50 protein-coding genes and 1 tRNA gene (1 of these 51 running past the window's edge) are annotated in these 57,671 nt (G+C 37.0%); 18 read left to right on the forward strand and 33 right to left on the reverse strand.

The annotated features are described in order from the left end of the window. The first annotated feature begins 738 nt into the window (after nucleotides 1-738). Nucleotides 739-2,682, forward strand: a complete 1,944-nt coding sequence (locus tag FVQ77_03055; protein ID MBW8049320.1) for a 1-deoxy-D-xylulose-5-phosphate synthase — start codon at nucleotides 739-741, stop codon at nucleotides 2,680-2,682. Between the two features lie 148 nt (nucleotides 2,683-2,830). Further along, complete coding sequence (locus FVQ77_03060) at nucleotides 2,831-3,541, forward strand: redoxin domain-containing protein (protein ID MBW8049321.1); 711 nt, start codon at nucleotides 2,831-2,833, stop codon at nucleotides 3,539-3,541. A gap of 92 nt (nucleotides 3,542-3,633) precedes the next feature. Here the strand turns inward: FVQ77_03060 and FVQ77_03065 are convergent, their stop codons facing one another. The 7 genes from FVQ77_03065 to FVQ77_03095 all read right to left on the reverse strand — a co-directional run bounded on the left by FVQ77_03065 (nucleotide 3,634) and on the right by FVQ77_03095 (nucleotide 11,851). After that, nucleotides 3,634-3,960: a hypothetical protein gene (locus FVQ77_03065; GenBank protein ID MBW8049322.1), complete on the reverse strand. Its 327-nt coding sequence runs from the start codon at nucleotides 3,958-3,960 to the stop codon at nucleotides 3,634-3,636. Then, entirely contained in the window at nucleotides 3,936-4,466 is a 531-nt protein-coding gene (locus FVQ77_03070; protein ID MBW8049323.1) for a DUF3782 domain-containing protein, read from the reverse strand. Before FVQ77_03070 ends, FVQ77_03065 begins: the two co-directional genes overlap by 25 nt. A gap of 682 nt (nucleotides 4,467-5,148) precedes the next feature. Continuing rightward, nucleotides 5,149-6,084 (reverse strand): restriction endonuclease, encoded by a 936-nt coding sequence (locus FVQ77_03075; GenBank protein MBW8049324.1) that lies wholly within the window; start codon nucleotides 6,082-6,084, stop codon nucleotides 5,149-5,151. Further along, nucleotides 6,071-7,669, reverse strand: a complete 1,599-nt coding sequence (locus FVQ77_03080; protein ID MBW8049325.1) for an N-6 DNA methylase — start codon at nucleotides 7,667-7,669, stop codon at nucleotides 6,071-6,073. Before FVQ77_03080 ends, FVQ77_03075 begins: the two co-directional genes overlap by 14 nt. Beyond that, nucleotides 7,659-7,967: a helix-turn-helix domain-containing protein gene (locus tag FVQ77_03085; protein ID MBW8049326.1), complete on the reverse strand. Its 309-nt coding sequence runs from the start codon at nucleotides 7,965-7,967 to the stop codon at nucleotides 7,659-7,661. The genes FVQ77_03080 and FVQ77_03085 overlap by 11 nt, the downstream gene beginning before the upstream one ends. 366 nt (nucleotides 7,968-8,333) lie before the next feature. After that, nucleotides 8,334-8,594, reverse strand: a complete 261-nt coding sequence (locus FVQ77_03090; protein ID MBW8049327.1) for a tyrosine-type recombinase/integrase — start codon at nucleotides 8,592-8,594, stop codon at nucleotides 8,334-8,336. 98 nt (nucleotides 8,595-8,692) lie between these two features. Beyond that, nucleotides 8,693-11,851, reverse strand: coding sequence for a hypothetical protein (locus tag FVQ77_03095; GenBank protein MBW8049328.1), 3,159 nt, complete (start codon nucleotides 11,849-11,851; stop codon nucleotides 8,693-8,695). A gap of 82 nt (nucleotides 11,852-11,933) precedes the next feature. On the opposite strand from FVQ77_03095, the gene FVQ77_03100 reads away from it, so the two are divergent. Next, nucleotides 11,934-12,590: a hypothetical protein gene (locus FVQ77_03100; GenBank protein ID MBW8049329.1), complete on the forward strand. Its 657-nt coding sequence runs from the start codon at nucleotides 11,934-11,936 to the stop codon at nucleotides 12,588-12,590. Nucleotides 12,591-12,661: 71 nt separating this feature from the next. Then, on the forward strand, nucleotides 12,662-13,171 hold the full coding sequence (locus FVQ77_03105; protein ID MBW8049330.1) for a hypothetical protein: 510 nt from the start codon (nucleotides 12,662-12,664) through the stop codon (nucleotides 13,169-13,171). 52 nt (nucleotides 13,172-13,223) lie between these two features. On the opposite strand, the gene FVQ77_03110 is transcribed toward FVQ77_03105, so the two are convergent. The 3 genes from FVQ77_03110 to FVQ77_03120 are packed head-to-tail and all read right to left on the reverse strand — an operon-like array spanning nucleotide 13,224 to nucleotide 14,591. After that, nucleotides 13,224-14,138: a TIGR01777 family protein gene (locus FVQ77_03110; GenBank protein ID MBW8049331.1), complete on the reverse strand. Its 915-nt coding sequence runs from the start codon at nucleotides 14,136-14,138 to the stop codon at nucleotides 13,224-13,226. A 46-nt stretch (nucleotides 14,139-14,184) separates the two neighbouring features. After that, complete coding sequence (locus tag FVQ77_03115; protein ID MBW8049332.1) at nucleotides 14,185-14,391, reverse strand: type II toxin-antitoxin system HicA family toxin; 207 nt, start codon at nucleotides 14,389-14,391, stop codon at nucleotides 14,185-14,187. Next, the gene (locus tag FVQ77_03120; protein ID MBW8049333.1) at nucleotides 14,388-14,591 is read right to left on the reverse strand and encodes a type II toxin-antitoxin system HicB family antitoxin; all 204 of its coding nucleotides are present in this window, start codon (nucleotides 14,589-14,591) and stop codon (nucleotides 14,388-14,390) included. Before FVQ77_03120 ends, FVQ77_03115 begins: the two co-directional genes overlap by 4 nt. A 253-nt stretch (nucleotides 14,592-14,844) precedes the next feature. On the opposite strand from FVQ77_03120, the gene FVQ77_03125 reads away from it, so the two are divergent. Beyond that, nucleotides 14,845-15,549 carry a DNA repair ATPase gene (locus tag FVQ77_03125; GenBank protein MBW8049334.1) on the forward strand — a complete coding sequence of 235 codons (705 nt, stop codon included), beginning with the start codon at nucleotides 14,845-14,847 and terminating at the stop codon, nucleotides 15,547-15,549. Between the two features lie 176 nt (nucleotides 15,550-15,725). Here FVQ77_03125 and FVQ77_03130 read toward each other — a convergent pair whose 3' ends face one another. The 8 genes from FVQ77_03130 to FVQ77_03165 form a co-directional block, all read right to left on the reverse strand. After that, nucleotides 15,726-17,009: a formimidoylglutamase gene (locus FVQ77_03130; protein ID MBW8049335.1), complete on the reverse strand. Its 1,284-nt coding sequence runs from the start codon at nucleotides 17,007-17,009 to the stop codon at nucleotides 15,726-15,728. A 90-nt stretch (nucleotides 17,010-17,099) separates the two neighbouring features. Further along, nucleotides 17,100-17,594 carry an SRPBCC domain-containing protein gene (locus FVQ77_03135; GenBank protein ID MBW8049336.1) on the reverse strand — a complete coding sequence of 165 codons (495 nt, stop codon included), beginning with the start codon at nucleotides 17,592-17,594 and terminating at the stop codon, nucleotides 17,100-17,102. 111 nt (nucleotides 17,595-17,705) lie between these two features. Further along, nucleotides 17,706-18,716 carry a site-specific DNA-methyltransferase gene (locus FVQ77_03140; protein MBW8049337.1) on the reverse strand — a complete coding sequence of 337 codons (1,011 nt, stop codon included), beginning with the start codon at nucleotides 18,714-18,716 and terminating at the stop codon, nucleotides 17,706-17,708. 3 nt (nucleotides 18,717-18,719) lie between these two features. Next, nucleotides 18,720-20,174, reverse strand: coding sequence for a HEAT repeat domain-containing protein (locus FVQ77_03145; protein MBW8049338.1), 1,455 nt, complete (start codon nucleotides 20,172-20,174; stop codon nucleotides 18,720-18,722). 204 nt (nucleotides 20,175-20,378) lie between these two features. Beyond that, on the reverse strand, nucleotides 20,379-20,519 hold the full coding sequence (locus FVQ77_03150) for an SAM-dependent DNA methyltransferase (protein MBW8049339.1): 141 nt from the start codon (nucleotides 20,517-20,519) through the stop codon (nucleotides 20,379-20,381). A gap of 34 nt (nucleotides 20,520-20,553) precedes the next feature. Then, a complete protein-coding gene (locus tag FVQ77_03155; GenBank protein MBW8049340.1) occupies nucleotides 20,554-21,063 on the reverse strand; it encodes a helix-turn-helix transcriptional regulator in 510 nt (169 codons plus the stop codon). A 603-nt stretch (nucleotides 21,064-21,666) separates the two neighbouring features. Further along, nucleotides 21,667-21,906 (reverse strand): hypothetical protein, encoded by a 240-nt coding sequence (locus FVQ77_03160; protein ID MBW8049341.1) that lies wholly within the window; start codon nucleotides 21,904-21,906, stop codon nucleotides 21,667-21,669. A gap of 85 nt (nucleotides 21,907-21,991) precedes the next feature. Beyond that, nucleotides 21,992-23,236, reverse strand: coding sequence for an NADH:ubiquinone reductase (Na(+)-transporting) subunit F (locus FVQ77_03165; GenBank protein ID MBW8049342.1), 1,245 nt, complete (start codon nucleotides 23,234-23,236; stop codon nucleotides 21,992-21,994). A 554-nt stretch (nucleotides 23,237-23,790) separates the two neighbouring features. Between FVQ77_03165 and FVQ77_03170 the strand changes: the two genes are divergently transcribed. The 5 genes from FVQ77_03170 (at nucleotide 23,791) to FVQ77_03190 (ending at nucleotide 28,302) form a co-directional block, all read left to right on the forward strand. Then, nucleotides 23,791-23,864 (forward strand) — tRNA-His (locus FVQ77_03170). A 392-nt stretch (nucleotides 23,865-24,256) separates the two neighbouring features. Continuing rightward, entirely contained in the window at nucleotides 24,257-24,646 is a 390-nt protein-coding gene (locus tag FVQ77_03175) for a TraR/DksA family transcriptional regulator (GenBank protein ID MBW8049343.1), read from the forward strand. Nucleotides 24,647-24,709: 63 nt separating this feature from the next. Continuing rightward, nucleotides 24,710-25,273 (forward strand): SMC-Scp complex subunit ScpB, encoded by a 564-nt coding sequence (scpB, locus tag FVQ77_03180; GenBank protein ID MBW8049344.1) that lies wholly within the window; start codon nucleotides 24,710-24,712, stop codon nucleotides 25,271-25,273. A gap of 330 nt (nucleotides 25,274-25,603) precedes the next feature. Beyond that, nucleotides 25,604-26,443 carry an rRNA pseudouridine synthase gene (locus FVQ77_03185; protein ID MBW8049345.1) on the forward strand — a complete coding sequence of 280 codons (840 nt, stop codon included), beginning with the start codon at nucleotides 25,604-25,606 and terminating at the stop codon, nucleotides 26,441-26,443. Between the two features lie 287 nt (nucleotides 26,444-26,730). After that, complete coding sequence (locus tag FVQ77_03190) at nucleotides 26,731-28,302, forward strand: WG repeat-containing protein (GenBank protein MBW8049346.1); 1,572 nt, start codon at nucleotides 26,731-26,733, stop codon at nucleotides 28,300-28,302. A 58-nt stretch (nucleotides 28,303-28,360) separates the two neighbouring features. Here FVQ77_03190 and FVQ77_03195 read toward each other — a convergent pair whose 3' ends face one another. The 4 genes from FVQ77_03195 to FVQ77_03210 all read right to left on the reverse strand — a co-directional run bounded on the left by FVQ77_03195 (nucleotide 28,361) and on the right by FVQ77_03210 (nucleotide 33,217). After that, nucleotides 28,361-29,521 carry a hypothetical protein gene (locus tag FVQ77_03195; protein ID MBW8049347.1) on the reverse strand — a complete coding sequence of 387 codons (1,161 nt, stop codon included), beginning with the start codon at nucleotides 29,519-29,521 and terminating at the stop codon, nucleotides 28,361-28,363. A gap of 114 nt (nucleotides 29,522-29,635) precedes the next feature. Continuing rightward, nucleotides 29,636-31,582: an OmpA family protein gene (locus FVQ77_03200; GenBank protein ID MBW8049348.1), complete on the reverse strand. Its 1,947-nt coding sequence runs from the start codon at nucleotides 31,580-31,582 to the stop codon at nucleotides 29,636-29,638. Between the two features lie 203 nt (nucleotides 31,583-31,785). Continuing rightward, nucleotides 31,786-32,868: an EamA family transporter gene (locus FVQ77_03205; GenBank protein ID MBW8049349.1), complete on the reverse strand. Its 1,083-nt coding sequence runs from the start codon at nucleotides 32,866-32,868 to the stop codon at nucleotides 31,786-31,788. A 79-nt stretch (nucleotides 32,869-32,947) separates the two neighbouring features. Next, nucleotides 32,948-33,217, reverse strand: a complete 270-nt coding sequence (locus FVQ77_03210) for an acylphosphatase (protein MBW8049350.1) — start codon at nucleotides 33,215-33,217, stop codon at nucleotides 32,948-32,950. Between the two features lie 297 nt (nucleotides 33,218-33,514). Between FVQ77_03210 and FVQ77_03215 the strand changes: the two genes are divergently transcribed. Next, complete coding sequence (locus tag FVQ77_03215) at nucleotides 33,515-35,461, forward strand: polysaccharide biosynthesis protein (GenBank protein MBW8049351.1); 1,947 nt, start codon at nucleotides 33,515-33,517, stop codon at nucleotides 35,459-35,461. A gap of 48 nt (nucleotides 35,462-35,509) precedes the next feature. On the opposite strand, the gene folK is transcribed toward FVQ77_03215, so the two are convergent. From folK to FVQ77_03235, 4 genes are all read right to left on the reverse strand, one after another. Then, a complete protein-coding gene (folK, locus tag FVQ77_03220) occupies nucleotides 35,510-35,995 on the reverse strand; it encodes a 2-amino-4-hydroxy-6-hydroxymethyldihydropteridine diphosphokinase (protein MBW8049352.1) in 486 nt (161 codons plus the stop codon). Nucleotides 35,996-36,184: 189 nt separating this feature from the next. After that, nucleotides 36,185-36,460, reverse strand: coding sequence for a type II toxin-antitoxin system HicB family antitoxin (locus FVQ77_03225; protein MBW8049353.1), 276 nt, complete (start codon nucleotides 36,458-36,460; stop codon nucleotides 36,185-36,187). Between the two features lie 137 nt (nucleotides 36,461-36,597). Continuing rightward, a complete protein-coding gene (locus tag FVQ77_03230) occupies nucleotides 36,598-36,969 on the reverse strand; it encodes a type II toxin-antitoxin system PemK/MazF family toxin (protein ID MBW8049354.1) in 372 nt (123 codons plus the stop codon). Between the two features lie 666 nt (nucleotides 36,970-37,635). After that, entirely contained in the window at nucleotides 37,636-38,457 is an 822-nt protein-coding gene (locus FVQ77_03235; GenBank protein ID MBW8049355.1) for a hypothetical protein, read from the reverse strand. Between the two features lie 353 nt (nucleotides 38,458-38,810). Between FVQ77_03235 and FVQ77_03240 the strand changes: the two genes are divergently transcribed. Continuing rightward, complete coding sequence (locus FVQ77_03240) at nucleotides 38,811-39,185, forward strand: DUF1987 domain-containing protein (protein MBW8049356.1); 375 nt, start codon at nucleotides 38,811-38,813, stop codon at nucleotides 39,183-39,185. Between the two features lie 51 nt (nucleotides 39,186-39,236). Here FVQ77_03240 and FVQ77_03245 read toward each other — a convergent pair whose 3' ends face one another. Both FVQ77_03245 and FVQ77_03250 read right to left on the reverse strand, forming a co-directional pair. Beyond that, nucleotides 39,237-40,901 carry a SpoIIE family protein phosphatase gene (locus FVQ77_03245; GenBank protein MBW8049357.1) on the reverse strand — a complete coding sequence of 555 codons (1,665 nt, stop codon included), beginning with the start codon at nucleotides 40,899-40,901 and terminating at the stop codon, nucleotides 39,237-39,239. A 49-nt stretch (nucleotides 40,902-40,950) separates the two neighbouring features. Continuing rightward, on the reverse strand, nucleotides 40,951-41,505 hold the full coding sequence (locus tag FVQ77_03250) for a Uma2 family endonuclease (protein ID MBW8049358.1): 555 nt from the start codon (nucleotides 41,503-41,505) through the stop codon (nucleotides 40,951-40,953). 89 nt (nucleotides 41,506-41,594) lie between these two features. Between FVQ77_03250 and FVQ77_03255 the strand changes: the two genes are divergently transcribed. Next, nucleotides 41,595-42,272, forward strand: coding sequence for a phosphatidylserine decarboxylase family protein (locus FVQ77_03255; GenBank protein ID MBW8049359.1), 678 nt, complete (start codon nucleotides 41,595-41,597; stop codon nucleotides 42,270-42,272). 42 nt (nucleotides 42,273-42,314) lie between these two features. Here FVQ77_03255 and FVQ77_03260 read toward each other — a convergent pair whose 3' ends face one another. Next, nucleotides 42,315-42,797: a GAF domain-containing protein gene (locus tag FVQ77_03260; GenBank protein ID MBW8049360.1), complete on the reverse strand. Its 483-nt coding sequence runs from the start codon at nucleotides 42,795-42,797 to the stop codon at nucleotides 42,315-42,317. Between the two features lie 66 nt (nucleotides 42,798-42,863). Between FVQ77_03260 and FVQ77_03265 the strand changes: the two genes are divergently transcribed. Then, nucleotides 42,864-44,465 (forward strand): tetratricopeptide repeat protein, encoded by a 1,602-nt coding sequence (locus FVQ77_03265; GenBank protein MBW8049361.1) that lies wholly within the window; start codon nucleotides 42,864-42,866, stop codon nucleotides 44,463-44,465. A gap of 237 nt (nucleotides 44,466-44,702) precedes the next feature. Here FVQ77_03265 and FVQ77_03270 read toward each other — a convergent pair whose 3' ends face one another. Continuing rightward, entirely contained in the window at nucleotides 44,703-45,779 is a 1,077-nt protein-coding gene (locus FVQ77_03270; GenBank protein ID MBW8049362.1) for a diacylglycerol kinase family lipid kinase, read from the reverse strand. A gap of 535 nt (nucleotides 45,780-46,314) precedes the next feature. Here FVQ77_03270 and FVQ77_03275 point away from each other — a divergent pair. Together FVQ77_03275 and FVQ77_03280 are read left to right on the forward strand one after the other, a co-directional pair. Next, nucleotides 46,315-48,396: a hypothetical protein gene (locus FVQ77_03275; GenBank protein ID MBW8049363.1), complete on the forward strand. Its 2,082-nt coding sequence runs from the start codon at nucleotides 46,315-46,317 to the stop codon at nucleotides 48,394-48,396. Between the two features lie 74 nt (nucleotides 48,397-48,470). Continuing rightward, nucleotides 48,471-51,911, forward strand: coding sequence for a SpoIIE family protein phosphatase (locus tag FVQ77_03280; GenBank protein MBW8049364.1), 3,441 nt, complete (start codon nucleotides 48,471-48,473; stop codon nucleotides 51,909-51,911). 85 nt (nucleotides 51,912-51,996) lie between these two features. Here the strand turns inward: FVQ77_03280 and sppA are convergent, their stop codons facing one another. The 3 genes from sppA to FVQ77_03295 all read right to left on the reverse strand — a co-directional run bounded on the left by sppA (nucleotide 51,997) and on the right by FVQ77_03295 (nucleotide 56,098). Beyond that, nucleotides 51,997-53,760, reverse strand: a complete 1,764-nt coding sequence (gene sppA / locus FVQ77_03285) for a signal peptide peptidase SppA (protein ID MBW8049365.1) — start codon at nucleotides 53,758-53,760, stop codon at nucleotides 51,997-51,999. Nucleotides 53,761-53,880: 120 nt separating this feature from the next. Beyond that, complete coding sequence (locus FVQ77_03290) at nucleotides 53,881-54,519, reverse strand: DnaJ domain-containing protein (GenBank protein ID MBW8049366.1); 639 nt, start codon at nucleotides 54,517-54,519, stop codon at nucleotides 53,881-53,883. 97 nt (nucleotides 54,520-54,616) lie between these two features. Next, nucleotides 54,617-56,098 (reverse strand): hypothetical protein, encoded by a 1,482-nt coding sequence (locus tag FVQ77_03295; protein MBW8049367.1) that lies wholly within the window; start codon nucleotides 56,096-56,098, stop codon nucleotides 54,617-54,619. Between the two features lie 116 nt (nucleotides 56,099-56,214). On the opposite strand from FVQ77_03295, the gene FVQ77_03300 reads away from it, so the two are divergent. After that, nucleotides 56,215-56,727 (forward strand): hypothetical protein, encoded by a 513-nt coding sequence (locus FVQ77_03300; GenBank protein ID MBW8049368.1) that lies wholly within the window; start codon nucleotides 56,215-56,217, stop codon nucleotides 56,725-56,727. A gap of 37 nt (nucleotides 56,728-56,764) precedes the next feature. Further along, on the forward strand, nucleotides 56,765-57,671 hold the 5' portion of the coding sequence (locus FVQ77_03305) for a tetratricopeptide repeat protein (protein MBW8049369.1). The gene runs 425 nt beyond the window's last position; 907 of the gene's 1,332 nt are visible here — the first part of the coding sequence; its start codon is at nucleotides 56,765-56,767; the stop codon falls past the right edge of the window.

Below are 57,671 nucleotides of genomic sequence, written 5' to 3' on the forward strand. Positions count from 1 at the left end.
TCAATTTTAAAATTTGTGAAAAAATTGGCTGTCCGATTAAATTTTTTGTTGTACTTTTGTCCATGATAGTTTTTTTTTAGGCAAGAGTTGATAACTTGATGGGTTTAGGCTCTTGCCTTATTTTTTTTGCAAAGATAGTTATGTTTAATCCTAAATATTAATTGTTTTTATCGGACAACAGTGAAAAAAAATATATATTTGCAGCAATTATTACTATTAAAAGTTAGGATTTTTAATACGGAATTTTATACGTTTACATTTTTAATCAAACAATAGTAATTTTTTTATTAGTTTTATTTCATTTTTAACCTGTCCCGATTTTCTTTGTAGAGACGTTGCATGCAACGTCTCTACAAAGAAAATCGGGACGCAAACCTAATTAATCATGAGCGTAGAAGCATATTGTGTAAAGTGCAAAGCCAAAAAAACCATGAACAATCCTCAGCAGGTTACCATGAAAAATGGAAAACCGGCTACTAAAGGGGTATGTCCATCATGCGGTACCGGTATGTACCGTATAGGCAAAGCACAATAATCAGATTATATCCCGTCCCGGATACCCGGGACGGGATAATCTTTATTTTTAACCTATTTCCTGTGGAATAACGAACAAATTTCCTCAGGGTAAACTCATGCGGAGTCCTCCCGCGTACTCGTGCCTGTACGCCATAGTTAAGGCTGGAAAAAGTTTTGGTACGCAGGCGTGGAAACTTCGTAGTGGGAAAGTATAATCAGATTATAATGATCAGGGTAGGAAAGTTATTGAAAAAAATCAACGATCCGGAAGATCTTAAAAAGCTTGATAAGTCGCAACTTTATCAGGTTTGCAAAGAATTAAGGCAGTTTATCATTGACAATGTGTCAATGTATGGCGGACATTTTGGTGCAAGCCTCGGTGTGGTAGAACTTACGACTGCACTCCATTATGTATTTAATACACCAGATGATCTCATAGTTTGGGATGTAGGCCATCAGGCTTATGGACATAAGATATTGACCGGAAGAAGAGACGTATTTCACACCAACCGCATATATAAGGGCATTTCAGGATTTGCTAAAAGAAAAGAAAGTAAGTATGATGCATTTGGCGCAGGCCATGCGTCCACTTCAATTTCTGCCACTTTGGGGATGGCAGTAGCATCAAAATACAAAAAGGATGAAAAACGCCAGCATATAGCTGTTATTGGTGACGGAGCCATGACAGCCGGGCTTGCGTTCGAAGCGATGAATAATGCCGGAGTTACCAACACCAATTTGCTTATCATACTCAATGATAATTGTATGTCGATCGACCCAAATGTGGGTGCATTAAAAGATTATTTAGTAGATATTACTACTTCAAAGACCTATAATAAAGTACGGGATGAAGTCTGGAACATTCTGGGTAAGATAAGCAAATTCGGGCCAAATGCGCAAGAAATCGCTTCAAAAATTGAAAATGCGATCAAAGCCTCAATATTAGCTCAAAGCAATCTTTTTGAGTCATTGAATTTAAGATATTTTGGACCAATTGACGGACATGATGTCAACCATCTGGTAGATGTTTTGAATGACTTGAAAAATATTGCAGGTCCAAAAATACTTCATTGCATAACGGTAAAAGGAAAAGGCTTCGCTCCCGCAGAAAAAGACCAGACCAAATGGCATGCAACCGGTAAGTTCGACAAAATTACAGGTGAGATCTTTAAAAAAGTTCATGACACACCCCAGGCGCCTAAGTACCAGGATGTATTTGGTCATACGATTGTAGAACTGGCTAAGAAGAATGATAAAATTGTAGGGGTCACCCCTGCCATGCCATCCGGTTCATCGCTCAATATTATGATGAAAGAGATGCCTGACCGCGCTTTTGATGTGGGCATAGCTGAACAGCATGCCGTTACATTTTCTGCAGGCATGGCTACCCAGAGCCTCATTCCTTTCTGCAATATTTATTCAACTTTTATGCAGCGTGCTTATGATCAGGTGATCCATGATGTTTGTCTGCAAAATTTGCACGTGATATTTTGCCTTGACAGGGCCGGCTTTGCAGGTGCTGACGGGCCTACACATCATGGCGCCTATGACCTGGCCTATATGCGCTGCCTGCCGAATATGACCGTTTCTGCACCTATGAATGAATCAGAATTGCGGAACCTGATGTATACTGCGCAATTAGAAGAAACTACAGGTCCATTCACCATTAGGTATCCAAGGGGTCAGGGCGTGATGCCTGACTGGAGAAGGGAAATGAAAAAAATTGAAACCGGTACGGGAAGAATTATTACAGAAGGTGAGGATATAGCTATTTTATCCATTGGCCATGTAGGTAATTATGTAGCCCAGGCTTGTAAGATGCTTGAAAAAGATAGCATTTATCCCGCTCATTTTGACATGCGATTTGTTAAGCCGCTTGATGAAGATCTGCTCCACAAAATATTTAATAAATTTGACAAAATAATTACCATTGAAGACGGTTGTTTAATGGGTGGATTTGGCAGTGCTGTAATTGAATTTATGGCTGATAAGCGTTATAAAGCAGAAGTTAAACGGCTTGGAATTCCCGATAAAGTAGTAGAACATGGAGAGCAGATCGAGCTTTACAGAGAATGCGGGTTTGATTCTGAAGCGATTGCAGATACAATAAGGGCAATAATAGGTGTTGAGGTTGGTAGCGGAAGTAGAAATAGACAACTAGTGTAGCAACAATTTAGTTTTGCAACATTAATTTGTAATAAATAGATTCTTTCGTTATTAATCAACAAATGAAATAATATATTTTATGATTACAATATTGCGTAATTAAATTGTTGCTACACTAGTAACTAACATCCAGTAAACATAAACTACTATGTATTTAAAAATTTTATTATTACCTCTGCTCTTTCTCATTTTTTCTGATCAGGTTGATCTGGAAAACAGAGCGGCAAAATTATCAGTTGGCTCCTTAGCTCCTGAAATTGCAATGCAAAACCCTGATGGAGATACCTTGAAGCTATCTTCATTAAAAGGAAAGATCGTATTGATAGATTTCTGGGCTTCATGGTGTAAGCCTTGCAGGGCAGCAAATCCTGAACTGGTATATGTGTATCATCAATTCCACTCAAAAGGTTTTGAGATTTTCAGTGTTTCGCTTGATACAAAAAAGGAACCGTGGCTGAAAGCTATAGAAGTTGACAAGCTTGTATGGAAAAATCATGTGAGTGAATTGAAAGGGTGGAAATCAAAAGTTTCCGACCTTTATGAGCTGGACGGCATCCCGACATCCTATATATTAGATAGAGAGGGGAAAATTACCGCTTCAGACCTGGATCCGATAAAGATTGAAGATGAGGTAAGAAGACTTTTGATGAATGAAATATCCTTTTATCCTACAACCGTTTCTGATACAATATTTATCTCGTTGTCTGTAAAGTATAAAATAAAGAATGTTGAAGGTAAAACAGTAAAGAAAGGCGAGGGGGAAGCTATTGATGTGAGTGACCTGAAAGCGGGGGAATATACTTTGAATTTTGGGGATAAATCTGAGAAGTTCACTAAAGAAGCAGGCAGTAAGCAGTAGGCAGTTGCTGATTTTCACCTTTTTGATTATTTACTCTGCCAACAGTCGTAATTTAAGCAATTTCTAAAATCTCACGTATTGCATTGTTGATTTCAGATTTTCAAAACACTCTTATCCGGATAAGTGTATGTTTCAATGCTGTAAACTTTGGCTTGGTCAATAGCTTTGGAACCTATCATTGGTGAAATTATAATTGCGCGGGATACTTTCTTCTTTTCATGTTTTTCATAAAATTTTATTTTCCTTGCAAATCCTTCCACATCATCGCGGCTGAACGATGCGCTAATTTCACACAGGATAACCTGTCCATCGTGAATTATCACGTCAATCTCAACAGATGTGGGTGAGCGATAAACTTCGCCTTTTTTATCAATCTTTTCGTAGTTGATAACTTTTACCCCGAATGACTTCTCAAGTATTCCCTGAGTCCTTCACGGAACGAAAATTCAGAGTGACGTCCCCACCGATCTCCTATGGCTCCAATATTAACCGTATATTTCCGGTTCAGTTCACGGATGTCTTGCAATATTTCATTGATAATCTTTTGATTCTCCGCGTATTTTTTGTTATTTTCTTCTCTTTCTACTTCCCATTTTTTATTCCATTCTGCCCATTTCTTTTCCTGCGCCTCCCATTTCTTTGTTTGTTCTTCCCGGTCTTTTGCCCGGTTTTTTGCCTGTTCTTCCCGGTTTTTTGCCTGTTCTTTCCGGTCTTTTGCCTGTTCTTCCCGGTCTTTTGCCAGTTCTTCCCGACCTTTTGCCAGTTCCTGTAATATCTCTTTTATGCTTTTTTCTGTTTCTGTTCTGGCAGGATATTTATGGTTGACGAGCTCAAATATGGCATTCTTCACAGTTTCATCTTTTTTTATCCAAAAAAGCAACTGTTTATTAACTATATCTAATATTTGATGTTTAGTGTATTGCATAGTATTGTAACGCAAAAATACGTTTTTGTTTTCAATTTCTGCAAATTTATAGTAAAAAGTTTATACCTGTATTTAGCAATAAAAAAAGCCGCTCTCAATTTCTTAGCAAGGCTTAGAAGAGAATCAAAATGTTATACAAAAGCACTTTATATGTTAATCATTTCAGTAAAACTATTAATGAATAAATGGAACAATCAATTAGCTATTATAAATTAACAATGCCTTACCACTATTGTTTTTTAATATTGCCCAACGGACAGGGCTAAATACAGTGCGGGATTAATAGCATCGTACTGTCCTACGAGAACAAAGATAGTAGAAAGCACAGACCTTTCAAACTGCCACTTCACCCGCATTGAATTTAGCTGGTGTTACCTACTGTAGCCCGCCTATTCCTGCCGTTTCTCGGAACGTATAATTTCTTTCTGTTTTGTTCTTAAAATTTAAAAAAAGGAGGAGCGATTTTTATTTGATTTTCTACTACTGTTTCTGTTTACCGGAAAACCGTGCGGAGGGATTTTGCTCTTTGCCACCGCAGGTACGAGGATGAAAGCAAAAAGGAATATGTATACGAGATTGCACCGCACACCAAATGGGCGGCTGAATTAAAATGGACAAGGAGTTGAGGAACGTGTCACACAGTCCATCGTCTTAATATAAGAAAAAAACCTAACTACTCACTTTATCTTGGCCCCATAAATTTATCGCCATTAAAATGAATCATATGGTCAGGAGCATCAACAATCCATACTTCTGTTTCCCAAGCAATATTGGGAGAACGTTTTTTAAATTCAGTAAAGTCGGGGAAAGCCGTTACGTAAATTTTGTCAGCCATGCAATTTTTCAAAAATTCTTCCAACTCAAGTAATCGCTTGGGAGATACTGGCCCATGTGAAGTCACTGCTTCGATAAGAAACAGCCACTTTTTTTTAGGTTCATAAATTACAACGTCTGGTAATTTGCTATGTTTGTCGATGGGAATGCCTAATCCTTTGAAAGCTTCTTCGTTAACATATAAATCTTTCTTTGCTGTATCACCTAAATATATAAGGATTCCACCTTTTGCAAATCGAGGAGCAAATTGTTCTACAATAGCAGCTTGAACTTCATTGTGTTTTCCAGGGGAAAGTTTTAAAACCCTTCCGTTGCTAAGTTTTACAGGGATTAGAAAGGCTTCTCTTTTTCTGACGTATGCCTCTGTAAGTGCTCCTACTTGTGATATGAAAAGTTTAACAGCTTTTTCCCATTTTCGTGTTTTGAAGTAATGAATAGTATTAAGGGCAGCTTCTGATATAGCATAATGAGCCCTTGGACTGTTTACAGGCAAATTCGGATTGTCTGGGTTATAATCAACGATCCTTGCCTGAACAAACTGATGTAAAACTTGCCTTCTGAAAGTCTCTCTTGTGTTTGGAGCATAATTTTTCCCGTAATGTTGTTTTATAAACGACATTATTCCTTTTGAAATGCCTAAACTTTTTCTATTAGCATTACTCCAAATATCATTTTTTCTTAGGTTGCATAGAGCTAAAAGCGTTAATGCCGATATTTCATTTTGCTGAGGAGGAGGGAGGCCTAATTCTTTTAATATTTCCTTTGCTTCTTCAATCTTGTTCATAGGTTGCTGTTGTTATTTCAAGGGATTCGCTTACTATTTTGTTAACATGTTCAATGGAAAAATCATTGGATAGAATGATAATATTACCTATTTCCTTAATGGTTTCTAAAGGGGGTAAAGTCATTTCCCGAAGTTCTGTTGCGCTTACATTTACATTACCATTGAAAATTCTGAAATAAGTATCAAATAATTGACTATTAAGTAATGCACATAAACCGACCACTTCATTCCTCTCCAAATGGCCGTTTGGACGATAGATGTAATTTACTTTATTCTCTACTCCAATAAAATCAGCTTTAAGGTAATTACAAAAATAAGGTGCCGCGATTAGTCTGTTTTTATCATCTTTGCTACTAAAGCGTCTTAGAAGAATATAGTTTTTATTAGGTATTAGGATTGGGTTTGTTTCATCCTGAATCAAAACATATTGTCCTTTATTCGGCTTAGGAATAGGCCATTCAAGAATCATTTGTTTTACATTATGCAGCCAAAATAGTGGCGCTAATGATATACTGTCATTTTTATAATTATCCTGAATATAATTTCTGGCTCTGAATGCCACAACTGGCCCAGTTGAAATCTGTATATTGTATTTGATCAAGTTACCTTCCCAGTCTTTGAAAATGTGTAAAATGGATTCTTCAAAATCGTTTGTAGGCAAGTATAAAAATTTCCCATTGGTAGCTATGTCAATAAGTTCTTTTTGAAGAAAAGATTTTGTTTGGGGTATGGTTATATCCTTTAATCCGTTAGAAGAAGATACTACCACTTGGCCGTTATTCTTATCTGTGTTTTTCCTTCTCGTTCCTTTAATAATTACAGTTTCTTGTAAAACCTTATCCCTGTTAAATGTGTCTTTACGTGAAGCAAATAAATGTACCTTTTCCAGATCTATTAGATTAAAGAAAAATTCACGAAATGTTTTAAAGTAATTGCCTGAAGCATAACTACGTGGAGTGATAAAAATTAATTCTCCGTTTTCTTTTAGGAGTCTGCCTGATATAGCCATAAACATTGCATAAATATTCGGATGGCCGTTTACAACAACTTTAGCAGCTTTTGTTCTTTTGTCTTCTATTGAAAGTTTAAAGTATGGTGGATTTGAGATGATAATATCAAATGGTTCAACTTTTTTTGAGAATAAGTCAGCATTTTCGTTTAAACAGTCAGCATTGGCTAAAACATAATCCTTTATATGCAAGAGATATTGTAAAATGATACCTTTTTTCTCAATCCAGTTCTGTAAGTATTCCAAAGACTTTTCGGCATAGGGTACAAGAACACTGTCTGTTTCATATACAATAATTTCAATAATACGTAGATTTTTGTTGTTCTCAGCAAGATACTCAATTAGTGCACATGTTAATATTGCTGTTCCACAACCTGGGTCAAGGATGCGAATAGATTCATCATTACATTCTGAAAAAGAAGCCATTAAAGAAGCAATTTCAATTGGAGTAAAGAATTGCCCTTTTTCCTTTTTATGTTCCTGGGTAACTGAACAAGCATAATCAATCCCCAATTTGTCAGCATAATGGCTGGGCAATTCATCTGTAAAAGGTTGTATGGTTTTGTTATTTAGCATTCCGATTTTTCGTAAAATAATTGATTTTCTTTTCTGCAACTTTCATTGCTTTTAAAGCCAATTCTTCATCTTGTACCTCATAAACCAGTTTATCGCTTAAAAAGGCAACAAGAAATGTATTTTCATCAGCTTTAAAAAACTCAGCGAATCGTATTACCTGATTTTTTGTCGGTATTCTTTCTCCTCGCTCAATCTTACTGAGTAAAGCAGGGTCAATTTCTACTTCTGCTGCTACTTGCCTAAGTAATAATCCTCTTTTTTCTCTTAGATTTCTTAATATTTCTCCTATACTTTTCATTTGAAAATATTTGACCTGACAAATTTTGTCCAAAAGTAAATAAATGCTTCGGAAATATTACAAAATTTAAAGAAAAGTTTTCCACATAATTATTAACTATCAACAAAGTCTTTATGAATGTGCTTGCTGTGCGGAGATAGAAAATCAAATAAAAATCTCCGAGGGCGGGCTTTTTTAATTTTTCTCTTCAGTCCAGGCAATTGTCAAAGAACCATTGTCGTTTCTGTCCGTGATTACGTGTCGAAATACTAAAAAGTCACTCGTTTTATACTATTCGGTTTTTAGGCGGGCTATTGTAGGTAACTCGTTATATGCGTGACAAATATACCATTATTAGTCAAAATCTCTGGGCTATGCCAATGTTTTTTATGGCTTATCCGGAAATTTAAGTAAACCATGCTCGCCCTCTTCCACTAAAGTATCAAACGGGCTTTTGATCTTTATTAACTCTTTTTTTGTTACATGTGTATATATTTGAGTCGTCTCCGGTTTGGCGTGGCCTAATAATACCTGTATGTATCTCAGATCAACTCCATCTTCCAACATGTGCGTGGCGTAACTGTGTCTCAGGGTATGCGGTGTGTTACGTGCTTTCTGACACCGGCTTCTTTCACTGCACGCACTAATACGTTACGGGGTCTGGCTCCAACGAACCCCATCTACCCGCTTTACTATTGCTAGCAGATAGCGGTCATAATCAAAATCAATCTTTATTTATACAAAATTTATTTAAAAGTAAGCTGTTTGATATTCTTACCCTCCACTTTAAATAAATTATATGATTTGGAAGAACGGTAATACATAAGCGCGATCAAATCAGTACTATCAAAAGGCTTTTCAATGATATTATTTCCTGAAAGATCATATAGATAGGTTTTTCTTTCAACCTTATCATGGATTGCATAAATCTCTGTGGCAAAATTATAATATTGAACTGCAAAGTTTGAGATAGAGGATTGGTGAGAATACAATTTTTCAAATATCAGATCAAGCTTCTTATCAAAAAGCGCTAATTTATTACCCTGTTGCATCACAATAATCCAATCTTTTTGTAAAACATCGATACACAATCCAAAAGTCGTTTGTTTTTCCTGTCTTATTTCCTTAATTTCCCTTGTGAGCTGCTTACTTGAAATGACCTTTCCTGCGAGATTAAATTTAACAAGCGAGCCATGGGTGGTAACCGTTGTAAAATAAGTATTTGAAAAGTCTAACCCTTTTTTAATATATAAGGGGCTTATCGTGTGGTCTTTCAGATCAAGCGGGAATCCATTGCGCATCTCTCCCCTTCTGTTCATAATATTCACAATACCATTTTCATGTACAGCAATGATGCAATCCTTGTCTGCCACTTTTATGTGGGTAACCGGGGATGACAACTTACAGCTTGAGTTGTGAGCCATACATAATTTTTTAGGGTTCCATCCTTCCAGGTTCTTACCTTCTTTGTTATACATATAAATATTCCCATTATCGTCAGAAACCAGGAACCTGTAATTTTTGTTGTTATCGTAATCGATCACTGATAATGTTTGTATTTTCTCATTCTTTGTAACAGGGAGATTGATAGGGTAATGTTTAACCATACTCCCTTTTCTGTCAAAAGCATAAATCTTATCTGGCGTTGCAAAGAGATATTGCAGCTTGGCATTCTTATACAGGTCTACCTGGAAAACATCACTTACAATTGGCTCTCTTAACGATTTTTTCCACAAAATTTTCCCACTTTTTGATAACAAATAAATCTGGTTATGAGAATCCTGTACAAAAATTTCCAGGCTATTATCGTAGTGATTTTTCACTATATAAGGTTTTGTCATGGCAGGGAAGTCTAATTCAACATTGGTTTTCACAACGACATTTGTCCCCGGGTAACTCGGGGTAAAGGGATCCTTAGCCTTGCCATGACTTTCACCTTTTTGATATTTTAAAACAAGGCTGGTATAAAATTTATAGTCCCGGGTTTCGGAAATGACGCTTTCCTGTTCGGATATTATAGAGGTGGGTGGTTCTATATTCGCAAACTGTAACGCCATGAGGTCAAACCCCGTCCACTTTGCTTCATCCTTTTTCCCTGGTCCGCTATTTATTTTTGGGATGTTAATAATCAATGTCAGGTTAGCTTCAGAGATGCTCTCATCAAGAAATAAATTTTGTTGAATATTCTTACCCCAGGTGTTTTCTTCTTCAATATTTTTGATAAGCGTTTCAATTGCTTGTTGGCTGTTGGCCAATACTATATAATCGTGAACAGGTGCAAAAAAACATCTTTCAAAGCCAATGAAAGGATTTCCAAAAATCTTATACGGAAATTCTTTGATATTCAACAACCTGATATTTATACCCCGATATGAATCGTTATCTGTTTTTCCCTTTATCTCCCTTGTTCCCTTCAACCGGGTTGCATTAGCAAGCATTATTAATTCGTCAATTACTTCATTGATTTTTTTTACCTTAAGAAAAAGAAGTTTATCTATAACACCACGGGTACCCGGGGCTTTTTTCCCCTCTATTCCCTTCATTGGTTGGAGCAGACACAATCCAATCTCATTATCGAGCCGGTTAAAAATACTGCTTACATCAAACCCATATTCTTTCAGCAAATGAGTTGTTTCCTCAACATACTCCTTTCCCCGGTAATCTGCTAATGACTGCTTTAATTTTATTCCGTCATCAAAGCCATAATGCAATAAAACTGCCGTATTGTTTGGAACAATTTTTTTTAATGAAAACGCCTGGGGTGATTGATCTATAAACACTGATAAATAGTGTCCGGAAGTGAATCCATTGAGCAGCAATTTATTTTCACTGGTAGAAAGGTCCAAAACTGAAGCAATAGCGAATTTCCCGCTCACTAAATGAGTAAGATATGAACCAGGTGATGGTTCTAAATTTACGCTTCCACCTGCCTGCCCTGAGAAGCTGCTTTGCGGGCGGGCAGGTAGAAGCGCTGACAGTAATAATGGGAGTTTTTTGCAGTTCACGTAAACACGAATGCCCCCTCCTAAATCCCCCATTCCCCCATTCCTTCCCGAAATGGTGAATGGGTGAATCGGTGAATCGGTGACTTGTCTTCCGCGTTTCTCCGTTTCTCCGATTCCCCGTTTCTCCGATTCAAGGAAGCTTGGAAGGGGGCTATGGGAGCTGTTGATCTTACGAATGGCATCTTCAATTAAAAAAGGAGTATCAGCAGCGATAAAATAGTTTCTGTATATGATATAAGCTAATCTGAATCTATCTTCAGCGCCTGCCTGCCATCCTTTTGCCACTTCTCTGGCCTGTCCGCCAGACAGGCGGGCAGGAAGGCCGGTAATTTCAGTTATCCTGAATCCCTTAAAATTCCTGGCCTTTAGCTTAAATTTCAGATCAGTTTTGAATTGTTTCAGCAGATATTTAACCATCTTTTTATCACTTGATCTTTTTATTGGCAAAAAAAGCAGGTAATCAAAATCAAGGTGGCCTTCTTCAGAAAGGCCGTTTTTGCCGTTAATGTGCAGAGAGATAGTTAGGCGCTTGTTTCCGAAGAGATCAACTAAATTATTTTGCGTTTCTCCCCCGAGTACTCGGGATCCTTTCCCCGTTTCAACAGTTTTAGGTGGGACTGGAGAAAATGCAGGATAGTTAGTCATTAATCTGTCAAAAACGCTGAGTGCAGCGGATATTTTCTGCAAAAAAGGAGTTCTTTCTAAATCTATCCAGATGGGATTTTTATTAAAGTCTTTCCATTCTTTTGATAAATCCGAAGATTCAATAATAATAACTGCATCGTCAGGAATAAGTGTCCATACCTCTGTGTGGCTGGGCAAATACCATCTGTCGTATAGAAAATACCCGGCAATACAGGTAAGTAATACCAATATGAGTGTAATAATAATCTTTTTCACTAACCGCAAATTTTTTTACAAAATTATTAATTTCTACATTTTTCTTACTAAATTGCATTTTTATTACGTAAACAATTAACAAATGAATAAGATATGGAAATATAAGCGCGGGGCGCATAACGCAGCGCGTCCTGAGTACCCGGGGCGCATAGTGCCCCGCCAGTTGGCGGGGCTATTCGCATTATATTCAATTGTAGTATTACTCTCTTCCTGTTTTAAAGTGCGGGAACCAGAGCCCTCTAATACTCAGTCTAGCCAATCAGGATGGATTAGCCCAACCGAAGTTGGTATTCTGGTAGAAAACCTTAGTTCGGCTGTTACACAGCCCAATACATCTAATTACGAGCGATGTTTTAATCCTGAAAGATTCGTTTTTGTGCCTGAACCAACTGTTGCGGGTGGATCTGATGGAATATTTACAAATTGGGCATTTGCTGATGAAAGTGCATATTTCATTAATCTCAGTAACAATATTATTTCAACATCTTTAAATAGTTTAGTATTTACAAACACAAAGATATTAAATACCGTTGATTTTACGATAGATTCCGTGGAATATACTGCCGATTATGAACTTACTTTATATCAAACGGATACTTTATCTACTAATAAAGGCAATTTGAGATTCATTTTGGTTAGAAATGATAATAATGAATTCTATATATATTCATGGCAGGATAATAAGGTTAATGATATAATTCCAAGCTGGACAGATTTAAAAGCAAATTTTATTAATTAGCTCCGGGTTATTTGGGATCATAAGTTGATTAAAAAATACGTCATTCGCAAAAAAAGATTTAATGATTAGTGATGCGCATAGTCAGATACATAAAAAAATTTATCCTGTTTGTTTTCATACCGCTCTCCTCTTGCAACCCATTTGCTCCCGGATTGGATGATGTAATTATTGATCAGTGTGACAGAAGAACTTTTGATGGCTTTTTTGAGTGTTTTAAAAATGCATACGAATTACAGGATTCTACACTTTATGGTCGGCTTGTTGCCCCGGATTTTATTTTTACCTATATTGACTTTATAAACAATACAGAGATCAAATGGGGCAGAGATGTTGAAATGCGCTATACTTACAATATGTTCAGACAGGTAAAATCTACCAGCCTGCAATGGAATTACTACATCATTGCAGATACTTCGATCTCTGATACCCTGGCAAGTGTTGAAAGGGCATTCAATTTGTTCATTTTTCAGGATGATCAAAATGTTTTCAGAGGAACGGGCAGCGCTGGTCTCATCTTAACAAGAAAATCTAAAGAAGATTTTTGGAAAATGGCTTCATGGTATGATAAGAGTGATTTTTAAATATGGAAAATGGTTTCAAAATCAAGAATTAATATCCATCTTCCATTTTCCATTATCCATCTTCCATAATATTATCCAACGCATCATCTAACACTGCATATTGAAATTGAAATCCTTTTTTCTGGATTTTTGCCGAAGAAATTTTTGAGCCTCCGACCAAAACCTCACCCATTTCACCAAGAATAATTTTTAAAACGAATTTTGGTATATTGGGCAGCAACAAAGGCCTGTGCAGCTTCTTAGCTATTGCTTTGGTTAATTGAGCATTGGTGACTGGCTCAGGCGCAACTGCATTATAAATTCCTTTTATTTCGTCATTTTCTAATGCCCAAATGAACATTTTACATAGATCATCCAAATGTATCCACGACAGGTATTGCCTGCCAGAGCCGAGCGGTGCGCCTATAAAATATTTAATTGGTTGAGCCATCTTAGGCAATCCTCCTCCCTTTCGTGTCAATGCCATTCCGGCAATTCTCAAAACAACGACCCTTATATTTAATCCTTCAACCTGATGAATCGCATTTTCCCAATCTCTGCACAAATTCCCAAGAAAATCATTGGTAACGGGAGCTTCTTCCGTGATAAGCTGATCACCCGTATCACCATAATACCCTATTGCAGACGCAGAAATTACAGCTTTAACCTTATTTGAAATTGTTTTTAGCTTTTCGTATAATAATTTTGAACTCAAAATCCGGCTGTCATATATTTCTTTCTTTCTTTTTCTATTCCATCTACTCTCTGCAATACTTTCGCCTGCAAGATGAATGATATGGTCTGTGTTTGATAATGCATCATTTTCTATATATTGATCCTCAACACGCCACAGGTATGTGGGGACCTTCGGATTATCCGGCTTGTGCCTGCTCAAATAGCATACTTCATAACCTTTTTCAAGCAATAGCTCAGTCAACCTTGTGCCGACCAGGCCGGTGCCTCCGGTGATTAGGACAGTGGGATTCATATATTTACGATTTAAGATTTACCTGCCCGCCTTACATTGAACTCATTTACAATTCTTTCTCAACAAAGCCCGCAACCTTCATAAAATGCCTGAGCAAACCAATTTTAAGTGGCTTGTTTTTGTGAACCGGAACCGAAATTCTATCCTCCCTGCCTGTCTTACCGAACACATGATGGCTTCCCTTAATCCTCAATAGTTGCCAGCCCTGTTTTTCAAGTGCTTTGCAAAACTCTTTACCTGAAATCTGTTTCATACAACAATTTCAATAACATTTGCTTTTTCTTTCTTCCCTGGCTTTGCAACATCCACCGAGAGGCAGGCATCCACCGCTTCGTAAATGTTTTGCAATAATTCCTGAAATGTTTCTCCCTGCGTAGCACATCCTTTGATAGCAGGCACCTCAGCCCAATAGCCGCCTTCTTCGGCTTCGTGTATTATTACTTTCAATTTCATTTTGTTATTTTTTGCAAATTTACTCATTTCTTTCCGCTCATCTGTAAATAATCTTCTAAATTTTTAAGCAGTTGCTTTTTGAAGTTTCTCTAAGCGAGGACTGGGAAGAATGCACCATTGGCGTGAACGAATACGAATAATTAGTATATTAGCATCGGTTAATTTTTTTATTTAATTGATTCCTTTTATTTTTGCATCGGTCTGCGTACGGTACGACAGGCAGCAAAGTAACTAACTAAATTTTAATCAAATCATGAAGTACTTTTCATCAGTATTTACGATACTATTAATAATTTGTAATATATCGTTTGGTCAGCAAGTGACCGTAGAAGAAATAGAAGAGATCATAAACAAAGTGCCCAGAACAGGATTGGCCACTATATTGGAATTGGATAAGAAGTTTGTGGAAAAACTATGGTCAAAACACCTCAAAAAATATGGCGCCAAGGTATCTTCATCTAAAGGTATGTATACAGTAGAAAGCGTGAATATCTCCGGTATCTCAAACAGGCCGATCCGTGTGATCTCAGGTGTAAAAAGCACCGGTAAGGGCATGCGGGTATGGTGGGTGCTTGACCTGGGTGATTCTTACGTAACTAAATCGGAAAATAAAAGCGCCTACAATGCTGCTGAAAAGATCATGCATGATTTCGGAGTAAAGGCATACCGGGAAGATATAAATATCCAGATAGAAGATGCTGAAAAGCTGCTGGGTAAAATGGTAAAAAGTTACGAAAAAGAAGTTAAGGAAGGAATAGACCTGCAAAAATCGGTTGAAAGAAACAAAGAGGAAAAAATCCGCCTGGAAAATGCCATTGTAAAAAATGCAGATGATCTGGAGCAGCTACTCAAAGATATAGAACAAAATAAAAAGGACCAGGTACAGTCGCAGGAGGACGTGGAAAAGATGAAAGGCTCTGTGGAGGGAGTGAAGGCGAAGCTTGCAAAGGTGTATTAACAGCAACTTCACATTTGGGCATCTCTAAAAACTACACCATACATTCCCCTCTATCAAGAGGGGCAAGGGGTGTGTTTTAAAAAATATGTAGTTTTTAGAGATGCCCATTTATCAACAGCCATTGTTAGAATCCAACTTTCCTAAACCTCTGAGGTTTAGGAAAGTTTAAGGAACTATCACTCAACCACCAACAACCTCGCATGCGTCAACAGCCAACGTTTTGGTAATTCTCCTTTGTTGGCAGCAACCTGGTAATCGTTGTAACTGCAGGGGACGATAGAATTTCTTGGTTTCTTTCCGGATGGATTGGGTACTTCCAGCCACCACTTGTCTGTGAATTTGTTTTTATAAAAGACCATGTCGGAAAGATCATCTTTACCCGCATACGCCCCCTTGGGTATTGTAACAAGATATTTTTTGTAGTCTTCGCTGTCAAAATCAAGCTCATTTCTACGATTATAAAAACCTTCTGTAAAATACCAGATCATCGTGGCAATAACGGAAGCGGTTTGTTTTTTGAGGTCTTCATTTGGATTATATTCATAAAATCCAATGGAGGTTAGCCTGTCATTCAGACCGGCATACCAACAGATCTGGCAGGCTTCTTCTCCGGTTAATCCAAAAGGTTGGGCGTTTAAATTGCCGGGGGCATCGGCCTGCTTAATTGCCGTAATGTCAAAGCTCATCATATCTGCATTCCTGATCACAGGCTCTGTTTCCTCCATATTTTCTCTTATCTGTCCTACCCTGTAAGACTCAAAATGCAGCGCTTCAAGCGAAGCAATAGAGTCCTGGTCGGTCAGATAACTTTGATAAGCCAGATGGCTGAAATTGAACAGAAATTTTGGCTCATAAGTGAGCAGCCGGTAGGTATGATGTCTGCACATTTCTACAGCCCCCCCTAAATCCTCCACGCCACTATTCCTTATCGAATCGGTGAATCGGTGAATCGGTGAATCGGTGAATCGCTTCGTTTTCCTTTTCTCCATATCAAGCATGGCATCTACGTTAAGCACGCTTATGAGCTTTTCAGCGCCCTGGTATGCTAAAAACTGCCCGTAGTCCAGGTCATGGCTGCCGCCTAAGATAATTGGCAGAACCTTATTATTGATCAAGGTCTCACATACCTCCTTTAATCTCAGGTATGTTTTTTCTAAATTTTCTGCAGGTTTTAGATTTCCCAGGTCTGTAATTTTATATGCCCCTGTGCCTAACTTGAGATGGTATAATTTCCTTCTTATTTCATCCGGCCCCATGGAAGTCCCTTTATTGATGATGGTGCCCCTTTCTTCGCAAACACCCAAAATGGCTATATCACTGTCTTTCCAACGTGCCTGGGCAGATTTGAGACCAGAAACTTTCTCAGTATTTACGGTTATGTTATTATACCAGTTGTTTGTCCCCTGGCAGGGCTTAATTACATTTTCATTAACCGGGGTGAAAAATTTTGCTAAATTCATTGATAAAAAAAATATTACAAGATGGGAAGGTAACGGTTTAGCTAAATTGCATTTAAATGCGGTTTATGTTTTGTTAGTGGCTGGTTTTATTTAACTATTAACCATCTCTTTTAAATCAGCATTTTTATTTCTAAGATCCAAACCACCTTCATATACGGACTTTAAATTCACAAGAAAAAATGACCAACCGGAATCACAACCCAAACGAATACTACGTTTTGATTCATCATCAGTAGGAATATTCTTTTGAGTTAACTCCACCACAACATATTCATTTTGTTGCGATAGTTTGATATCTACCAAGCATTTACCAGCAAATGTAAATTGCAAAAAATCCTTTCCATTTGCTTCAGTAATTCCCCCTTTTTCTACTATATCATATAAATACCAAGACCATTCATAAGTATGATTTTTTTTTATATTACTTTCTCTTTCAATGGGGTTAGTATTTTCGTCATAATAATTTGCCTTACTCAAAAACCACTTTTCAATTTCGGATGGTTTTGCCCACGAATCATATATGTCAGAAAGTTTTGCTTTTACTGCAATTCTCTTTGTAAAAGTAGTCCAGTTGAAATTTTTCATCTTTATTATTTATTGTTTATCAATTAATATCGTTATACTTGCCACTAACGGCCAGTGTATGGCATATTGGGAGTTTTGAAGTTGACTTGAGCAGTATTTGGTTGCGGATATTCATTTTTTACTCTCGTATTCAACTTGATCTTCATAAAACAGTGTTGGGATTGTCTCACGAACATTGAACTCCGCAGCGGAATTGTTAAGTAATTCATTATGGATTTCCCTCAATGTATCTTCTGGAACATTGTCAAGAAAACGTAAAGCCGAATTAGTCAAGTATTTATGGTTTGAGTCAAAAGCCAGCCAGTTTCTGGTCAGTTGCTCAGCTACCCATCCGGTCGTATTAGATCCCGCAAATATGTCCAAAACCGTGTCTCCCGGTTCTGTCAGGTACTTAATAAAAAAGCCCGGAAGGTCTCCTGGAAATCGGGCAGGGTGCCCTTTCTCTCCAAGTAGTTTACAGTATTTTAAATATTGTGAGTTGCTTTCAGTATTAGGTATAGGCAAAATATTAGGAGGGATAGCACCACCATTATCTTTGTAAAAACCATCGCTAATGTCATGACCCGATGGGCGCAACCTAGGGTCATAGTATTTCTTCCCCAAATCAAGTAGCTTTTTCATCCTGTCAGAGTAACCAATTAGTACATTCTTTACATCCGCTTTTGGGAACTCGGTTTTGGATAGCCACCAAACTGTATTGACAGAATCTTTCACTCTTATTTTTCGCTTGTTCACCCATTCAATTGGAGAAGGAAGTTTAGCGGGATTGAACCAAAAGAATTCTTCTGCTAAGTACCATCCTTGCTCATCACAAGCGCGAATCAGTAAGCGATAATTATACAACGATCTCACGGGAACTCCTTTTTGATATGCCCCACCAAGATCAACGACAAGGCTGCCTGTGTCTTTAAGAATGTATTGAACTTTTTGGGTAAAAGAAAGGAGCCAATCAACATATTCATCTTGTTCTTTGTTTCCATACTCCTTTTGTCTAAGAAGGGCGAAAGGTGGTGAGGTAATTACAAGATCAATAGATTCCGGTTCGAGCTCTTGTAGAAGATCCAAAGAATCGCCAACAATCGCTTTACCCAGATTCGTTTTATATAAGCACTTTGTTTTCATATTTTAATATTCTTTCAGTTCAAAGACCCAACTTGTCATAATTTTCCAAAGAAGAGTGACGGCAAAGTAAACCTCAGGGTCTTTCTTTTTAAGTTCCTCAATGTCTTTAATGTATTTTTCTTGCCCTTGCTTTCCAATGATGTACGAAACCCATTGACGAGAATCAAGATCTTTCAATTGATTTAAAAGATCATCAAGTTGTAGGTTTTGAGCGATTGTAAGCGCCCAAGCAATTCCTGGCTTTTCCATTGAAGAAGCGGAATCTAATTCCTTAAGAATGTCAGGGGTGTATTTTTTTGTCAGTTTGGCTAAAGCTCTTGCAGCTTCTACTTTAATGGATTCTTCAACAGAATTGAAACTCTTGACCAGAACAGAAAGAGAGTTTTTGTTATTTTGCTCACCTAACGCCCAAGCTGCACCTGCTCTTATTTCAGGGGCATAGTTTTCATCTTGAAGAACTTTGCCTAACAGAGCGCAAGATTTGGTTGACTTGGTTTCAGCCAATACAATTATTGTTTCTAAAACATTTTGGGCATAATCATCTGCAAGGCAGGTTTCAATGAACTCGTATCCCTTGTTATTTCCGAATCTTGCTAAACTTGCAGCGGCTTCAAGTTTTACATAAATGTGTTCGTTCGCATCTTCGATTCTTGACAAAAGTGCTTTTTCAGATTTATCTGATTTGAAATGTGAGAGTGCTTTCGCTGCTGCATATCGGTCGCTTAGATCAGTGCTGGAAAGTGTTGAGATGAAATAAGTTTGGTCAACCGCTGATGAATCGAAATACTGATATACAGGAACAACAGAGGCAATGATTTGATTTTGAAGGATTGATTCTCCCTCTTTTACCAAAGGACGCATTTTAACGCCTTTTTTGGTTAAACTCAAACTTATAGTTCGGTCATCTGAACTTCTTTTGAATTGGATTCGATCGTCAGTTATCTGATTGATAGTCCCTGATGCAGAAGCTACCGCAGCGGGCCATGTAATTCGTGCTTCAAATCCTTCCTCCGCTCCTTTTGGTTTTACAAAGTCAATACGGCCTACCTTAGCTGCTTTCCTGAGAGCTTTAACCGAAATGTATTGTACGATGTCATCTGCTTGCCAGTCAATTGGTTCTTCTCCAACTTTCGTACATACCACCAACGCAACTAAATCATTGTCCTTCATTCCATAATCCCAACCCCTTACAGGGTCGGATTCTGAATGAGACATAGTGATTTCTAACTTGGTCTTGGCACGTGATTCTATTCTAACTCCGCAGTCAACGAGAAGAATATCCGGAACACGAATTCTTTTGATTTTTATCTTCTTCCAAATTTTATAACTCATTGAGCCCCTTTCAAGCTCAATTGGTGTATGTCCTTGATTTTTAAGATGTTCAAATACCTTTTGTGTACCAATAGCACCTATTGATATTTTCTCTAAAAAGCTTTCATCTGTCTTGTATGATGGCATAGATTTATTGTTTAAATACTTGTTTCATTTTTTCAATTTGGATTTTACTCATATGTTCAGTTTTTTCTCCGTTTCTTTTAACGCCTCTTTCGCCAAATTTTCTCCTTTAATTTCATACAAAATCCTGTCACTTAAATAGACCACAAGCATTTCCTTTCATTTTCCAGGTTTTCCAATTCAAGTTTTAGTTTTTGCTGAAAAGCATCAGGAAATGTATTTCAGAAAGATTAAACACAATACAATATGCTTATACTCGGCAGTATCCATGTTTTTCCAGAGTTTGTCGGCTGCCTTCCAAAGCTTTGTTTCTATTGGTTCTTGTTTTGCTATCTTATATTTCACCATCTTTAAAGTAATATTCAAACTTTATTTGGATTGCTTAGTATTCCTTGGGACACAGAAACACCAGTTTTAACTTTTCTTGACAATTTTCAATTTTAACTTTTGTGAGATTGCAATGATCTATGATTTCTCCAACTTCAACAACCGGTATTTTAGGATTTTGCATTTGAGTTACATAGGAGAGCAAGGATATTGGATATGATTCCTTTGTTCCGTTACCATAATCAGTTGTAAATCGCAAAAATGCAACCTCTAAGTTATTTAGGTCTGATTCCCCTGTAACAAGTTTTAAGAAGGCATCCGGAGTTCCTAATTTTGATAGATTAAGCTCCTTTTCGGATATTGGGAAAACATGAGGGATGGCATATATTAATTTTTCAATATTAACTTCAAGTAAATTAGAAATTAAATAAAGTGTCTGCCAACTTGGCTGTTGTATGTTGTTACACCAACGACTGACTTTAGCCCTTGAAACACCTAATTTTGTTGCAAGAGCTTCTTGTCTAATATTTAGCTGTTTAAGTACAAAATAAATTCTATTAAACATGATCAAAAGTATTATTTGGTGCAAAAATAGTTAATTATTATTAATATGCAATAATTATTTAAAAGTAAATATCAAAATAATGCAATACGCATTTAATTGAAATTGCTTTTTGTCATTTGCGTGTTGGTAAAAGCAAGCTCTTTCAAATTTTACTTTACCTTATAAAAATAAATACTCTTAAAGCAAAATTTGAATGTGCTTGCTGTGCGGTAGCAAAAATCAAATAAAAATCTCTGAGGGCGGGCTTTTTTAATTTTATCTTCCGTCTACGTAATTGTCAAAAAACTATTGTCGTTTCTGTCCGCAATTAACTGTCTAAATACTAAAAAGACACTCGTTTTATACTATTCCGTTTTTAGGCGGGCTATTGTAGGTAACGTTTGAATAAACCAAACTTGGTTTATCTCCCCAATATGGTGTAATAAACCAACTTATGGATTGTGGAAATTTTAATAATAACAGGTTGCAAATATAAAAAAAAGGCAGAAAATTAATTCTCCCTCATTTGTTTTTAGTATTACTATTAATAAGCTTTTTTACAAAATTTAATAAACCGGCTTTCTTTAATTTTTTTCTTCCTGTAGCAGTTTTTGACATATCTACTTAATTTATTAATCCGGCTTTCTTTAATTTTCTTCTCCCTGCAGCAGTTCTTAACATAGTTTTTGTCTGTGGGATAATAATTTTCTCAAACATTTCATCATATTCTTTCTGACTCAATCCTATTACTTTAAGTTCCCTCTCAGGAAGTTTACCATCAGGATAAAGCTTCTTAACAAGCTTTATCTGATTATTCCAATTGATTGGTTTTCTATTATTATTTGGTGTTCTGTTTTTTTTCATGGCTTCTATATAATTCTAAATATCGATGATCGGTACAAATATGAGAAGTTTTAATTACACATCTATTACCTTTTAGTAGAACGATTCAAATCCCAAAATCATCAAAGGCAATATTCTCGGATGGAACTCCCATGTCATCAAGCATTTTAAGTACTGCCTCATTCATCATGGGTGGGCCGCAGAGGTAATACTCAACTTCTTCCGGTTCGGGATGCTTAGAGAGATAATTGTCAAGCACTACCTGGTGGATGAATCCTGTATAACCTTTCCAATTATCTTCGGGCAATGGTTCGGATAAGGCAATCTGGTAAGTAAAATTGGGGAATTTCTTTTCTATTTTCCTGTATTCATCAGTATAAAACAATTCTCTTAATGACCTTCCTCCATACCAGAATGAAACTTTTCTTTTTGTTTTCTGTGTATGGAAAAGGTGGAAAATGTGCGACCGCAAAGGCGCCATACCTGCGCCACCACCTATATAGATCATTTCAGTTTCGGTGTCTTTGATAAAGAAATCTCCGTAGGGGCCTGAAATGGTGATTTTGTCACCAGGTTTAAGATCGAAAGTATAGGAAGAGCACACGCCAGGGTTTACTTCCATAAAATTACCTTTTTCCCTGTCCCAGGGTGGTGTGGCTATACGAATATCAAACTTCATAATATTTCCTTCAGCAGGATGGTTTGCCATTGAGTAAGCTCTAAATTCAGGCTCACCATTTTTCATGGTCAGATCCCACATATTGAATTTATCCCAGTCAGCATGATATTCGTTATCAATGTCAAAGTTTTTATAATTTACTTCACATTCAGGTACATCTATTTGGATATAATGCCCGGAATCAAATTTAAGAAATTCACCTTCAGGCAGCTTTACGACAAGCTCTTTGATAAAAGTAGATACATTATCATTAGAAACAACTGTGCATTCCCACTTCTTGATCCCGAACACCTCTTCCGGAATTCTGATATTCATGTCCTGTTTGACCTTCACCTGGCATGATAACCTCACCTTCTCTAATTGTTCAGTCCTGGTAAGAAATCCTACCTCTGTCGGTAACACATCTCCACCACCGTCTTCAACCACACATTTACACAAGGCACAGGTGCCCCCTCCACCACAGGCAGAAGGTAAAAATAAATTTTGGGCTGCTAAGGTTGACAGTAAAGTAGAACCTGCATTGGTTGTTATTTTTTTTGATTCGTCATCGTTAACAATGATGGTAACATTTCCTTGCTGCACTAACTTAGATTGCACATACAGAACAATCAATACTAAAATCAGAATTACAAGCGTAAAGGAAATGATCGCTGAAGTTAAGGTGATGAACATTTTTTTGATTGGGTTAAATTGTTGTTGCAAAAATATTCAAAAATAGTAATAAAAAAAATATTTGAATGATAGAACTAAAATTTTAGTTCATGGTTTTTGGTTATTAGTTTTAGTTATTTGGTTGTTAGTTTTAGTTCATTGGTTCAATAGTTTGCTAATGCCGGACTCATGGCACGACCAACAAACTAAAAAACTATAACCAGAAACTATCAAACCATAACCAAAAACTAACAACCAAAAACTAAATATTTTGCCAAAACTTGTCAGAATTTTAAATGTTAGATGTCTAATAGATGAAAAAAATAAGTATTTTAATATTAGCTGCCTGTACATTGTGTATAGCCATAGTACCGACTATAGTAAAATTATGACCCAAATTTTTGTATAAAATGTAATTTATTAGTAATTTCGCGCCATATTTTTAGATATGGTAGGATCAGTTTAGTGGGTTAGAACGCTCCCGACCTATTGAATGATTCGTGAATTTTTATTAGTCATTGGTTATTAGTCATTCCAATTACTAATGATAAGAGCCGGCATAGGGGGGGTATATGGTGGTCGTAGCTCAACTGGTTAGAGCACCAGATTGTGGTTCTGGGGGTTGTGGGTTCAAGTCCCATCGGTCACCCTAATTAGTGTTTGTCTACAAAGTCGAATGTTTAATATATTATAGTAAAAACATAACTTCGTAAGTTGATTAAAAAGTCGACAGTCAGCAGTCAGCAATCGGCAAAAAGGCAAAATTGATAAAGTCAGCAGTTGGCAATCGGCAGTCGGCAAAAAGGCAAAATTGATAAAATCGGCAGTCGGCAAAAAGGCAAAAAACAATTGCCGACTGCTCCAGAGTACTTGGGATGGGCTGCCGACTGTGGACTGCCGACTGCCGACTGCCGATTGTGGACTGCCGACTGCCAACTGCCGACTTAATGTTGAAACTTTGGATTTTCATTAACGAATATTTTTGACATTATAGACAAGCACTAATTAGTATTATTTCAATATGTTTAAAAATTAAGAATCATGGAAACAAAAACCGAAAATTTACGATACTCTGAAGAAGAGCTAAAAGAATTTGAGCAAATTATCCTTGATAAGATAGATGCTGCAAGAAAGGAACTAAACGCTCTAAAAGAAGAATTAAGCAAAAAAAATGATAGGGGTACTGATGCAACAGCAAGTGCAGTAAAAGTTCTTGAAGACGGGGCAGATAGTCTGGAGAAGGAAAAGCTGGGTCAATTGGCAGCACGGCAGCAAAAGTTCTTGCAGCAGTTAGAAAATGCGCTTGTACGTATAAAAAATGGAACCTATGGTGTCTGCATAGAGACCGGTAAATTAATTCCGAAGGAACGTCTTCGGGCAGTACCGCATACCCAGCATACGATTGAAGCAAAGCTGAATAGAATCTCATGAAAAATGACGAAGTACGAATGATGAAGTACAAATGACTAAATATTCGTTCTTTGTACTTAGAAAATGAATTTTTTACAAAATCATATCGAATCACTCATTTTTTGCTCGAAAGATCCGATTACTAAGGATGAAATTCAGCAATGCCTCACAGAAATGTTTGAGGCGCCTATTCCTGAAAAGGATGTGACTACTGCTGTCAATAATTTGATAGAAAAATTTGAACCTGAAAAATACGCCTTCCAGGTATATCATACTGGAGGTGGGTATCAGTTTCTGACCAAGCCAGCATATCAGGCAAGTATCAGCATCCTGTTAAAACAAAAATCAAAGAAAAGATTATCCAATTCCGGCCTGGAAACATTGGCCATCATTGCCTATAAGCAGCCGGTTACAAAAAACCAAATTGAAGAGATCAGAGGCGTAAACTGCGACTATGCTGTTCAGAAATTATTAGACAAAGAGCTCATTGAGATCAGAGGCAAAGCAGACGCTGTTGGCAGACCCCTCATATATGGCACCAGCAAAAAGTTTATGGATTACTTTGGCCTCAATACTTTAGACGACCTGCCTTTAGCTAAAGATTTCCCTGGCGAAGAGAATGTGATTGGAGAAGTGGGGGATAATTAAAATTGGCTTTAGTTTAAACTAACGTAGCAAAATGCATAATTTTTCAAAATCACATTGAATACCTTTAAGTCGGCAGTCCCCAGTCGGCAGTCCACAGTCCCCAGTCGGCAGTCGGCAGTCCATCCCGAGTACTCGGGACCGACTGTTGACTGCCGATTGCCGACTGGTTAAGTTAAGTTTCTAAATCCAGTTGCCATATTGTTTTAATGGTTTGATTGTTATTTTCTTTTTTGTCGACTGTGGACTGCCGACTGCAGACTGATTTTTTTGCCGACTGGGGACTGTAGATTGCCGACTTTTCTCTATTTATGCTTTTTAGGATTTTGAATCATGGTGAATAAACCTACAAACACCCCTAAGCAATTTAGCCATACGAATAAAAAATACCACCAAGGCGTCAAAGATACGCAATCTCCCGACTTTGCCGGGACAGGCAATATTCGCCTCAATAAATACATTGCAAACGCAGGTATATGTTCGAGAAGAGAGGCAGACAAGCTTATTGAGGCAGGTGTGATAAAAGTAAACGGTAAAGTTATTACTCAATTAGGCTATAAGGTCAATAACAATGACCAGGTTAAATACAAAAATAAAACGGCCGGCAGGCAGTCTGTTCTGTGGCAGATCTTAAAGACGGAAAAACTGACCTATGTCTTGCTCAACAAGCCCAAGGATTTTATAACAACCACTAAAGATCCAAAACAAAGACGTACTGTCCTGGAGTTGGTAAAAAATGCCTGCAGGGAAAGGATTTATCCGGTAGGAAGATTAGATAGAAATACAACAGGGTTACTGTTATTAACAAATGACGGAGCGCTTGCTAAAAAGCTCGCCCATCCCTCTGGCAATGTTAAAAAATTGTACCACGTGGGATTGAACAATGCAATTTCCGATAAAGACCTTGATATGATTGTTAGGGGCATAACGCTGGAAGACGGTCCTGTAAAAGTTGACGATATTGCTGTAATAGATAATGATTATAAGCTGCTTGCTGTTGAATTACACATTGGAAGAAACAGAATAATAAGAAGGATTTTCGAAAAACTTGGTTATAAGGTTGTAAGGATTGACAGAGTGAAGTATTCAGGGCTTACAAAAAAAGACCTGCCCAGAGGTAAATGGAGGTATTTAACTAATAAAGAAGTGATATGGCTGAAGTATTTTAAATAAAAAAGGCCTAAGGGCTTGCCGAAAAATAAGTTCCGATTTTTGCATCACAACTTTGCCACATCTTTGACTTATCCTCAATCGCAAAATCCTCAAAATAACGCTGCTATTCCTGCGGTTTTGCTCAATCGGATAAGCCAAATCTGTAACAAATTTGTGCGCAAAAATCTGGAACTTATTTTTCGGTAAGCCCTAAAATTAAAAATTATAGTTAGTGAGCTAAAAAATAACAACTATTATTTGACTTTTAAATTTACATTTTGCAACATTACATTTTTTTAGTTACCATTATGAGATATTTCTTAACAATCGTTTTCCTGCTCAACATAGGAATCTTAAAAGCGCAAACAGGAATCTTAAGAGCACAAGATAAAACAGTTGTCCATGCTAAAGTGAGAAAAGGAGACAAATGGGGGCTTGTAGCGACTTCAGGAGAAATGATCCTTGATCTTAAGTATGATTATGTCTATGATTTTTCTGAAGGCCTGGCTAAGATAGACAGTGGCGGGTTGACGGGCTTTATAGATAAATCAGGCAACATTATTGTTGACCCCCGGTATGATGAAGCCAAGGATTTCCATAAAGGGGTAGCCATAGTAAAAAAAGGAGAAAGATATGGTTTTGTTAACAAATTAGGCCAGGTAGTTTTTGAACCGCAATTTGATTTTATCTGGCCATTTAATAAAGGTATAGCCGCAGTGAGGAAAAATGATGAATATGGTTTCGTAGATGTTAACGGTAACGTACTGGTGGTATTACAGCAGGGTGTGCCCCGGTTTTTTGAATATTACGCTTTTGATTATTATGAGGAACTGGCAGTAGTCAAAAAGAACGGTAAGTACGGTTACATTGACATAGAAGGAGATTTTGTAATACCACCTGATTTTGACAAGGCATGGAATTACAAAGAAGGTATGGCAGTAATTCAAAAAAAGGGTAAATGGGGATATCTTGACCGGGTTGGAAATATTGTAGTTAAACCAAAATATGACGAGGTTTTAAACTTTGCTGAAGGTTTGGGAATGGTAAGAGAAGGAAAATTATGGGGATATGTTGATAAAAAAGGCAACCCGATATTGGAACCGCAATTTGACCATGTCAATGGTTTTAAAAACGGGCTGGCTCCTGTAAAAAAAGATAATCAATGGGGGTTTATTAATATAAAGGGGACGATGATCATAAGACCACAATTTGACAAAATTGTTGGCTACAATGAAGGAATATACCGGCTGGAAAAAAACGGGCAGTTTGGCTTTGTTAACAGCCTCACCAAAAATGTTATTGAACCCTTATTCGATGAAGCCACCAACTTCATGATAGGTTTAGCCAAAGTAAAAATGGGTAATAAATCAGGATTTATTGACACTTCAGGAGTTTTTGTTAGATTTTTACCCCTTGACAATCCAAAGTTTTACAAGGCCTTTTTCCAGGAGTTCAGCCAGGGATTAAGATCAATAAAAGAGGGAGGCAAGACCGGATATGTTGATATTCACGGAAAAATAGCTATTGAACCGAAATTTAAAAAAGCATGGGAATTCTCTGAAAGCAGGGCAGCAATATCAATAGACGGGAAATGGGGATTCATAAACAAAAAGGGAGCAATAGTAGTTGAACCACAATACGATCAAGTGTATAATTTTTATGAAGGACTCGCGGGAGTAAGAAAAAATGGCAAATGGGGTTTTATTGAAAGAAGAAGCGGGGAAATCGTCATTGAACCGCAATTTGATAAAGTATGGGGTTTCAAAGATGGATTGGCTCCTGTTAAAAAAAATGGTAAATTCGGTTTTGTCAACAGAAAAGGCGAAATAGCTATTGAACCGGAATTGGATCAAATACAGTATTTTAAGAGCTTTTATTAAAGGATAAAAGGATAGAATGTTTGAATTGATTCGTTTCTTCCTTCATTCTATCCTTTAATCATTTTATAACAGGCGCTCTTTTAAAAGGTTTTGTTTCATCAAACAATTTTCGATAGGTAATATGTGTTTTGGCTATCTTTGCGCCTATTGATTCGGCAATACGCATCATGGTCGGATTGAAATCGCCAATCCAGTTCATTTCCAATACATCATAGCGGTTGAGCGGTTGAACTTTACGGGCAGTTGCCATTACCAATGCTCCTTCCAATCCTTTACCCTGAAAAGCTGGAATAATCCCAAAGGCTACACCAAATGTTTTCCTGCATACACCTCTGTACTTATACCACAGAAATTTTATTTTGCCAATCCAATCCAATTTCCCATTCAAATATTTAATTATCTGGTTAATTTCCGGTAACATAATAAAAAAACCAACGGCTTCCTTATCGTGATAAGCAAACCAGATAATATCTTCATCTAATATTGGCTTTATCTTTTTCATTAGCGATATAGCCTGTGCTTTGGACATTTCTTTAATCCCGGCATGCTTTACCCAGGCTTTATTATAGATATACCAGAAATCTTCTGCATATTTTTCAAGCTGGCTTTTCTTAATATGTTCAAAATGATAGGAAGGATCATTTGCTATTCGTTCAGCTTTTTGAGCATAATTTTCAGGCAACTGAGATTGTATAGGTATGCTGTATGTATACTGGTTAAAATAAGTCTTAAAACCGTAGCTTTCAAATATGGTTTTATAGTAGTGTGGATTATAAGGCACACAGTAATTAGGCTCAAAGAATCCATCAACCAATAAGCCCCACCATTTATCTCTTTCTCCAAAGTTTATAGGGCCATCCATCGCTTCCATTTTACGTTTTTCCACCCAATTCCTGCACTGGTCAAATAGTATGGAGGCGGCTTTTTTATCATTGACACATTCGAAAAAACCCATACCCCCCGTAGGTTGGTCAAAAGAGCTGGCAGTTTTGTTATTAGTAAAAGCTGCTACTCTTCCAATCGTTTCTCCACTGTCATCCTTTAATATCCACCTTATTGCTTCTCCATTTCTGAACAGTTTGTTCCTATCAGGATCAAACACACTTTCAATATCATCATCTAAAGGGCGGATCCAGTTGGGGTCGTCTTTGTATATTTTAAGGGGTAATTCGAGGAAGTCTCTTTGTAGTCTTTTGGTATTTACTTCAATAATTTGCATTAACTAAAAGAGAAAACAGATTTTATTTGCTATGGATAAAATTTGTAACCAGGTCATTTTTTTATTATTGGACGTCTCTAAAAACTCAAAAATAAATTAGTTTTTAGGGATGCCCTATTTCAATATATCAAGAATCTCAATCTCTGTTCTCCTGTTAAGCTGTCTTCCTTCTTCATCTTCATTGCTTGCTACAGGCCTTGAAAAACTATAACCTACTGGTTTCAGTCGTGAAGGTTCTATATTTTTGGTGATTAAATAATTGACCACTGCCTTTGCACGCTTTTCAGAAAGTACCTGGTTGGCCTCTTCCGTTCCTACATTATCGGTATGCCCTGAAATTTCCAGCACCAATGTGGGATTATCAGTTAATATCTTATAAAGTCTTTCAAGCTCTGTTGCAGATTCGTCTCGTAATGAATCTAATCCTATATCAAAAAATATGTTTCTCAGGATGGTTTTACGGCCAATTTCTATAGGTTCAAGGTAAATATCTTTATCTATTTCATAGTATTCCTTCTGATCTTCAAGGTCAATATTTTCAGAATGGAACAGGTAGCCAGTGGCTTCAACGGCAATATTATAATTTGTGCCAGGCGGCAATATAACCGTGAATTTTCCTGTGAAACTATTTGAATTATAAAGACCAATCATCTGCTTAGTCCAATTATCTGCCACATTAATAGTTGCCGGTACAGGCAAGCTGTCAACAGCCGATAATGTTCTGCCTTTCATAACTATAAGTACAACTTTTTTTTCTTCCGGCCTGTGCAAAATGTAGATATCCTGTCCGCCATATCCTCCATTCTTTATAGATGAGAAATAGGCTCTTTTACCGTCTGCCGACCATACAAAATATACATCATCACCGGGGGTGTTAATAGGATAACCAAGATTTTTTGGTTTTGACCAGGTTCGTTTTTTTTCATCAAATACCGAGGTAAATATATCATAGCCGCCCATACTATTATGCCCTTTGGAACTAAAATAAAGCGTTTTTCCATCAGGGTGAATAAAAGGCCCGTCTTCATCATACTGTGTGTTAATGAGAGGTCCGAGGTTCTGAGCCTGAGCCCACGAGCCATCTGGTAATCTTTTGACTACATAAATATCTTTATCTTCTGTTTTCTCATCAATACTTCCCTCTTTCCGGGTGCTTGTAAAGTATAAAATCTTTTCATCGGGCGTAATGCTGGCGCTTCCTTCCCACCTTTTAGTGTTCACATTTTCTCCTAACTTGTTTGGTACGCTCCATTTATCGCCCTTCAGATTACTTACGTATAAATCACCAGCGGCATAGTTTTCAGTGCGGCCCCGGTAAACAAACAATTTTTGTCCATCCGGTGACAACCCTACACTGGCATCGTGACCCTCAGTATTTATCAACTCACCCATATTTCTGGATCTGCCCCACAGCGTATCTTGTTTTTTTGTTATATATACATCTTCAAAAAACTTATCATCAAGATCTTTAATGTCTTTGACAGCCCCCCTGCGGGAAGTAAATATCAACATAGTTTCATCGGCAGAGATCACGGGACCATAATCATCAAACTTTGTATTGATCGACCTGCCAATATTTTCAATCCTGACATGAGCGGAGTCTTTCATTAATGCCATACCGTTTTTGCATTCATATATTTTCCTGTCAACATCCTTTTTTTTGTCACCTTCTTTAGAAGTTAAAATAACCCAGTAATTCTGATAATACCTGATTGCCTTTTTAAACTCCCAGTTTAAATGGCTAACCTGTGCTAGCCGGTAATTGATCTGAGGATCAACTTTGGGGTTCATTTTAAAAGCTTTCTCCAGGTATTCCTGCGCTTTCTTTAAATTGTTTTTATTCAGGTAACAATCTCCCAATCTGAAAGTTTCAAGGGAATTTTGAGGATATGACTTCAGCAGTCTCGTATATTCTTTGATCGCCCTGCCAATGTCTCCCACTTCGTAAGACAAATTGGCTTCATGCTTCAGATCTTTTTCTTTGGGCTTTTTTTGCGCGTTTGCCTGGAGTGAAACTGCAAGCAAACTTACTATGAAGAATAAATACAGTAACTTTTTCATGTGTAAATAAGTAAGTTAAATGATTGCCACAGATTCACAGATTTTATAAAATAATTCTTTTAATCTGTGAATCTGTGGCTTTTATTTTCATCTGAAAAATGTGTTTAATTGTTTGTTTTGATTTAGGGGTGCAAAGGTAGGTTTAATTTTAGATAAAAAAAATATTTTTTAACATTTTCATTATGAGGTCAGGATGTCCGAAGTTAAGACAATGCAATACAAAACACCCCTATCACCATTATAACAGCTCCAACCAATCGCGAAGAAATGTTCTTTTCTTTAAAAATAAAGTAACCACCCAGCACGCCCAGGATCACGCTGCTTCGTTTTATTGCTACCAGGTAGGCAACTAATGTAAGGCTGAGGGCAGTCATGTGACATATAAATGTCAATGCGCTGAATAAACCAAGGCCAAGCAGCAAACAAAATATGTAAGATGTTTGATGGAAGATGGAAAGAATCGTTTTCTCTTTTTTTCCATCTTTCATCTTCCATTTTCCAAAAAAGATCCGGGCAATCTCTTTCTTTGATCTCCAAATGATTACCGGTGTTAATATTATTATAATGAACAAATTGATAGAGACCGCCCAAAACAATGGAGAGGAATTTTGGATACCGATCTTATCCAGGTTTGAAGAGATGCTCCATAGAAATGCAACAAGCAGCATCAGTCTCGGTCCTTTTTCGTGAAAAAGCGCCCTGAAAGGAATCCATAATGCTCTTATATTTTTTAAAAATGAAAGGGTGAGTTTCGAATTTCGGATTTCACCGCAAAGACGCAGAGACGCAAAGGATGATTTTTCTAAAAAAACTTTGCGCCTTTGCGTCTTTGCGGTTGATTTCGGATTTCGGATTTTCTTTGATTTATTCCATAACGTATTGATATTCAATGAATAAGCCCCAAACACAATCAAAACAATTCCAACAATTCCTAACCTATTGGGAAACTCGCCTACAATCAATGGAGAAGTAATTAGCAAAAACAAAGGCGTAAAAGTGAGCATGGGCAGTGTAACCGACAGATCAGAACTTTGAAGCGCTTTCATATAGATCACCATAATAATTGCATTCATCGTTCCGCTTAATATCAAAGCGTACCAGTAAGATCCACCCAACGGGGGAATATCAATGATGATCCAAATAGGAATTAAGAAAGGTGTAGTAAAGAAAAAAACAGCCCAGCCTACTACAAACTCATTGGTACGCCTTAGAGCAAACTTACTGAATATATCCATTATGGATTTAAAGACGGCTGTAAGTATTGCTAATATTAACCAGGAGGGCATTTTTAATTTAACGTATCAATCCCGAGTACTCGGGAAGAAACTGGAATAATTTTTTAATCATTATGACGATTTAACCTATTCACCTAATTTCAAATGTTCTAAAAGACTTCATCACAGCAGCATCCACCTCTACCTGATCCACCCTGGCAGCAGAAGGCCCGCTATGGCACCAGTCAATAAACTTTTTCAACACTACTTCATCACTTTCTGCTTCAATATATACAGAACCATCTGCTTGATTTCTGACAAAACCTTTCACACCCAATTCCCTGGCTTTATCCCATGTAGTTGCTCTGAAATATACGCCCTGTACTATACCGGTGATTTTAATGTTTTTATGAACTTTCATTTACCCGATGCCAATATACTAATGTAAGTATAATGCTAATATACTAATTAATACTAATTATACTAATGCCCACCGCTGAGACCCAAAAGAGATTAATGCAAATACTTGTAATGTGTCTTTTATTCATATCATTAGTATAAATTCGTATATTAGCATTTTAAAGTATATTGGCATCGGATTGGATTTTTTGGTATTTTTGTAAACTTTATCTATAACTTTGCGTAATAATCATAATAAGCAGGTAAAAAATAGTAATTTATTTAGATTTTATAGGATTTTATATTAGTATCATATTTTATGCTTTATATTTTAAAAAGTATCCCTCGCTGGACCGTTTTTCAGATTGATCTGGTTCTTTGTATTCTTTCAATCATTTTATCTTATGCTTTAAGATTTGATTTTGATATTCCTGAAAAAGTCTGGAATTCTTTATTATGGGTTGTTCTAGTAGTTATTGTTGTAAAGGCAAACTTATTTTATATCGTAAAAAGTTATGCAGGAATTATCAGGTACACAAGTGTAAAAGATGCCAATAGAATATTTAAAGCGCTTACAATCTCTTTATTAATTTTTGCTTTCATTGATGGTATTCATTATTACTTTACCAAAGCTTTTTTTATTCCCAGGTCTGTATTATTGATGGACTATTTCCTTTCATTGCTTTTTATGTCTTCGTTCAGGGTAATTGCCAAGTTATTATATTATGAATCGAAGGGTCAGGATATTGAAAAGGTTAATGTTATCATCTATGGCGCTGGTGAAGCAGGAATGATCACCAAAAAAACCTTAGATCAGGACCCGAAAATTAATTATAAAGTTGTTGCATTTATTGATGATAATAAATCTAAATCAAACAGCACAATAGAAGGCGTAAAAATTTATTATTCTATGGATAATTTGAGCAAATTAATAGAGGAAAAAAAGGTTCATTTATTAATTATCGCCATTCAAAACATTCCTATAGAAAGAAGAAGGGAAATTGTAGATACCTGCTTGTCTTATGATCTCAGGGTCCGCAGCGTGCCTCCTGTTGACAACTGGATCAATGGCGAATTGAGCTTTAACCAGATACGAAATGTTAAAATTGAAGATGTATTGGGTCGCGAACCGATCAAATTAAAAAATCATTTGGTTAACAGTGAAATAAAAAATAAGGTAGTATTAATAACGGGTGCAGCCGGCTCTATCGGAAGTGAGCTGGCAAGGCAAATCATGGATTTTTCACCTCAAAAGCTCATTTTGTTGGATCAAGCTGAATCACCACTTTATGATTTTGAGTTAGAGTTAACAAGTTCAGATCGTATGGCCAGCTTTGAAACTGTATTGGCAGATGTGAGGAAAGCAGACCGCATGGAAAAAGTTTTTAAGGCATTTCGTCCTGACCTGGTTTTTCACGCAGCAGCTTATAAGCATGTGCCGGTCATGGAATTAAATCCTTCAGAAGCTGTAAATACCAATATATTAGGAACCAGGATCATGGCAGACCTTTCTGTAAAATATAAGGTAAAAAAGTTTGTAATGATCTCTACAGACAAGGCTGTAAATCCAACAAGCGTGATGGGTGCATCTAAAAGAATAGCTGAAATATACATCCAGGCGCTCAATAGCAAAATCAACTCAAAGGCAGGCGAAGTACCTAATGCAACATTTACGAAGGGTAATGGGGTTGAAGTTGAAAACACCAGCTTTGTAACGACAAGGTTTGGGAATGTGCTGGGCTCTAACGGCTCAGTAATTCCGCGTTTCAAAAAACAGATTGCAGATGGAGGGCCTGTAACAGTGACCCACCCCGAAGTGACCAGGTATTTTATGACCATTCCTGAAGCCTGCCAGCTTGTAATAGAAGCTGCAGCAATGAGCAATGGAGGAGAGATATTACTTTTTGATATGGGTAAATCTATCAGGGTTGTGGACCTGGCAAAAAAGATGATCAAATTATCCGGGCTTACCTTAGGCAAGGATATCCAGTTGACCTTTACTGGTTTAAGGCATGGCGAAAAACTATACGAAGATCTTTTAAATGAACTGGAAAAGACCAAACCAACCCATCATCCTAAGATCATGATTGCCAGTGTCAGACAGTACGGATTTGACCTTATATCCGAACAGATATCTGAATTGACAAAATTATTTTCTGAGCAAGACAATGAAGCTATTATCTTAAAAATGAAACAGATAATTCCTGAATATTTGAGTAATAATTCAGTTTATGAAAAGCTTGACTTAAGAGCGCGTAGCGCGTAGCGCATGGCGCATGGCGGGGGAAACCCCGCCAACTGGCGGGGCTATGCACTATGCGCCATGCACATACACCCTACGCGTATCCTCACACTTTTCGTAGAGTACTCTATTAATAACATTTGCCACCGGATGAATGAAATCAGGAGCGATTTCTGTTAATGGCGCTAAAGTGAACTTCCTGTTAATAATTTCGGGATGGGGAATCTTCAGATCCTGGGTATTAATTACCAGATTATCGTAGTAGAGCATATCAATATCAATTATCCTTTCTGCCCATTTTTTACGTTTTTTCCTGCCAAGACCCTCTTCTATTTTTTTTATTTTTTGCAACACTTCATCGGGGCTAAAACCGGTTAATGCTTTTATTACCTGGTTTAAGAACAAGGGCTGGTCGCTGACTCCCCATGGCTCGGTTTCATATATTTTAGACCTTATAACTATTTTCCCGATGGAGTTGTTTATCAGTGAGAGGGCATTTTTTAAATTCTTTTCTCTATCTCCTAAATTGCTTCCGGATAGTAAATATAGCTCAGTCATTGGTCATTGATTTCATATTTTTTCTTATTTAATAACTTTGTTTTGTTAAGCATATCCCTGTGTTTTATACGAATGGTATCAATTTCAAAATCCATCTGCAAATTCATCCAAAATTCTGCTTTTATGCCTAAAGCATTTTCTAATTTTATAGCAAACTCAGGTGTAATATCTGTTTTATCTATTAATATTTTATTGTAATACTTGAGTGCTATTTCTTTTTAGTTCAATTTCTAATTTTTGTTCAACTTCAATAGGGTAATAATTTCGGGATTTAATTATTGTAGGATTAGGGATTTTGATATCCCTCTCAAAATCAGATCCCAAAACCCCATTCAGAGCTTCACCGGCATTTTTAATAGCTTCCTCAATAGTTTCTCCTTCAGTGAAAATATTTTTAAAATCAGGAAAGGTTACTAAATAACCATCCTCATTTCTATCTTTTATTATTTTGGCATAATAAAACATAATATTGCTAACCTTTTTTTCAACTCCTTACCTGACATTTTCTTAACGTATTAAGCAACATTAAAATTACATTTGGATGAATTATTTTTCATATAAAATTCAGAAAACACCCACATCTTCTTCTGTAGCTAAATTCTTTAGCTGCTGCTGCCCAATCTTCCGATTCCTAATTGAAAGCAGAGAGACTCTATTATTTCAGCTTGTTTGTCAGGGTCGTCCATAACTCCATATTCTGAAAGAAGTCGCCCTTTGTCAAGTGTTCGTATCTGATAGCAGAGTACAATGGATTCCTTTTCAAGTCCATACCGTCCTGCTTCGATAAGTGTTTCATTAGGATATATAGTTCTTCTTGTTTTTCTACTTGTCAACGGCAGTACATTCACTACTCTAAGTATTTTATTGATTTCAGTCTCGCTAATAATCAGTACTGGTCGTGTTTTTCCTTGTTCGGATCCTACAACTGGATCAAGTCCTGCTTTCCAGATACTCCATTTTTTGACGATTTTCATAATGTTTCTGAGTCAATGGAGTTGAAGTCATTTTCTATTTCTTGCAAGTCTGCCATGAAAAGCGGGTCAGTAGGAGCTTTTTTTAATTGTTCAAGCTTCTTAGATAGTGAGTCGACATTGTCGTCAAGGATTACCATAACTTTCCTTTTTTTTCTAAATGTCTGAGGAAGTTTAATAATAAGCCTATTGTCAGTCGGTATTTCATATATTTGTCTGTGTCTCATTTTACATCTTTTCGGATTTCACGTTTCCATTTTTTACTAAACTGTTCAGTCAGTTTTCGATTTTGTCCGAAACTAATTGATGTGATAAAAATCAGAAATGTCAATATTTTTAGTTCATTTCTCAAATGTGTTATAACCATCGGATAATAAAAAATGCCAGCTTGCCCATAACTCTTTTATATGTATTACAAATGTTTGCTCTTGTTCGGTTACGAAGATTAAACGGTATTGATCATTTAACCTGATAGAATATTCACCATCAATATAAACGTAAAATCAAATTAAAAGTTCGCTAATTTAGCGAACTTTTAATAATAAGTAAAAAAATAAAAAGTTTACAATTTCTGCAAATTTATAGTAAAAAGTTTATACCTACTATTTTGCAATAAAAAAAGCCGCTCTCAATTTGGAGCGGCTTTTTTATTCACAAACACTAATACAATTAGTTCTTTTTATATTTAAATGACATCTTGCCTTTGTTAGTAGCAGCAATATTACAAGTAACATCAGTAGGACTTATGCTTGTAATTTCGATTAAGGCATAAGTAGTGCCTCCTCTTAATTTCGCTATGTAAACATCATTAGCACTTGGAGTAATCGTTGAAGTTGGAGTACCTGCACTATATTCAGCAATAGCAGATGTTTCTGATGTACTAGCATAAGTACCTGTAGATTTAATATACATAGTACTGTTACCTGTACCAGTTCCCCAATTACCGGTAAATGTAGCTCCAATACCATCTGTATTCTTCATATCCTTATCAACTTCAGATCCAGACCCTGCGACAACTGCGCCTGCTACTAAGTCATAAGCGCCAGTACAGCCTGATGGCCCTTGAATATGATATAACGCACCTGTTTTTTCAGTTATAGTGCCAAAAGAAGCTACAACAACTGTAATTGTGGTACTTGCCGTTTTATCATTTTTATCTGTAACTGTACAGGTATAATCATAATCACCTGCACCAGAAGGAGGTGTATCAGTTAAAGTGTCTGTATAGCTACCACCTGAAATACTTTTAGGGTAACCTGATAAAGCAGTACCACTTCTTGTAACTGTGTAGCTACTAAGATTTTTGTCGCCTTTTGTAGCGATTGCTACTATCATGATTGATTCGCCTATATCTATAGTAGTATTACTGGTAAGACCTGGAGTTATTAATCCGATAGTGGGCGGCACCGCCTCCTCATCTTTTTTACACCCAAAAAAGACAACCACGCTTGCAATAGCAAGCAACGAAAATAAATACAATAATTTTTTCATTTTTTTAATAATTTAGGTTTTAAGTTGAATATTTCATCCCGCTTCATGTACGGGATATCCACCCCCCAACTGGGAGGTGGGATTTTTTGAACGCACAAAGATATGTGTTTTTTTTTAAATGCAAAAAATTTTTAAACTTTTTTTATACAACCGATGCCAATATACTTTAAAATGCTAATACTAAAATGCTAATATACTAATTAATACTAATTATACTAATGCCCACCGCTGAGACCCAAAAGAGATTAATGCAAATACTTGTAGTGTGTCTTTTATTCGTATCATTAGTATAAATTCGTATATTAGCATTTTAAAGTATATTAGCATTTTTTTATTAGTATAGAAATAACATTATGGAACCACTGCTAATCGAACCAACTCATAATTCACCAAAAGTAATATTCGATCCGGCAAATAATAAATTTGAAATTTCAGGCCGATCTTTACCTGAAAATATAGTGCTTTTTTATAACCCGGTACGGGAATGGCTGAATATTTATGCTAAGAATCCCAATCCTGCAACAAATTTTGAAATCAAGCTCACCTACTATAATTCTGCTACATTTAAAGTAATGTCTGCTATCTTTCAAACGCTCTCTAAAATATACAATGAAGGGTTTGAGGTTACAATTTACTGGTATCATGAAGAAGATGATCTTGAATTCAAAGATGAAGTGGACTATCTTTTTGAAATGGTTGATGTGCCTTTTGAGTATGTGAGCTATTAATAAATGACGAAGTACGAATGACGAAGTACGAAATTCGTGCTTTACCATTAATCAAACCCTCACCCCAATCACCATCATATCATCCACCTGCTCACCCTTTCCAATCCAATCATTTATGGTCTTGCGCAGCAATTCTTTTTGCTCCGCCATAGTTTTTGATTGAATGGAAAGCAAAAGTTCTTTGAATGACTTCATCATGAACTTTCTGTCATCAGGGCCGCCAAACTGGTCAACAAACCCATCGGAAAAGATATAAATGGTATCACCTTTTTTAAGGTCTATTTTGTGATTTGTAAAATTATAATCCAATTCAGTATGTCCGCCAATAGATTTTTTATCACCCTTAATTACGGCTCCTTCAAAACCTGGTTTCTTCTGTGTCTCTTCCAAAGGGGGTGAAAAGAAAGGGAGGGCATTTTTATAAATTTCTGTTGCTATTACATTTTTTCGTATTATAAACAACGGGTTACATGCTCCTGCAAATTGTAGTGAATGGGGATTTTGTAGAGACGTTACATGTAACGTCTCTACAAAATCCCCATTCACTACCTCTATTTTACAAAGGGTCATATCCATCCCATCTTCTGCTTGCTGCTCAAAGCCTTTCCTGGTGAAGACTTTTTTCACCGCCCTGTTTAGCTGCGATAATATGTCACCAGGTGTGTCCACACCTTTTTCAATGATTATGTGGTTTAACAGGTCGTTTCCAATCATTGACAGAAAGGCGCCCGGTACCCCATGCCCTGTACAATCACATGCGGCAATAAAAACAGTAGAAGAAGCCCCCCTAACAGCCCCCCTTCCGTCCCCCCAAAGGGGGGAGACTTTGCCAACCCCTTTCCCTTTGGGAAGTGTGGCGGGAAAGTCCCCCATTTGGGGAGGACGATGTCTAATGGACATCGGGCCAGCATTGCGGGAGGCAGGGGGGCTGTTAGGGGAGCTGCTATGAAACCAATAAAAGTCTCCGCTCACTATATCTTTTGGCTGAAAAAATATAAAATGATCTGATAAAATATTTTTCAGCTCTTGCTCATTAGGAAGAATTGCCTGCTGAATATTACCGGCATAACGAATACTGTCCATTATTTCTTTGTTCTTGTCGTCTACTTTCTTCTTTTCCCGTTCATAATTAGCTTCAGCGTTTTGCACACTCTGGTGGAAAACAAACCCGATGCCTGCTGCTACAATAATAAGCGAGACACCTAATTTAATCACCGTTTTTTCCACATCATCAGGGTTCCCGGTAGGAATAACGGACAGCCCATACTTATACACCAGAATAAATGCGACAATGGAAACCGCAACAAACCCCAGTTTGAAGATGAGTTTAAAATCAGTGAGAAATACTACAAGCGGCATTAACAAGAATAAGTAGTGAACACCCAATTCTGATCCAAATACCTGTACACCGATGATCGAATGCCCTGACATCTCCAGGAACCAGACCACTATGCTCCAGTTCAGAAATCCTCTGTAAACCAGCCACAAGGCAAACACGTACATCATCCCTCCTGCTATCATTGAAAGTTGGAATAACCCCAATAAGGGAACTGAAGGATCCGTAGCATCTTTGACAAACAACATTATGTGGATGAACAAGAAGAACAGGTACATGTACCCCATAACCCGCTCGCTCCGGTTGAACGCAGTCTCACCTTGTTTTACCTTTTTAAGGTTCAATAGATCCTTAAGCGATCGTTTTATTTGTTTTGTCATATGAGATAAGCAATTTGTTTTGCATTATTTAATGATAATTAATCAACAACTACACTCCCTCATAAATATCTTTCAGAGCTAATTTAACTGAGAGTTTACTTAATACTATTGTATCGTTTAGCGAACTGTATGTATTTAGCATCCACATTTGGCCTTTACCCCTTGTATAACATTCAACGAGATATTCTTTTTGAGAGACCATGATATAATATTGCAAAGATTTGATATTGCGATACTTTACAAATTTAAAACCCCTGTCTTGATCTTCGGTGCTTTTTGATAAGACTTCAATAATGAGAAATGGGTATTTGATTATATATTCATCATTGTCTCTATTGTCACATGTAACTATTACATCAGGATAAGGATAATATTTATCCTTTAGGGCTTCTATTTTAACGTCTTCCATATATACATTGCATTTTTTTCCTTTAAGGGCATTTTTTAAAGCTAGGATACAATTAATTGCAATTGAATTATGCTTTTTAGTTTCGCCCGCCATAGCAAACATTTCTCCCTGATAATATTCATGCCTGATCTCTGAATTTTTCTCAAGCTCAAAATATTCTTCAACAGACATCTTTTTTTTTATTGCTTCTTCCATTGTTTTTATTTTTCCGAAAGATAATAAAAAATAGAAAATTAAACTTTAATTTGGTCATTTTTTATTAACTTTTTTTATAAATTTGTATTATGACAATACATAAAGAGGGCTACAAGTTGCTGATCATATTTTTCATAATATTGGTGGTAATAAACCTGATCGTCTATTTATTCGTTCCTGAGGATCCTGCAAAACCCGGAATGGTTAAGTTTCTTCGAATTGCAACTACTTCCATCAGTGTTATACTTTACGTGCTGCTTCTGAACTTTTTCAGGAACCCGAAAATTGAAATTATACTAAATCCCAATCATGTGCTTGCTCCAGCAGATGGAAAGGTTGTGGCTATTGGAGAGGTTAACGAAACAGAGTATTTTAATAAAACTCGCAGACAAATTTCCATCTTCATGTCACCGCTCAATGTGCATATCAACAGAAACCCGGTTTCCGGGACTATCAAATATTTTAAATACCATCCGGGCAACTATTTGGTCGCCTGGCATCCTAAGTCAAGCGCCAAAAATGAACGAACCACGGTTGTTTATGAAACAGAGAATAAACATCAAATTTTAGTAAGACAAATTGCTGGCGCTGTGGCAAGGAGGATATCGTGTTATGTAAAACAGGGTGATGTGGTTAAGCAGGGAGATGAGCTGGGGTTTATAAAGTTTGGTTCGCGTCTGGATGTGTTGCTGCCGCTTGATGCCAAATTAAATATTAAAATTGGTGATAAAACTGTGGGGGGAGAGACGGTTATTGCTGAGTTGTAGTGCATATGTGGTTGAGTCTTGCTTTATCACCTATTTTCCCTTTCATAAATTAATATTTTTTTCAATAATGACCCCTAATTGCACCAAATAATATTTATCCACTTCACCAAAATCATCCAGCTTATCACTATCAATGTCCAGGATAAGCGTCACTTCCTCATTTTTAAATACCGGCACAACGATTTCAGACCTGGTTTCACTGCTGCAGGCGATATGCCCCGAAAATTTATTTACATCCGGCACAATAATAGTTTCTTTTTGTGAATAACAAGCTCCACATACGCCTTTATTAAAAGGGATACGCGTACATGCCACAGGACCCTGAAAAGGACCTAACACCAGACCCGATTCCTTTACAAAATAAAACCCAACCCAGAAAAAATCCATCCCATACTTCAGCGCTGCTACAATGTTTGAAAGGTTGGCGATCAAATCGGCCTCGTTTTCTAACAAAGATGAGATTTGAATTAATAAGGATCTGTATTTTTCTTTTTTGTTTTTTATGGCGGCTGTTTCTTCCATCATAAACTATTTTTAATAACTTTGAAACCTTGTAAAAATAATTGCTGCTTGTCAAAACTACTTAATTTAATGGACATAACTTCTAAATTGTTTAAAATATTGAAATTTCGACCTGTCTGCCGACAGGCAGGTACAATAAATGATGCAACTCATCCCGAGTACTCGGGATTAATAATTATTTTCATCCTGATATTTCAACAAGGTTATAATATTTCAGCAAAAACTGTATATGATACCATTGCGGCAGATACAACTTCTGTATTGAATGGTACTTTACAACTGGCAAATCATTACTTCCACCTTGCCGACTCTTTCCACCAGGTTGCAAGCTATGACAGTTCCAGCTCCTATTACCAAAAGGCAGGTACTATTTTCCTAAAACTTGCACAACTTCAAGAGTCGCCCCGATCCCGAGTACTCCCCCATAGGATCGTGACTGGCGTGACAGGCGAGATACGGGACAGGCCAGACGACTATCTGATATTATGGGAAAAATATATTGAATGCCATAATCAGCTTGCCTGGAATTTAGCTATGTATCAGGCTAAATTTGAAAAGGCAATCACTGTTCTAAACAATATTCTATCATTAGGCATTAAAAAATTAGGTGAAAATCATTATAAAATTGGTGACGTCTATGAAAAATTAGGAATAATCTATGCAAGAAACGGTGATTATCAAAATGCGTTAGAAAATTTTGAGCAATCTCTATTAATATTTTTACAAACCTTTGAAGCCGATCATTCCAAATTAGCCTCATGTTACAGCAACCTGGGAAATATTTATTATCTTAAAAGTGATTATCAGAAAGCTTTAAAATATCATGAGCAATCACTGTCGCTTTATTTAAAAAATTTTGGCAGGAAACACTCCAATGTAGCTAAATGCTATAATAACATTGCAAATATTTACGGGGCTATGGGCGATTTTTACACAGCATTGGAATACTGTCAACAATCCTTAAGGATAAAATTATCAGCCATAGACAAATCCGTCTTAGAAGGAAAAACCCATAGTTCACTACATCTTGATTTAGCCTCAAGCTATAATAACCTCGGGAATATACTTGCCGACATAGGAGAAATTAACGAAGCAGTAAAAAATTATCAACGAAGTATTAAAATACATACAAAATTTCTTGGAGAAAAGCATCCATCAGTTGGTTATCCCAATTTTAACCTTGGCATGTTATATAAGGAAAATGGGAATTACGAAAAAGCGCTTCATTACCACAAAAAATCTTTAACAATAGATCTTTATAACTTTGGCAGCGAGCATTTTTATGTAGCATGGGATAGAATTTACATTGCAGATGTATATGTTAAAATGAATAAATTCGATGATGGATACGAGTTATTAAAAAATGCTTTACCAATATTACTTAAAAATATCGGCTCTTACCACCCTTTGGTTGCCAGGAGGCATTTGATATTGGCCAGCCTGTTTTTTAAAAAAAATGATATTGGTAATGCCTTATATTATTACCAGAAAGCTATACAATCTTTGGTGAAAGGATTTTCTGCTGTTAGCATTTATGTAAATCCTGTCTTGCCCACTATTTATGAAGTAAAAGAGGGGAAAGGTACGGTAAATTCTATGCCTGACTTATTGGAAGCATTGGAGAAAAAGGCAGAGGGTTTTTATGTGAAATGGGAGACCCGGAAGAAGTAGTGTTAAATTGCATAAATAATCTATATAATTGAATTTAAGTCCAAAGTCCCAAATTCCAAGTAAAAAGTAAAAAGTAAAAAGTAAAAAGTAAAAAGTAAAAATATGGAGGCAGTTTTTTCATTTTACTTTTTACTTTTTACTTTTTACTTGGAATTTGGGACTTGTGACTTTTTCCCGCCTCAAAACCTGTTTGCAAATCTATAGAAAACTTACGCAACTAAACACTAGGGGGGCTAATCACACCGGCACCAGCACTTTCAAAGACTTCGGCACTATGCTCACAACCAACTCCTTCCCCATCTCAACCGGTTCGCCATCCAGATGAACTGTGTCTGGTTGTTCTCTTTTTATAGTTACCCCTTTAGCTCTGAACATCTCAAAATATTTAAAATTATAGATGGTATGGCTAAATATCCTGTAAACAAATTCAACAATCCTGCTTTTAGGAAAGGGCTTCAAAATACAAACATCTACCAGGCCGTCTTTTATATCTGCCTCAGGAGATAAATAAATATTATTACCGTATTGTTTTCCATTGGCAAGACTGATCAAGATGGCTTTCCTTTTAAAATATTTTTTACCCTTTGGAATAACTTTGCTTCCTCCTCCCGAGTAATCGAGATGGGGTATTTCACAGGGTGAATCTATCTCTATTTCATAATTTTGCGGTTTATATTTAAAAAACTCAGATAATACAATGTCAAAATACGCTTTGAATCCCCTTTTTTTTCCTTCTGCATACAATCTGGCAACGTAAGCATCAAGACCAGTACCGGCAGTATTAAAAAAAGGATTTCCATTTATAGTACACGAATCAATTAGTGAGACACGGCAATTATCAAGTAAACTGACAGCCTTATTTATCTTTAAAGGTATTTTCAATTCCCTTGCAAGTCCATTGCCTGAACCCTTTGGAATAATGCCCAATTTTATATCAGTATTAACCAATTCCTTTGCAATCTCATTCACCGTTCCATCTCCTCCCACAGCTACAACTATATTAACGCCATTATTTTTTGCTTCTTTTGCTATTGTAGTAGCATGTCCCGGCTTTTCAGTGACCAGGATTTCCGCGCCGCTATTCCTTGACGAATCAGTGAACCGGTGAACCGGTGAACCGGTGAATTGCCTACCCCGTCCGAAGGACCGGGGCTTCGCTTTTCTTCTCTCCGTTTCTCCGATTCCCCGTTTCTCCGGTTCAGAGGGGCTTGGAGTGGTTTTAAAGGCACCCTCTATCAACTGCGGGATATTTTTTTTTGATTTTGTTCCTGACAGTGGATTTATTACGAAAATAATTTTACTTTTGTTCAAAATATATTTAACCTAAAAATCTAAATTAAAAAAAACAACTTAAATTGTAAGCATTATTAACATCATGCATCAAATTATCAGTTACTGGATGCTGGTTACTGGGTGCTGGTTGACCCTATTATTATTAATTTTTTACTTTTACGGCAACTAAATTAAGGAAGTATCATAACATTTACATTCACCCCGTTAGATATTTTTATACTATCAGGTAAATGTTTATAAATGTTGCATTATATGTTACTTGTTTGTTGCTTTTATTGATTATATCTAACGGGGTCAACTTTTCTTTCTTTTTAATTTAGATTTTTAGGTTTAATTTTGTATCAGAATTTCAAAGTTTTTAAAGATCTGTTTATGAATTTATCTTTCTTGCTTTTAATAATCAGGTTCTGGGCACTGGGTTCTGGGTTATTAGTAATTCTTCCTGACAGTAGTTACTCTACCAGCACCCAGTACCCAGTAACTTTATATCATTTTTACTTTGCTCAATTTTTAGTAATTTTATTTTTTAATCAACTTACCAAGTTATATTCTTAAAATGAGCATACAATTATTTTTCAAAAATATTTATTTTGCTCAACGAGGCGACAGGATAATCTTTTTTCTGCAACGGTGCAAATTTTTGTTGATATTATTGCACTTCCTCTGTTTGCCATTCCGGGCTACATCCCAAATTGGAGCGTCTTTTGACGAATCCATAGTTTATACAATATGCGAAGATAACATTGGCAACCTGTGGATTGGCACTTATGGTTTAGGCATTTACATTTATGATGGCAAGAAGCTCATAAATATTTCAGAAGAAGAAGGCATGAATAGCGATTTGGTGTATTCCATCCTTGAAGATCGCTCAGGTGATTTATGGATTGGTACATCAGGAGCCGGGGTATCGCGATTGCAGCTTGATAAACAAAGTCTTAAACAATCATCCTTTAAATTTACCCATTTCACTAAAAAGATTAGCCTGATCAGCAACGAAATATACACGATCATTCAGGATAAAAATGGTTTGCTTTGGTTAGGTACAAATGATGCCGGAGCCACGCTGTTTGACCCTAAACTTGTTGGCAGGACAGACCAGGATATCAACCCATTTATGCACATCACAGAAGGCCGGGGGCTGAATCATTACAGCGTTCAGGCAATCCGGGAAGACAAAAACGGAAAGCTCTGGTTAGGTACCCGGGGAGGTGGGATAAGCAGGCTTGACCCCGAACAAAATTTAGCTGATAAAAATGTACCTTTAAAATTTACCTACTTCACCACTGAAAACGGATTATCACATAATGAAATATCTGCAATTATAGAAGACAATTCAGGCAATTTATGGTTTTGTACAGGGGGTGGCGGAATAACTATGCTTCCTGCAGACCAGATCAATGATACATTGCCTGAATTTGTCTATCTTACTACCCAAAAAACCTGTCCTGAAGGTAGAAACTGTATTAAAAAATTAAGCAATAAAAAGATATTTTCAATATTGCAGGATTCAAAAGGAAACTTCTGGATTGGCACGGATGGCAGCGGCATTTCACGATTAAAGCCTGACTTGCTCACGCTAAAGCAGGGAAAACTGGATGGATCGAAATTTACACATTTTACTACCGAAGACGGATTGAGCCATAATATTATTACGTCAATATTTGAAGATAGATCCGGAATTATATGGATCGGTACCGAAGGTGGTGGGATAAACCGGTTTGACGGCAAAAATTTCACCCATTTTACTGAAAAATGGGTGAAAACTGAGAGGAAAAGGAAAGAAGAAGAAGCAAAGCGAATAAAAAAAGAAGCTGAAGCCAGGGTGAAAGCCAACGAAGATAGCTTAATAAATGTATCTAAAGCCGAAAAACTGGCCGAAGAAAAAAGATTGAAAGAAGAAGCTGAAGCCAAAGCTAAAGCTGAAGCAGAGAAATTGAAAAAAGAGGCTGAAAGGAAAAAATTGTTAGCAGAATATAAAGAAAATTTAGATTTTGCAGACATGGCACGCATGGAAGAACGACCGGATTGGGCTGACGCCTCCCTTGTTTATAAAGAAACAAAAGCCGAAGCTGTATGGCTGAAAAAAGAAGTCGAAAGAGAGAAGAAAATTCTTAAAAATATAACAACGATCACTGAAGCTGATAAAGAGCTTTTGGTATTTGTCGCTGAGAGTGAAAACTTTGAAAGAAAATCAAAAGGCGGTTCATTCGACCTTGAATATGAAACCCTCCAGCAACAAGTTGAATCTAAAGAAAATGTATTATCAGGAGAAAGCCAAATAAGTAAAAAGGCTAAAGAAGAAGAAAAAAGGGCTATATTAAATCAACAAGCAATAAAAGAGCACCTCAAGATCATCATTATTGAGATGGCAGAAACAGAACGAGCTGAAAAAATAGCCAGTTTAAAGCTCCAGGCAGGCAAAAATATACCCAAAGATCAGTTTACCCCTAAAATAATTGAAAAATCAGAGCAAGGCACCTTTAAAACGATTAAATATATCATCATACAATACCCTGCAAAGCAAATTGTATTTCAGCAGATCAGCTACATTTGGGGTGTTGTTTCTTATTATAAAAATGAAAAGGAAATTGATGAAAAAATTTATTTGAGTGAGATTGAAAAATATAAAGATAAATAACGAAAAAAGAAAAATTTCTCTACTTTTGTATCGCTCAATTGTAATGAGAATGGAACAATAAAGCAATAGTAACAATGAAACCAAAAATCATTTATCCATCATTTATTTTATTGATTGCCTACTGCCTACTGCGTACTGTCAACTGTTTTTCACAAACCTCAAACTTCATACACTACGGAGCGCCACAGGGGCTGGTACAATCTCAGGTTCAGACACTCGAACAGGATAATGATGGAAATCTCTGGATTGGCACGATGGCCGGCTTGTCAAGATACAATGGAAAAACCTTTATTTCCTATACAAGAAAAGACGGCCTGGCTGAAGATTGGATAACTGCTTCATATAAAGACAACCTGGGCAATATCTGGCTTGGGCATTGGGGTGGAGGGGTATCCAAGCTTTCCCTGAGTGAGGGTGCAGGGGCAAGTTATCATGGAAAAATAATTGAAAATATAAACTTTGAAAAATTCAGCGGCTTTAATCCAATTACCCGGATCATCCAGGATAGTAAGGGCAATTTCTGGTATGCTACTGAAGGGTCAGGTATATATAAATATGACATCCGGTCTAGTAAAGTGATCCCTATATCAACAAAGGAGGGTTTAAGAAGTGATAACGTCAGTTCAATTTGCGAGGATAATTATGGCAGGTTGTGGATCGGAACTGATAAGGGTATCACCATTTATGACACTGCCTTTGACATAAATACTACCCAGGCATATAGTTATTTAAATGATCAGAATGTATTGTCAGGCAATAAAATAACCTGTATTTCATTGTTATTGGGCAATGAGATCTGGATAGGCACCGCAGAGAATGGAATTGTAATGATAAAATCTATTCCCGGTATCCTGGATTCAGTAAAGACAAGGCATGCCTCGGCTTTACTCATTAAACAGGATCTGCTGGCCACTTTACGAAAAACTGATGGATTAGGATCTGACAAAATCCAAACCATTTACCAGGATAGGGAAAATAATATTTGGATAGGAACAAGAGATGCCGGTATCACTCAATATGTACCGGACATAAGCCCCCTTGCCTCCCGCAATGCTGGCCCGATGTCCACTGGACATCGTCCTCCCCAAAGGGGGGACTTTACCACCCCAATTGCCAAAGGCAAAAGCGATGGCAAAGTCCCCCCCTTTGGGGGGGCTGGTAGGGGGGCTTCAACCTTGTCAAAAGGCATTTTTATGACCTATAGTTTTAAAAAATTCGGTACAAAACAAGGACTGAATTATGATTTTGTTAATGATATCATACAAGACAGAGAAGGAATTCTATGGATCGGAACTGATATCGGTGTAAATCAGTTCAGAGGCGAAAGATTCCAGATATATGACGAATCAAATGGATTGATAAACGGTATCGTATGGGCAATTTTGCAGGACCGTAGAGGCAGCTTCTGGTTTGGAACCAATGGAGGCATCTCCAGGTTCATTTTTCCGATTACCCCTCATACCGATCAGTTTTCTTCTGAACCTGTCGTTACAAACTATACCATTAAGGATGGTTTAAGAAGTAATATTATATATTCGATTTTTGAAGATAAACAAGGAGCTCTGTGGTTTGGAACCCGCAATGGAGGTGTTTGTAAATTATCACCGGGAAGTTCGAAATTTGAGATATTTACTACCGGAATTGGTTTAATTAACAATACCGTTTATTCCATAAGTGATGATAAGATGGGGAATCTTTGGTTTGGTACAAGAGAAGGCGCTTTTTTGTTTGACCCGAAGACTCGTGTATTTAAAAAACCCCCGGGAGATAATGGAGTTGGAAGATACAAAGTGTATAAAATATTTAAAGATAGTAAAGACAATTTATGGTTTGGCATTTTAGGTGGGCTTTTAACAATGTATGATGGAAAACATTTTAAAAAATTCGGAAAAGATGTCGGACTAAAACATAAATTTATTCTTTGTATTACTGAAGATAAAGAAAACAATCTTTGGTTTGGCGCTTATGGTGGCGGCATATATAAATATGACGGCAAGAAGTTTACAAATTATTCTTCAAAAGATGGTATGAGCTCTGGTTCACCATTTTTTCTCACATGCGACAATAATAATAATATTTGGGTCGGGCTTAGCCAGGGAATAGATAAATTCGACCAGAAAACCAAAACCTTTAAACATTATGGAAAGCAGGAAGGATTCTTCGGGATAAAAACCGTTCAAAATGCTGTTTGTAATGACCGGCAAGGTAACATCTGGATCGGCACCATCATGGGAGTTGTTAAATACGATCCTTCAAAAGATATAGTTAATTCATTTGAACCCCTTACACATATTAATAAAATACGTATCCATTTAAAAGATGCTAAATTTCCTGCTAATGCTGTTTTCTCTTACGATCAAAATCATTTAACCTTTCACTTTATAGGCGTTAGCCTGACCAATCCTGAAAAAGTTCTCTACCAGCACAAATTAGAAGGATTTGATAAAGAATGGTCACCACATAGCAAAGAAAATTTTATAACCTATTCTAATTTACCCGGAGGCAAATATACTTTCATGGTTAAAGCCCGCAACAATGACGGGGTTTGGAATAAACAGCCAACTATGTATCAATTTACTGTTGAAAAACCCTGGTGGCAAACCTGGTGGTTCTATACATTGTGTGGTTTGTTTGTGACTGGCGGCTTTTATTCATTTGTAAAAATAAGGACTACCTCTCTACAAAAAGCAAAGCGGGTGCTGGAGAACAAAGTAAGCGAAAGAACCCAAGAACTATCAGAAGCAAACAAAAGTATAACCGACAGCATCAATTATGCGTCCCGCATACAGGACGCCATCCTGCCCGATACGGCTCAACTCCGGAAATTTTTTCCTGACTCCTTTGTATATTATAAGATAAAGGATATTGTAAGCGGAGATATTCCCTGGCTAATGCAAGCAGGTGACGATATTTATGTAACTGTTGTGGACTGTACAGGTCATGGAGTGCCGGGAGCTATGTTATCAATGATCGGGCATTTCCTGCTTAAAGAAACAATAAGCAGCAAAAATATTTTGCAGCCCTCTGAAATTTTGAACCGTATACATGATGGTGTTAACCTTACGTTGAATCAGAATATAAATACAGATTCAGAAGATGGAATGGATATAGCGCTTTGCAAGATCAATTTAAAGAACATGGAAGTAGAGTATGCAGGCGCTCATCGTCCCTTATTACACATTAGCAATGGTGTTGTATCTGAAATAAAGGGCGACCGGTTTCCCATTGGAGGAATGCAGCACGCCAGGAAAGGCCGGGAAATCATATTTACAAACCACCGTATAAAGATCAAGAAAGAAGACAGCATTTTCTTTTATTCTGACGGGCTTACAGACCAGTTTGGCGGACCTGATGATAAAAAATTCTCCCAAAGAAGGGTTAAAGATTTATTGCTTGATAATCAACATCTACCGATGCAGGAACAAAAAGAACTCCTGGAAAATACCATTGAACAATGGATGAACGGCAGTAAAGATCAAACAGATGATATTTTGCTTATTGGAATCCGCTTTTAATTGAAGATTGAAGATGGTTTTGCCACTAATTACACTAATTTTTTCAACCCTTTTTTAGTGAAAATTCGTGTAATTCGTGGTTATATTAATCAATTTTCAATTCAAAAGCCATCCTTGCCTGCACACCCTCCATCTTTTGCAGCTCTTTAAGAGATTTAACATAGGGATATAGATCGCCCAACTGTTGCTGAAGTATCCTGATGCTGGTTTCGTCTTTCAACTCACTTAACAACTGCTCAAAAAACTTTTTCTTTAAAGGTAGGTATTTGATCTTATAATCATCTTCAATATCAGCAGCTTTTGCAGCAATTTTAATCGCATCATCCAGGCCCCCAAGCACATCTACCAACCCGTTATTAAGCGCCTCAACACCAGACCATACTCTGCCTCCAGCCAGCTTTTTTAAGCTATCTACGCTAAGCCCCCTGCCTTGTGCTGCCTTTGAAGTAAAATCTTCATAAATTCTATTCACTTCTTCTTGAATTATCGCTCTTTCCAAATCTGTTACAGGCCTGGAAAATGTACCAATATCCGAGAAATCTCCTGTTTTCACCCCGTCAACCGTGATGCCTAATTTATTCTTTAAGAAATTTTTTCCATTAAACCATAACCCGAAAACCCCGATTGAACCGGTGATGGTGTTAGGCTGAGCAACAATTGTATCGCATCCCATAGAAATATAATAACCGCCAGATGCTGCAACGTCAGACATGGATGCTATGATCGGTTTTACTTTATTGGTCAAAACAACTTCTCTCCAGATAATATCAGAAGCTAATGCATCGCCTCCCGGTGAATTAACCCTTAACACTACTGCCTTAACTTTTTTATCTAACCTGGCTTTTCTGATCTCCCCTGCAATTTTCTCACTCCCGATCACATCATCATCACCTTTTCCATGCTCAATAGACCCCGAAGCAAAGATCACTGCTATTTTATTCTTAGAACTTACTACCTTGATGACTTTCTCTGCCGATTCATATTTTTTTAGTGATACAAATTTAACCTTCTCATTCTTTTCCAATCCCAGGTCTTTTTTGATATAATCTAAAACTTCATCGTAATATGCTATATCCGTGATCAAACCTAATTCCAAAGCGTCATCAGCGCTATGAATGAGCATTGCATCTGAAATATTCTCTAATGTTGACAATTTTATACTCCTGGATTCTGAAACATTCTTAAGATAATGGTCATACAAAGAGTTCAAAAATGACGTGACCTGAATTCTGTTTGCTTCGCTCATATTCTCCCGGATCAATGGCTCAACCGCACTCTTATATTCGCCTACTCTAAAAATTTCGGGCTCTATCTCAAGTTTCTCAAGTGTACCTTTTAAAAACCATAGCTCTGCATTCAACCCATTGAATTCTAATATTCCTACCGGATTCAGGAATATTTTGTCAGCAACAGATGCCAAATAATAAGCGCTCTCCGAATATACTTCGCCATAAGCTGTGATAAACTTTCCTGATGATTTAAAATCCAGCAGGGCATTCCTGATCTCCTCCAAAGAGGCAAAGCCTGCAGGCACACTTTTTAATTCTAAATAAATACCCTTTATTTTGTCATCCAATTTTGCGTTGGCCAGCGCTTCTGTTAATTCACGTAAGCCAATCCCCCCCGGAGATGATTTAAAGGGCAGATCAAGATCAGAAAAAGGATCGTCAATATCCCTTTCAACAATTGGTTTGTTCAACTTTAGCTTCAGTACTGAATTCTCAGAAATTTTCGCCTCCTTTTTTGAAGATACTATGGCGCCAATAGCAATCAAGATCAAAAAAGAAATGATGGTAAATATCAATAAACCAACAAAGGTTGCGAGGACGTATTTAAAAAATTGTTTCATTTGCGAAATAATTAGGTTGTGTTTTTAATATCAATTATCAACGGGGCAATATTACAAAATTATAATTATATTGTTTTAAATGCACCTATTTTCTGTTATTATTTTTAATTTTAGATTTATTCATTCGGAATATTTCCCGGAATTGTATTCGCTGTGTCTTTTTGTAATGCTTGTAGATTTATTCTTTTTCCTTTTGAAACGCTTCAGTATCACACTTTTAATCCAATATATTTCTTTACCCGGCTTTATTTTTAGCTCTTTGAACATGACTAATTCTATTGCCAATGCTAAAAGATAACCGATTACAATGGACGATAAAACAATACAAAGCACCCAAAAAATAGTAGTATTGATCTTTTCTATAACAAGAAATGAGAGAGATACACAACTAAAAGCCATAAAAAATCGCAGAACCATTGACATTTTAATTTCAAACGCTACAAAATGAGCTTCCATGTTTTCTGAAAACTCTTCAAACATGTCCTGTATATTTTGAAATGAAGCATACATTTCTTCCCATTGCTTATCAAGGTCTTTAAATATATCATCCGATACATAACCACTGTCGTACTGGCTGCGGGCATTGGTTAAAACGTGGTATGCTTCGCTGATTTTCTTGAATTTTTCTTCCGCTTCTTTCTTTTTGGGATGCGGCACTACATCAGGATGCCATTGTTTGGCAAGTTTATAATAGGCTTTTTTTATTTCCTGCTTACCGGCATCATGGTCTACGCCAAGTATTTCGTAATAATTTTTCATTTTTCTATTGTTATTTTCTTTTTTGCCGACTGTGGACTGCCGACTGATTAGTGGCACAGAATCCCGCACATTTCATGCCCCTGACCGTTATTTTCCATCAAAACGACCACCTTACCAGCCCTGCATTCAGTGATAGCGTAGGACGATTTTGCTTAAAAAAAGTAATAATATCAGTGGAGGAGACTGAGAGTTCATAGTTTTGGTTTTTGCCCAAAATTAAAGTAATTCCAACAGGCAGGTTTGCTCCGAAATTTCCACCCAGCATGTAGCCTGTGTATATACGCAACCCCTTGGTTAATATAAAATCGCCCCCTATTGAAAAAACAGGTTTCTGGTAATTGCCCGGCACATCATTTAAAGGAACGACCAGGTCCAGACCTATCATTGCCTTGTCTTGTAATTTATGACTAACGCCTAACCTGAATACGGCAGGCAAAACCTGTTTCTTCTTTGGCAGCGGTGATCCTACAAATATTCCGGAATCACCGGTTATTTTTTCTATTTCCGAGAAAATGTCAAAGCTGTTAAACCCATCACTTTTCAGGGTATCTAATGGGGTATCTTTTATTTCAAAAACGTTTTTTTTCCAGGTGATAAAGCCTGAATTCGATATGGCTGCTGCAAATTTGTATTTTTCTTTGAATACTAAGCTCAGTCCCAGGTCTGTTCCAAGCCCCCACCCTACGGCCTTCGGTATCCCCTTCTCCTGTATTGGAAGAGCAGCATTTCTATTGACTTCTCCATAATCTATAGGAACCCGTGGTGTAACGGCAGAATATGCCACCAATCCTCCATCTACCACGTTTATTTCAGCAATAGCAATACCTTGTAAATATTTTATGCCAATGCCGCCATAGAGAGAGAGTTCTCTGATTTCATCGTAGAATATTTTTCTGCCATAGCTGAGATTATATTCCCTGTACCAGGCGAGCGTAACCCTGGTGCCGTCAAATATTTGAGATAATAATAGCGGATTGCCTGAAACTCCCATAACCACAGAGTCTGGATTTGCTATTTGGAACCCTGCTGAATCAAACTTCTTATCAAAATAATCAGAATTATTATATTGAGCATTATAACCCCTAAAAAAGATCTCTGAAGTTAATGCATTAAACTTAGAATACCACTGAATTCGCTCACGGATCCCAAAAGCAAAACCACCCACATCAGGAGCTTCATCTTTACCAGGGATGTATAATGACAGAGCAACAGGAGCAAAGCCAATGTTTAAAGCAACTCCGGCATCTGTAAAATCCCTGCTCGCCTCTATTTTTTGCTGAGTTGTAAGCGTATCGGCATTTCTTAAGCTTTTTCTTAGTTCCTTTTTTGTAAGTGCATCAGAATGGACTGCAAAGCTCAGCTCCCCAAACCCTAATGTAAAGTGGTAGTGCTCATATTCTATACCCAGGTTGGCAGGGTTTATGCCAATAGCATGATAATCGGGCGTAAAGGTAGTGCCTATGCCTGCTCTTCCGGTTGCCGTGAAGACACTTAATTCTGACTGGGCTTTTAATTGAAAATTTATAAGGACGGTCATCAATAAAATCTTTGGAAATATATACATGCCGATTTGTTTCATTGTGAAAATAAATTTGTATGGAATTTGCAATTAAGTAAAAAAATATTGAATATTGGGCTTTAATATATAGATTAACTTTTGATATTTATAAAACTATTGTATTTAAAATCATAAAAATGAAAAAACTAACTTTACTCCTTCTGAGCCTGCAAACCTGCACGGTTGACGGCTTCACACAACCCGTCAAGGACTGCGCTGTGAAAATCGGATCAAACTATTACATCAATTGCAAACACATTATCGTGTTTCAGCAGCAGGACGTGCTGACTGTAACAGACACGAAAGGCAATTCAATAAAAATAAACTTTGACATCTTCTCACCTAACGGCAAAAAAGTAGCAGCCGTAAAAGACGGACAACTGGTCGAAGGCAATAAAGACCTGTACGACATAAAATCATCTGACAAGGAATACACCTTTATGGAGAAATCCACCAACCGGATCATCTGCTATGTAAAGAGAACTTTCAACAAAGAAAAGAACCGCTGCGAGCTGCAAATATGGGCCGATATGTATATGCCAAGCGGTTTCTACTTCCAATGCACACCGGAGACGACCAATGTTCCCCTTTTAAATATGATGAAAGGCTCAACTTTCACAGGCGCGGAATCAGCCATAATCTTAAATTGAAAACCGTTATCTTACACCGAAATACCCACGAACATAAATGAATCTCCGCACAATAACAATAGCAGCTACCTTGCTTTTCATTCTGTGCTGCCCTGTCTTCGGGCAATTCAAAAAGGCTGAAAAAATATACAAGAAAATAAACGATGGTGTAGTCCGTATATACACCTATCACCAAAACAACACACTGCATGGACAAGCCAGCGGAGTAATCATCAAGAAAAAAAACTGGATAGTTACCAACTACCACATCCTGGGAGATGCTGAAGTAATCTATGCTGAACACGAAGGTAAATCCGTCAAACTTGACAGCGTAATAGCGATGGACCCTGACAAGGACATACTTGTTCTGCAAATGTCAAAACCTGATGACGCAAATCAATATAAGTCCATCCCCAACATTCGTATCGGCAATAGCAACGACCTTAAAGTAGGCCAAAAGATTTATGCGATTGGCAGCCCTTACGGCTTTGAAAATACAATTACAGAAGGTATCATTAGCGGCTTCAGAACTTCTTTTGACAGTAAGCAAAACTTCATCCAGATTTCAGCGCCCATTTCATCGGGCTCCAGCGGAGGGGCGGTCGTAAACATCAAAGGAGAACTCATCGGAATAAGCACGCTGATCATTAAAGGCGAAACTGCCCAAAACCTCAATTTCGCCATCTTTATCAATGACGTACTTGAGGCTGCCAACAAGAGTGCGAAAAAACCAACAACAGATTCAAAGGTATCTTTGGTCAATTATTACTACCAAAGGGGCTACAATGAATACCTTTCCAAAAACTACTTGTCAGCCATTTTCAATTACAAGATGGCATTAAAATCAAAAGACGAAAGAGGATCTGCCACGCTGTTTTGCAATATTGGTATTGCCTATCATAAATTAGATTTTCTTGACTCAGCGATCACTTGGTACAACAAATCACTTACAGTTGCCGAAGGTG

The sequence above is a fragment of the Cytophagales bacterium genome (assembly GCA_019456305.1).
Taxonomy (GTDB): Bacteria; Bacteroidota; Bacteroidia; order Cytophagales; family VRUD01; genus VRUD01.

What these genes read in the sequence shown, in the direction of transcription:
- FVQ77_03060 (MBW8049321.1), top strand. Translation starts at nt 2,831, where the DNA reads ATGTATTTAAAAATTTTATTATTACCTCTGCTCTTTCTCATTTTTTCT.
- FVQ77_03070 (MBW8049323.1), bottom strand. Translation starts at nt 4,466, where the DNA reads ATGCAATACACTAAACATCAAATATTAGATATAGTTAATAAACAGTTG.
- FVQ77_03075 (MBW8049324.1), bottom strand. Translation starts at nt 6,084, where the DNA reads ATGAACAAGATTGAAGAAGCAAAGGAAATATTAAAAGAATTAGGCCTC.
- FVQ77_03080 (MBW8049325.1), bottom strand. Translation starts at nt 7,669, where the DNA reads ATGCTAAATAACAAAACCATACAACCTTTTACAGATGAATTGCCCAGC.
- FVQ77_03085 (MBW8049326.1), bottom strand. Translation starts at nt 7,967, where the DNA reads ATGAAAAGTATAGGAGAAATATTAAGAAATCTAAGAGAAAAAAGAGGA.
- FVQ77_03100 (MBW8049329.1), top strand. Translation starts at nt 11,934, where the DNA reads ATGAATAAGATATGGAAATATAAGCGCGGGGCGCATAACGCAGCGCGT.
- FVQ77_03105 (MBW8049330.1), top strand. Translation starts at nt 12,662, where the DNA reads ATGCGCATAGTCAGATACATAAAAAAATTTATCCTGTTTGTTTTCATA.
- FVQ77_03110 (MBW8049331.1), bottom strand. Translation starts at nt 14,138, where the DNA reads ATGAATCCCACTGTCCTAATCACCGGAGGCACCGGCCTGGTCGGCACA.
- FVQ77_03115 (MBW8049332.1), bottom strand. Translation starts at nt 14,391, where the DNA reads ATGAAACAGATTTCAGGTAAAGAGTTTTGCAAAGCACTTGAAAAACAG.
- FVQ77_03120 (MBW8049333.1), bottom strand. Translation starts at nt 14,591, where the DNA reads ATGAAATTGAAAGTAATAATACACGAAGCCGAAGAAGGCGGCTATTGG.
- FVQ77_03125 (MBW8049334.1), top strand. Translation starts at nt 14,845, where the DNA reads ATGAAGTACTTTTCATCAGTATTTACGATACTATTAATAATTTGTAAT.
- FVQ77_03130 (MBW8049335.1), bottom strand. Translation starts at nt 17,009, where the DNA reads ATGAATTTAGCAAAATTTTTCACCCCGGTTAATGAAAATGTAATTAAG.
- FVQ77_03135 (MBW8049336.1), bottom strand. Translation starts at nt 17,594, where the DNA reads ATGAAAAATTTCAACTGGACTACTTTTACAAAGAGAATTGCAGTAAAA.
- FVQ77_03140 (MBW8049337.1), bottom strand. Translation starts at nt 18,716, where the DNA reads ATGAAAACAAAGTGCTTATATAAAACGAATCTGGGTAAAGCGATTGTT.
- FVQ77_03145 (MBW8049338.1), bottom strand. Translation starts at nt 20,174, where the DNA reads ATGCCATCATACAAGACAGATGAAAGCTTTTTAGAGAAAATATCAATA.
- FVQ77_03150 (MBW8049339.1), bottom strand. Translation starts at nt 20,519, where the DNA reads ATGGTGAAATATAAGATAGCAAAACAAGAACCAATAGAAACAAAGCTT.
- FVQ77_03155 (MBW8049340.1), bottom strand. Translation starts at nt 21,063, where the DNA reads ATGTTTAATAGAATTTATTTTGTACTTAAACAGCTAAATATTAGACAA.
- FVQ77_03160 (MBW8049341.1), bottom strand. Translation starts at nt 21,906, where the DNA reads ATGAAAAAAAACAGAACACCAAATAATAATAGAAAACCAATCAATTGG.
- FVQ77_03165 (MBW8049342.1), bottom strand. Translation starts at nt 23,236, where the DNA reads ATGTTCATCACCTTAACTTCAGCGATCATTTCCTTTACGCTTGTAATT.
- FVQ77_03175 (MBW8049343.1), top strand. Translation starts at nt 24,257, where the DNA reads ATGGAAACAAAAACCGAAAATTTACGATACTCTGAAGAAGAGCTAAAA.
- scpB (MBW8049344.1), top strand. Translation starts at nt 24,710, where the DNA reads ATGAATTTTTTACAAAATCATATCGAATCACTCATTTTTTGCTCGAAA.
- FVQ77_03185 (MBW8049345.1), top strand. Translation starts at nt 25,604, where the DNA reads ATGGTGAATAAACCTACAAACACCCCTAAGCAATTTAGCCATACGAAT.
- FVQ77_03190 (MBW8049346.1), top strand. Translation starts at nt 26,731, where the DNA reads ATGAGATATTTCTTAACAATCGTTTTCCTGCTCAACATAGGAATCTTA.
- FVQ77_03195 (MBW8049347.1), bottom strand. Translation starts at nt 29,521, where the DNA reads ATGCAAATTATTGAAGTAAATACCAAAAGACTACAAAGAGACTTCCTC.
- FVQ77_03200 (MBW8049348.1), bottom strand. Translation starts at nt 31,582, where the DNA reads ATGAAAAAGTTACTGTATTTATTCTTCATAGTAAGTTTGCTTGCAGTT.
- FVQ77_03205 (MBW8049349.1), bottom strand. Translation starts at nt 32,868, where the DNA reads ATGCCCTCCTGGTTAATATTAGCAATACTTACAGCCGTCTTTAAATCC.
- FVQ77_03210 (MBW8049350.1), bottom strand. Translation starts at nt 33,217, where the DNA reads ATGAAAGTTCATAAAAACATTAAAATCACCGGTATAGTACAGGGCGTA.
- FVQ77_03215 (MBW8049351.1), top strand. Translation starts at nt 33,515, where the DNA reads ATGCTTTATATTTTAAAAAGTATCCCTCGCTGGACCGTTTTTCAGATT.
- folK (MBW8049352.1), bottom strand. Translation starts at nt 35,995, where the DNA reads ATGACTGAGCTATATTTACTATCCGGAAGCAATTTAGGAGATAGAGAA.
- FVQ77_03225 (MBW8049353.1), bottom strand. Translation starts at nt 36,460, where the DNA reads ATGTTTTATTATGCCAAAATAATAAAAGATAGAAATGAGGATGGTTAT.
- FVQ77_03230 (MBW8049354.1), bottom strand. Translation starts at nt 36,969, where the DNA reads ATGAAAATCGTCAAAAAATGGAGTATCTGGAAAGCAGGACTTGATCCA.
- FVQ77_03235 (MBW8049355.1), bottom strand. Translation starts at nt 38,457, where the DNA reads ATGAAAAAATTATTGTATTTATTTTCGTTGCTTGCTATTGCAAGCGTG.
- FVQ77_03240 (MBW8049356.1), top strand. Translation starts at nt 38,811, where the DNA reads ATGGAACCACTGCTAATCGAACCAACTCATAATTCACCAAAAGTAATA.
- FVQ77_03245 (MBW8049357.1), bottom strand. Translation starts at nt 40,901, where the DNA reads ATGACAAAACAAATAAAACGATCGCTTAAGGATCTATTGAACCTTAAA.
- FVQ77_03250 (MBW8049358.1), bottom strand. Translation starts at nt 41,505, where the DNA reads ATGGAAGAAGCAATAAAAAAAAAGATGTCTGTTGAAGAATATTTTGAG.
- FVQ77_03255 (MBW8049359.1), top strand. Translation starts at nt 41,595, where the DNA reads ATGACAATACATAAAGAGGGCTACAAGTTGCTGATCATATTTTTCATA.
- FVQ77_03260 (MBW8049360.1), bottom strand. Translation starts at nt 42,797, where the DNA reads ATGATGGAAGAAACAGCCGCCATAAAAAACAAAAAAGAAAAATACAGA.
- FVQ77_03265 (MBW8049361.1), top strand. Translation starts at nt 42,864, where the DNA reads ATGGACATAACTTCTAAATTGTTTAAAATATTGAAATTTCGACCTGTC.
- FVQ77_03275 (MBW8049363.1), top strand. Translation starts at nt 46,315, where the DNA reads ATGAGCATACAATTATTTTTCAAAAATATTTATTTTGCTCAACGAGGC.
- FVQ77_03280 (MBW8049364.1), top strand. Translation starts at nt 48,471, where the DNA reads ATGAAACCAAAAATCATTTATCCATCATTTATTTTATTGATTGCCTAC.
- sppA (MBW8049365.1), bottom strand. Translation starts at nt 53,760, where the DNA reads ATGAAACAATTTTTTAAATACGTCCTCGCAACCTTTGTTGGTTTATTG.
- FVQ77_03290 (MBW8049366.1), bottom strand. Translation starts at nt 54,519, where the DNA reads ATGAAAAATTATTACGAAATACTTGGCGTAGACCATGATGCCGGTAAG.
- FVQ77_03295 (MBW8049367.1), bottom strand. Translation starts at nt 56,098, where the DNA reads ATGAAACAAATCGGCATGTATATATTTCCAAAGATTTTATTGATGACC.
- FVQ77_03300 (MBW8049368.1), top strand. Translation starts at nt 56,215, where the DNA reads ATGAAAAAACTAACTTTACTCCTTCTGAGCCTGCAAACCTGCACGGTT.